The organism is Shewanella amazonensis SB2B (assembly GCF_000015245.1).
GTDB classification, from domain to species: Bacteria; Pseudomonadota; Gammaproteobacteria; order Enterobacterales; family Shewanellaceae; genus Shewanella; species Shewanella amazonensis.
Map to the genome: position 1 here is coordinate 1 of NC_008700.1, position 55,000 is coordinate 55,000.

Below are 55,000 nucleotides of genomic sequence, written 5' to 3' on the forward strand. Positions count from 1 at the left end.
AATAACAAAATTTGTGGATAAGAATGATCTAAGTTGTGGGTGACTGAGGATAACCTCGGATGTTCGATCTCAGAGTTTACCAATCCATTGTTGCAACCACTGAATGGCTGGTTCTTCGGGCACGGGATCGGCTTGTACATCGATCCGGATCTTATCCACAAAAGGTTTTGCACCAGCGTCGCTCAATAATTCAACAAGCTGTTCCGGACCCTCACAAAAGGTATCGTAACTGGAATCGCCAATGGCACAGAGTGCGAACCTTACGGTGCTCAAATCCGGCATGGTCAGCATCAAAGATTTGGCAAATGGCTGCAGATTATCGGGCAGATCGCCTGCGCCATGAGTCGCAGATACCAATAGCCACAGGGCTGAGGTATCCAGTGAATCCAGCGATGGATCCAGATGCGAGTGACATTCGTGTCCTGCATCACTCAATACCGCTGCCAATTCATCTGCCACGTATTCACTGCCACCCAGTGTGGTGCCAATCAGGATTTCAATTTTTGCCATCGCTACATCCGTTGAAGAGAAAAATGCTTGAAGATTGGCGTCATGGTAGCCCAAAGCCAGGGGCGGTGGAACGGATCTCAAGTCTCTAGGTACTGTGCTAGCATGGAGCCGTCACCGGATTACCGCCAAGGGGCAAACACATCGCTATGACCAACAAGCAGAAAATAGTCGTCTGGTTGAGTGCCGCCCTCATTGCCCTGTTAATTGGTTTGCTGATGACAGTGCTGGTGAAGATCCCGGATGTACCCCGGGTGGTTTTGGGCGAAAGCGCTATGGTGTTAACCCATCAGGGGCGCTGTTTTTACCGCGAGGATTCTGGTACTGCACTGGATGACAGCCCTATTGATGAGCGTGGCGTAATTGCCCTGCTGGTTTGGAATATCCACAAGCAAAGTGATGGTGAGTGGCCTAAAGCGCTGTGGACACAGGGGCTTCACTGGCAGTTACTGTTACTCCAGGAGGTTGAACTCAATACGGATTTCACAGCAGCGCTTGATAATCATCAGGTTAGCTGGAGTATGATGCCCGCCTTTCGCTTTCAGGGTTTGGATTATGGTGTGATGTTGGCCTCGCGCCGACCACCGCTTGAGGGTTGCGGCCTGTTAAAGGTAGAGCCCTGGATCCGACTTCCCAAAGCGGCGCTTTATGGCCTTTATGCCCTGAGCAACGGTGAAATATTGCTGGTGGTTAATCTCCACGGGATCAATTTTGATCCCAATTTGCAGGAGTGGGAAGATCAATTGGCGCCGCTTTTGGGCCTGGTAATGCAACATCGTGGACCTGTGATCCTGGCGGGGGATTTTAACAGCTGGGGAGAGCGCAGAAGTCAAAAACTTGAAAAACTCATCGAGCCACTCGGGCTTAAGGCCGCAATATTTGAGCCTGATGAGCGTATCAGGGTCTTTGGTACTCCACTTGATTGGGTATTTTACCGAGGTTTACATCTGAAAAAGGCGCAATCACCCACAACAAATGTGTCGGATCATGCGCCCCTTATGGTGCAGTTTGAACTTATCTCCGGGTCAACCAGTGATGATGAAACTCCAGGTGTTCATCGATAAAGCTCGCGATAAAGTAGTAGCTGTGATCGTAGCCAGGCTGCATTCGCAGATTCAGCGGAAAGTCGGCATTGTCTGCGGCATGTTGCAGACGCTGCGGCATGAGCTCTGCCTCTAAAAAGCTGTCCGCATCACCTTGATCCACCAGCATGGGGATAGGTTCGGCGCCGCGGCCAATCAATTCACAGCTGTCATACTCGCGCCAGCTTTCCCTGTCTTTGCCCAGGTAATTGCCAAAGGCCTTTTGTCCCCAGGGGCTTTGGCTTGGATTACAAATAGGGCTGAAGGCCGACACGCTGGCATAGCGACCGGGGTTTTTCAGCGCTATTGTCAGGGCGCCGTGGCCGCCCATGGAATGGCCGGCAATGCTGCGTTTGCTGCTGACCGGAAAGTTGGTTTCAATCAGCTTCGGCAGCTCTTTCACCACATAATCGTACATGCGGTAGTGTTTATTCCAGGGCGCTTCAGTGGCATTGAGATAAAAGCCCGCCCCCAGGCCAAAGTCCCAGGCGCCATCGGGATCGTCGGCCACACCTTCGCCGCGGGGGCTGGTGTCCATGGCAACAATCGCAAGCCCGAGCGTCGCGGCCAGGCGCTGAGCGCCTGCCTTCTGCATGAAGTTTTCATCGCTGCAGGTGAGCCCTGACAGCCAATAAAGCACTGGTACGCTTTGGGTTTCGGCCTGGGGCGGCAGAAAAATCGCAAAGCGCATCTTGCAATCCAGGCTGCTGGATTGATGACTGTACTGTTTGTGCCAGCCATCAAAACTGCGATTGGCACTGACTAATTCCAGCGTCATGGCGGCTCCTTATTTACGATCGTAATGGATCACGCTGCGGATACTTTTGCCTTCGTGCATCAGATCGAACGCTTCGTTAATCGCATCCAGTCCCATGGTGTGGGTGATAAAGTCACTCAGGGCAAATTCACCGCGCAGATACTGCTCAACAATACCAGGCAATTCTGAGCGTCCTTTTACGCCGCCAAAGGCACTGCCGCGCCATACCCGGCCGGTTACCAGCTGGAATGGACGGGTGGAAATCTCCTGACCGGCACCGGCCACGCCGATGATCACTGATTCGCCCCAGCCCTTGTGGCAGCACTCGAGCGCGCTGCGCATCACATTCACATTGCCGATGCACTCAAACGAGAAGTCCACGCCGCCGTCGGTCATCTCAACAATCACGTCCTGAATCGGCTTGTCGTAGTCTTTGGGGTTGATGCAGTCGGTGGCGCCGAGTTTTTTGGCCAGTTCAAACTTACTGTCGTTGATATCGATACCTATGATGCGGCTGGCACCTGCCATGGTGGCGCCAATCACCGCCGATAAACCAATGCCACCCAGCCCGAAAATGGCCACAGTATCGCCCTTTTTCACCTTGGCGGTTTTCAGCACTGCGCCCATACCTGTGGTCACGCCACAGCCCAGCAGACACACTTCCTCCAGTGGCGCTTCGGGGTTGACCTTGGCGAGGGATATTTCCGGCAGCACTGTGTATTCGCTGAAGGTGGAGCAGCCCATGTAGTGATAAATTGGCTCGCCATCCTTATAGAAGCGGGTGGTGCCGTCTGGCATCAGGCCCTTGCCCTGGGTGGCGCGCACTGCTGAGCACAGGTTGGTCTTGCCCGAGGTGCAGAACTTACATTTGCCGCACTCGGCGGTGTACAGCGGGATCACATGGTCGCCCACCGCCACGCTGGTCACGCCTTCGCCCACCATTTCGACAATGCCGCCGCCTTCGTGACCCAAAATGGCCGGGAATACGCCTTCGGGATCGTCGCCCGACAGGGTAAAGGCATCGGTGTGACACACGCCGGTGGCGACAATACGCACCAGCACTTCGCCTGCCTTGGGCAGCATCACATCCACTTCTTCAACAGATAAGGGCTGGCCCGGGCCCCAGGCAATGGCGGCGCGGGATTTAATAAAGGATGCAGACATAGGATTTCCTTCCAAGAATTTGCGGCCTTGCAGATGACCGGGTTCACTATTGATAGTACAAAGCCGATGCCGGGGTATGGCAAAGACGCTTTGTGTGTGAATGTGATTGTATTTATTTACTGTGAATTGATAATTGGCTCTATTGGTAAATAACTTTTACTGGATAGAAATAATTATGCGCTGGGAAGGGATTTGTGAATTTGTTGCCGTAGCCGAAGCGCAAAGCTTTACCGCTGCAGCTGGCCGGCTTGGGATCAGTACGGCGCAGGTGAGCCGGCAGGTGCGGGAGCTCGAAGAGCGCCTCGGCAGCAAACTTCTGTATCGCACTACACGTAAGGTGTCGCTGACCGAAGACGGTCAGCTGTTTTACCGCCATTGCCGCCAGGTGCTGGATGGCTTGGATGAAGCCGAGCGGGCAGTGTCGTCACTGAAGAGCGAACCGCGTGGGCTTATCCGTATGACGGCGCCTGTTACCTACGGTGAGCAGTACGTGATGCCGATAGTGCTCGCGTACATGCAGCAATTTCCCCAGGTGGAAGTGCAGTGTGAGCTCACTAATCAACAGCTCGATTTGGTGCAGGGCGGTTTTGATTTGGCGATTCGCCTCGGTGTGCTGCCGGATTCTTCCATGATGGCGCGAAAGCTGGCCGAGCGGGTGCAGTATCTGGTGGCATCACCGGATTATGTCAGCCGCCACGGCGCGCCCCATTCGCTTTCAGAGCTCAGTCGTCACCAGTGTTTGCTGGGGAGCCTGCCATTTTGGCGCTTTCAGGAAGAGGGCAAGCTTCGCAGCCTGAAGGTGAAGGGGAGGCTCAGTTGCAGCAGCGGCAATACCTTGCTGGCTGCGGCACTGGCGGGCATGGGGATAGCTCAATTGCCCGGCTATTATGTAGATGAAGCCATTCGTGACGGCCGCTTGCTGGTGCTGCTCAAACCATTTCAGGAGCCCAAAGAAGGCATTTGGGGCCTGTATCCCCATAATCGGCAGCTGTCACCCAAGATTGGCCATCTGATGAATATGCTGGCAGACAAGTTGCCCAAAGCCTGATTAGAGGTGGTGCGCCAATCTAGCTCGTTTCAACTTGTTGAAAATGGCCGAATAACCTACGGTGATTCTGGCAAGACGTTTTGGCGGAACACTTTGCTAATGTGCGACTTCAATAAAGGGAATTGCGATGAAGAATTTTACAGCGGGTTTGAATAATTTTTGGGTTGGGCTGGTTACCGGCTTGCTGATGCCTTTGATTGTCGTGGCGACGCTTTTATACCTGACCGTGGATAAGTTGACCGGGGTGGTGCAGGACTCGGCCATTTCGCCCTTTCTTGAGCGCAGCGAGCAGACTCTGGATAAGGTCGACAGTTTGCTGGTGACTCTGGATAGTAAAGTCGACAGTGCCGATCTCAAAGATCTTGAGCTGCTTACACCACTGAAGAACGCCAATATTTTGCCTGATCTACAGGACATTGCCAGCGCTGCGGCTGAGCTTAAAACCAAGGTGAACGATATAGACAGAGAAACAGTGATCACCGCCCTTCGCCATAAGCTGACAACCTCACTGGCAGGCAAATTCCCCGAGGAAAAGGCGCAGGAGCTGGCTATCCATTTGGAAAGTATTGCCCGGTTACTGGCACAGCAAAGCGATGAGTTTGAGCAAAACACTCCGGTAACCCAATAGCTTAATGCCAGACGGTAAGGGGCTGGCGGCTGCTTGTTCACAATGCTTCCGATAATATTTAATCAATCGATATGAGTTATGGTGTCACCTGTTTTGCTGGAGAGACAAATGCGTCAGGCGTTAAATTCGGGGTTTCAATTTGCCAAAGCGGGTGTGCGGCTGAAGAATCGTTCCGTGCTTGCTCCGCTGACTCATAATATGAGCGATTCCCATGGCAACCCGAGCCCGGCGGAACTGGATTGGCTTGAGCATTGTGCCAACGGCGGTTTTGGTCTCCTGATTGCGGCGGCAACTCAGGTGTGGCCGGGTGGTCGTTGTTGGCAGGGGCAGCCCGCTTTGATGACAGACCTGCAGCAACAAGCATATAGCCGTTTTGCCGAGGCGACCCGGGCCCATGGTGCTTTGGCTCTGGTACAACTTCACCACGGTGGCGTGCGTGCCGCGCCTGCGCTGAACGGTACTGCGCCGGTTGGACCAAGCTCCGAAGCACCGGACAGCCGTTATCCGTTGGGCGTGACAGAACTTGATGAAGATGCAATTCAACAACTTATAGGTGCCTTTGTTACCGCAGCTGAGCGGGCGTATCGGGCAGGGCTTGACGGGGTTGAGCTGCATGCCGCGCATTACTATTTGCTCTGCAACTTTTTAAATCCCGTGCTTAACCGGCGTACCGACCGTTGGGGCGGCAGTGTTGAAAACCGTACCCGGATCCTGATTGAGATTATCCGGGGTATCCGGCAGCAATTGCCCCGTCAGTTTTTGGTGGGGGTGAGGTTATCGCCCGAAAATTACGCCAATGTGGTCGGTATAGAGCTTCAAAATCAACTTGCAGTTGCAAATTTACTCGCGGCGGAAGATATCGACTATGTGCATTTTTCCATGGGGGACAGTTTTAAGCTCGCCAATGGTAAAAATACGGCGCTGCTCAGCGAAGTGATAAATGCCCTCACCGGGAAAACCACGCTGATGATGGCCGGTAACATCCGTGATGGCGAAGCGGCAGAAAGGGTGCTCAGTGCCGGAGCCGATCTGGTCGCGATTGGCACCTCAGCTCTTGGCAACCCGGATTGGATTTACAAGGTAACAAACGGGGTACCGCTGGTGACCCCTCCATTTGCAGATACCTTGTTGCAGGCTCACGGTTTTAATGAAGCGGGAATCACTTATCTTGGCGCGGTTCCAGGATTGGTGGTAATTTCCAAACCCAAAACGTGAGAACCCGATATATCAGAGGCTGTTTGTTGGTGGGTGCGATCACATAAAAAAACGCGACTGCCTTTGTGCGACAATCGCGTTTTATCCTCTGCAAAGCCGCTTACTTACCGATACAGAAAGAACTGAAAATCTTGCCCAGCAAGTCGTCTGAGGTAAATTCGCCGGTAATTTCAGACAGTGCCTGCTGTGCCATCCGCAGCTCTTCTGCCAGCAGCTCACCTGCCAGATATACTTCCAGCTGTACCTTGCCCAGTTGCAGGTGCTCAGATGCCTGCTCCAATGCTTCGAGGTGACGACGACGGGCGATAAAGCCGCCTTCGAGGTTACTTTGATAACCCATCAGGGATTTGAGGTGCTGCTTGAGAGCGTCCACACCCAGGCCGGTTTTGGCCGAAATCCGATACACGCTGTAGCCTTGCTCTTCGGTGGCTTCCAAAGGTTCACCGGTCAGATCAGCCTTGTTACGGACCACGGTAACCCCCATGGCTTTGGGCAGGCGGTCGATAAAATCGGGCCATATCTCGTGGGGGTCAACGGCGGCAGTGTCTGTGCCATCCACCATAAACAGCACCCGATCGGCGCTGGCTATTTCGCTCCAGGCGCGCTCTATACCGATACGCTCCACTTCGTCTGTGGTGTCCCGCAGACCGGCGGTATCAATAATGTGCAGCGGCATGCCGTCGAGGTGAATATGCTCTCGCAGTACGTCGCGGGTGGTGCCGGCTATGTCGGTCACAATGGCCGATTCTTTCCCTGCCAGGGCATTGAGCAGGCTGGATTTACCGGCGTTGGGGCGCCCGGCAATCACCACTTTCATGCCTTCACGGATAATGCTGCCCTGTTTTGCACTGGCCTGCACTTCATCAAGTTGGTCGATAATGGCGTAAAGGGCGGCGGCTATTTTGCCGTCACTTAAGAAATCCACTTCTTCGTCGGGAAAGTCGATGGCGGCTTCTACATACAGGCGCAGGTTAGTTATTTTGTCCACCAGGGTATGCACCTGAGTGGAGAACTCGCCTTGCAGTGAGTGCAGGGCACTCTTGGCGGCCTGTTCGCTGGTGGCATCAATCAGGTCTGCGATGGCTTCGGCCTGGGTCAAATCCAGCTTGTCGTTCATAAAGGCTTGCTCGCTGAACTCACCGGGGCGGGCAATACGCACTCCTTTGACCTTGAGCACGGCGCGGATGAGCATGTCCATCACCACCTGGCCGCCGTGGCCCTGCAGCTCCAGTACATCTTCGCCGGTAAAGGAGTTGGGGCCTTTGAAGAAAAGGGCAATACCCTGGTCAATCACGCTGCCATCGGCCGCTTTGAAGTCGCAGAAATCGGCGTAGCGGGGTTTGGGCAGGTGTCCCAGCAGGGTATGGGCAACATCGCTTGCCAGCTTACCGGATACCCGGATGATGCCTACGCCGCCCCGACCGGGCGCGGTGGCCTGTGCCACTATGGTGTCTGTCGTCACGTGTCTTTCCGCTTAATTGTGTACTTCAAATAGAAACAAAAAGGCGACCTCAGGTCGCCTTTTTAGTGTCTCGCCTGAAAAATGGGCTTATTTTAAGCCTTTTTTCTCCAGTGAGGCATAAATAATCTTCTGCTGGGTGATGGCAACCAGGTTACCCACCAGCCAGTAGAGTACCAGACCTGCTGGGAACCACAGGAAGAATACGGTGAAGATCATCGGCATCCACTGCAGCATTTTTTGTTGCATCGGGTCCATGTTGGGGGCCATTGGCTGCATCTTTTGCATCGCCCACATGGAAGCGCCCATCAGCAGCGGCAGTACGTAGTAAGGGTCCTGCACTGACAAATCCTGGATCCACAGCATAAATGGCGCGTGGCGCAGTTCAACGCTTTCCAGCAGCACCCAGTACAGGGCGATGAAGATTGGCATCTGCAGCAGGATGGGCAGACAGCCGCCCATGGGGTTAACCTTTTCCTTCTTGTACAGCTCCATCATGGCCTGACCCATCTTCTGACGGTCATCACCAAAGCGGTCTTTCAGGTCCTGCAATTTAGGCTGCAGGTTACGCATCTTGGCCATGGACACATACTGTGCCTTGGTCAGTGGATACAAGAGACCACGAACAGTCAGGGTCACCAGAATGATGGCCACACCCCAGTTGTGCACCAGGCTTTGGAAGAACATCAGGATCCAGTGGATTGGTACAGCCAGCCACCAGAGGAAACCGTAATCCACTACCAGGTTCAGGGTGTCAGACAAAGCAGACAGAGCAGCCTGATCTTTTGGACCAACGTAGAAGGTGGCGGAAATGGTTTCTGTGGCACCGGGTGCTACGTCATGAACCGAGCCCTTGAAGCCGATATTGGCCAGACCACCGGCACTGACAGAGGTGAACAGGGTGTTCTTGTCAGCTGCAGCGGGAACCCAGGCAGACACGAAGTAGTGTTGCAGCATGGCAACCCAACCACCCAGAGTCGGCTCTTCGAGGTCTTTTTTACCCATGTCATCGAAGCTGTACTTCTCATAACGCACATCGGCGGTTGAGAAGGCGGCGCCACGGTAGGTGGGCATCATCATGCTGCTTTCGCTGGCAGTGATGGTTTGCTTGATTTGGCCATACATCTGCACCTGTACAGGGGCTGCAGAGTTGTTGGCAACGCGGTAATCCACGCCCACATCAAACTGACCACGCTTGAACACGAACACCTTGGTGAAGGTTACACCGGCATCTGTGGTCAGAGTCAGTGGCACTTCCAGGGTGTCCTGGCCGTCAGCCAGGGTGTAGGCGTCGGCGGCGGCAGCGAACTTGGCGCGGCCACTGGCGGCGCTGTCGATACCATCACGACCAATCAGACCACTCTGGGCGATGTAGGAGAAGTTGTTTTTCTGCTCCAGCAGAACAAAAGGTGCTTCTTCGTTTTGTTCCAGCTTATGGGTCAGCAGGGCGGCATGCACTATGTCACCGCCCACAGGATTAATCTGGATTTCCAGTTGATCTGTGGTAACGAGGATCAGGTTTTGGGTTGCTGCCACTGTGGCAGGTACACCGGCATCGGCTGTTGGAACGTCACTGTTGATAGCCTGGTCGTGGATTTGGGCCGCCGCAGTTACTTCTGTGGCTGGCTTGGGCGCCTTGTCGGATTCCCACTGTTGCCAAAGCAAAAAGCTGACAAACAGCAGGCCGATGAGCAATAGATTGCGTTGTGATTCCATAGCCTTATTTATTACACCTGTCTTTTTTCGGAGGGACGGGATCGTTGCCGCCCGGATGTAAAGGGTGACATTTTAATATGCGTTTGGCTGCAAACCAACTGCCTTTTATAACACCGTGAAGCTGGATGGCTTCAATGGCGTAATGTGAGCAAGTTGGCTGAAAACGACACTTAGGCCCAAGGATTGGGCTGATAAATATTTGGTAGCCGCGAATAAGCTTGGTGGCTAGCCATTGAAACGGCGACTGAGTTTGCGCCATAGCTTATCTACCAGCTTGTGAAGTTCGGGATTCTCCAAATCCATAACCCCTTTGCGAACCAACACAACTATGTCCAATGAAGGCAGGTCGTGTTGATGCATTCTGAAGCTTTCCCGAATAACCCGTTTAACCCGGTTGCGGTCATGGGCGCGTTTAACCTGCTTTTTGGGCACGGTTAAACCCACTCGAGGATGTTCCTGAGTGTTGGGAGTAGCAAGCAAAGTGATTTCAGCAGAAGATGCTTTGACAGGATTGGTGAAAACAGCTTGAAATTGCGCGGGAGTTAACAAACGTAACTCCCGCGTAAAGGTGTAGCTAGTCACCTAGATGTCGACCTGATTAGGCAGACAGACGAGCGCGACCCTTGGCACGGCGACGAGCCAGTACCTTGCGGCCGTTAGCTGTAGCCATGCGAGCGCGGAAGCCGTGAGAACGCTTGCGCTTCAGGTTGCTAGGTTGAAAAGTACGTTTACTCATGGTGGCAATCCGTCTTTACTGGTTAACATTCCTTGACGCTGAAACCCAAAATCGGAAATCAGACACAAGGGCATAAAAAAGAGGCCGAATTGTAATCACCTAAACGCCTCCCGTCAAGAAGCGCGACTCTACAGCGACACATTACAGCCAGATTTTTTCTTCTTTAGTCTTGTTAAGAACCCTACAGAATGTGGATAACTCTGTGCATCTACACAATATCTGGTAGATCCGAGGGCTGATAACAAGATCAGAAGCCGCGCATTATAGATCAATATGGATCCCTTAATAAAGCAGGATTTCCGCCATTGGGCCGTGAAATAGATCCTTTTCGATCTTGACTGATCAGAGTTATTCAGATCTTGAGATCTCCCTGTTGATAATTCCATTTTAAGGATAGCGATCCCGCCAGAGTCCCGATAGAATACTCCTCCTTTGGATAGTTATTTTTTGGGGATGGAACAAGTGGCGGTTTCACTTTGGCAACAGTGTATCGGCAGGCTGCAGGATGAGCTTTCTGCACAGCAATTCAGCATGTGGATCAGACCGTTACAGGCCGAAATGGAAGGTGACACCCTGGTGCTTTATGCGCCAAACCGCTTCGTGTTGGATTGGGTACGCGACAAGTACATCAATTCCATCAACCAATTTTTTACCGAGCAGTTGGGGGATAACGCCCCAAAACTACGCTTTGATATCGGCAGTCGTCCCTCTGCCAAACCTCAAGCTCCGGCGCCTGCCGCTGTTAAAGCTGCCGCGCCTCAGCCAAAGCCAGGCAACAGCTTCGTCAGCCAGCCTGAGCCGGCCGTGAGCAATCATCGCAGTAACATCAACCCCACCTACCAGTTTGATAACTTCGTAGAAGGTAAATCGAACCAGTTGGGTAAGGCCGCGGCATTGCAAGTGGCTGAAAATCCGGGCGGCGCATATAACCCACTGTTTTTGTATGGTGGTACCGGTCTGGGTAAAACCCACCTGCTGCACGCTGTTGGCAATGGCATTATCAAGAACAATCCCAATGCCAAAGTGGTGTATATGCATTCCGAGCGCTTTGTGCAGGACATGGTCAAGGCGCTGCAAAACAATGCCATTGAAGAGTTCAAGCGTTATTACCGCAGTGTGGATGCGCTCTTTATCGATGACATTCAATTTTTTGCCAACAAAGACCGATCCCAGGAAGAATTTTTCCACACCTTCAACGCGCTGCTGGAAGGCAATCATCAGATCATCCTGACGTCAGATCGCTATCCCAAAGAAATCGATGGGGTAGAAGACAGGCTCAAGTCCCGCTTTGGTTGGGGCCTGACAGTCGCCATCGAGCCACCTGAGCTTGAGACCCGGGTGGCGATTTTGATGCGCAAGGCCCAGGAGAGCGGCATCAACCTGCCCGATGAAGTGGCTTTCTTTATTGCCAAGCGCTTGCGTTCCAACGTACGTGAGCTCGAAGGCGCTCTGAACCGGGTTATTGCCAACGCGAATTTCACCGGTCGGCCCATCACTATCGATTTTGTGCGTGAAGCACTGCGTGACCTCTTGGCTCTGCAGGAAAAATTGGTCACTATAGACAACATTCAGAAGACGGTGGCCGAATACTACAAAATCAAAATGGCTGACATGTTGTCCAAGCGTCGTTCCCGCAGTGTGGCACGTCCAAGACAAATGGCCATGGCCCTCTCCAAAGAGCTGACCAACCAAAGTTTGCCCGAGATTGGCGATGCCTTTGGTGGCCGCGACCACACGACTGTGCTGCATGCCTGTCGCAAGATCGCCCAGCTGCGCGAAGAGAGCCACGATATTAAAGAAGATTACGCCAACCTGATTCGTACCTTATCTTCCTAAAAGACAGGGATTGGACACGATGAAATTTTCTATTGATAGGGATGCGCTGTTAAAGCCGTTGCAGCTGGTAAGCGGAGCAGTGGAAAGACGGCATAATCTGCCTATTCTGGCGAATCTTTTAGTGGAAGTAAGTGGTCACTCACTTAAGATGACCGGCACCGACCTGGAAGTAGAACTCGTGGGTGAAGCCACGGTTCACGGTGATGTTCAGGAAGGCCGCACCACAGTGCCTGCCAAGAAGTTACTGGATATCGTCAAGTCCCTGCCAGAGCAGACCGAAATCAAGGTCGAGCAGCAGGAAAACAAATGGTTGCTGCGCTGTGGTCGTAGCCGTTTCTCCCTGGCGACCCTGCCAGCCGAAGAATACCCCAATGTTGAGGCGTTCCGCCCGGACATCGAATTTACCCTCAAGCAGGGCACCCTAAAGTCGCTTATCGACTCCACCCAGTTTTCCATGGCCAACCAGGATGTGCGTTACTACCTTAACGGTCTGTTGATAGAGACCGAAGGCAATGTACTGCGTGCCGTGGCCACTGATGGCCATCGTCTGGCACTCAGCCATCGCATGATTGAAGCCTCATTGCCTGAGAAGCAGGTGATTGTGCCCCGCAAGGGGGTGGTGGAACTGTCGCGCCTGCTCGACGCGGAAGATCAGGACATCACCCTGGCCATCGGTGAGAGCGCGATTCGCGCCACGACCGCCACCGCCGTGTTCACCAGTAAGCTGGTGGACGGCCGCTTCCCTGATTATCGCCGGGTGCTGCCAAAGGGCGGTGACAAGATAGTCATAGCCAGTCGTAATCAGCTTAAACAGGCATTGCTGCGGGCGTCGATTCTGTCGAACGAGAAATTCCGTGGTGTGCGTATCCTGCTGGAAGATGGCCTGCTTAAAATCACCGCCAACAATCCCGAGCAGGAAGAGGCCGAAGAAATCATCGACGTGGACTACAACTCCACCACTCTTGAAATCGGCTTTAACGTCTCCTATTTGCTGGATGTGCTCAATAGCCTGCGTTCCGATGAAGTGCGTGTCACCCTTATCGACAGCAACTCCAGCGCCCTGATTGAAAACCACGTGGAAGAAGACTCCATGTACGTGGTTATGCCTATGAGGCTCTAAGACCGTCACTGACGAGTCTTTGTTGGTATGAGCCTCAGCCGTCTTTCCATCGACGCATTTCGCAATATTGATTCAGCCCAGCTTGCCCCAGGCGCCGGGCTGAATCTCATTTATGGCCACAACGGCAGCGGAAAAACCAGTATCCTCGAAGCCATTTACTTTCTGGGTATGGGGCGGTCGTTTAGAAGCCATTTGTCTCAGCGGGTTATTCAGAACGATGCCGACTGCCTGACGCTGTTTGCCGTAGCCGAAGGGCAGGCCGGTGACAGTCGTATCGGTCTGCGGCGGCATCGCAGCGGCGACACCGAAGTCAAAATCGACGGCGAAAAGGTCAAGAGACTGTCGCAATTGGCTGAAGCCTTACCTATCCAGGTGATTACGCCAGAGAGCTTTTCGCTGCTGTTTGAGGGGCCATCGGCCAGGCGTCAGTTTATCGATTGGGGGGCCTTTCATGCCTCCAAACAGTTCCATCTGGCATGGATGAATACACGCAGAATTTTAAAACAAAGAAATCAGCTGCTTAGAGATGGTGCCAGTTACGAACACATCGCTTTCTGGGACAAGGAATTAATTCGCTATGCCCTTGAAGTCACAGCGATAAGAAACGATTATGTAGGCTCGTTAAATGGCGTGCTTAAGGGTATAATCGGGGAGTTTTTACCCGATGTGGATATCCGGGTTTCTTTCACCCGCGGCTGGGACAGCAAGACCGACTTTTCCGAGTTGCTCCAGAGCCAGTATGCGCGGGATTTGGCCATAGGCCATACGGTCAGCGGACCCCATAAGGCAGACCTCAGATTGCGGGTTGGTAATTTGCCCGCACAGGATGCGCTGTCCCGTGGACAATTGAAGTTATTGGTGTGTGCCCTGCGCATTGCCCAGGGCAAGTTGCTTAAGCAACAAATCGATAAACACAGCATCTATTTGGTGGACGATCTGCCCTCCGAGTTGGATGCCAAGCACAGGCAGCTGTTGCTGAAGGAACTGATAGATACGGGGGCGCAATTGTTTGTCACCGCCATCGAACCTTCAGCCATTGTGGATTCTTTGCCAGTGCCCCCCGACAGGATGTTTCATGTACAGGCCGGCCGGGTAACACAGACTAAATAAGGAAGGGGCAGGCCCAGGGAGAGGTTATCCCCTGAATTCTCCCAGCATGTTGACGGGAAGATGCACCCTTCCATAACCGACGAGAGAGAAATATGTCAGAGAATACTTACGATTCGTCGAGTATTAAGGTACTTAAAGGCCTTGATGCAGTACGCAAAAGACCCGGGATGTATATCGGTGACACCGACGATGGAACCGGTCTGCATCACATGGTGTTTGAGGTCGTCGACAACTCTATCGACGAAGCCCTGGCTGGGCATTGCAGCGAAATCACCATCACCATCCATGTGGATGGTTCAGTCTCGGTAAAAGATGACGGCCGTGGTATTCCGGTAGCCATTCATCCTGAAGAAGGGGTGTCTGCCGCAGAAGTGATCATGACAGTACTGCACGCCGGTGGTAAGTTCGACGACAACTCCTATAAGGTGTCCGGTGGTTTGCACGGTGTGGGTGTGTCTGTGGTGAACGCCCTGTCCAAGAAGCTGCAGCTGACCATTCGTCGTGACGGCAAGGTACACGAGCAGTTTTACACCCACGGTGTACCTGATGCGCCAATCAAGGTTGTTGGTGATGCCACCAAAACCGGTACCGAAGTACGTTTTTGGCCAAGCGAAGAAACCTTCTCCGACACCCTGTTCCATTTCGATATTCTCGCCAAGCGCGTTCGCGAGCTGTCGTTCCTGAACTCAGGTGTGGGTATTCGTCTGGTTGACGAGCGCGACAACAAAGATGAATTCTTCAAATATGAAGGTGGTATCAGTGCGTTCGTTGAGTACCTGAACCGCAACAAGACGCCGGTAAACAAGGACATCTTCCACTTCGCCCAGGAGCGCGAAGACGGTATCACCGTGGAAGTGGCCATGCAGTGGAACGATGGTTTCCAGGAAAACATCTACTGTTTTACCAATAACATTCCCCAGCGTGATGGTGGTACCCACCTGGCCGGTTTCCGCGGCGCGCTCACCCGTAACCTCAACAACTATATGGAAGCTGAGGGTTACAACAAGAAGAACAAAACCAACGCCACCGGTGACGATGCCCGTGAAGGTTTGACTGCCGTTATTTCGGTGAAGGTGCCGGATCCCAAGTTCAGCTCTCAGACCAAAGACAAGCTGGTTTCCAGTGAAGTGAAGTCTGCTGTTGAGCAGACCATGGGTGAGAAGCTCGGCGATTATCTGCTGGAAAACCCAGGTGATGCCAAGCTGATTGTCGGCAAGATCATCGACGCGGCCCGTGCCCGTGAAGCGGCCCGTAAGGCCCGTGAAATGACCCGCCGTAAAGGCGCGTTGGACCTCGGTGGTCTGCCGGGCAAACTGGCAGACTGTCAGGAAAAAGATCCCGGACTCTCCGAAATCTACATAGTGGAGGGTGATTCGGCCGGTGGCTCTGCTAAACAAGGCCGAAACCGTAAAAATCAGGCGATTCTGCCACTGAAGGGTAAAATCCTTAACGTAGAAAAAGCCCGCTTCGACAAGATGCTGTCTTCTCAGGAAGTGGCGACCCTTATCACCGCCTTGGGCTGTGGCATCGGCCGTGATGAGTACGACCCGGACAAGACCCGTTACCACTACATCATCATCATGACGGATGCTGACGTCGACGGTTCTCACATTCGTACCCTGCTGCTGACCTTCTTCTTCCGTCAGATGCCTGAGCTGATTGAGCGCGGCTACGTGTATATCGCCCAGCCACCACTGTACAAGGTGAAAAAGGGTAAGCACGAACAGTACCTGAAAGACGATCCAGCCCTGACCGAGTTCCTGACAACGGGTGCTCTCGACGGCGCTTCTATTCACCCGTCACAGGGCGCACCCGGCATGAGCGGCGAGCCACTGGAAAAGCTGGTGAATCAGTACCGCGAAGTGGAAGGCATCATCGCCCGTCTGGATCTGCGTTATCCAGAAGTGCTGACCGACCGCATGCTGTATCACCCAGTGCTGAGCAACGACATTCTGGCTGATCAGGCCAAAGTACAGGCCTGGTGTGATGCCTTTGTGGCCGATCTGGTTGAGCGTGAAAGCAGCGGCGTACTTTACAACGCCGTGGCCGAGCACGACCCTGAGCGTCAGGTATACGTACCCAAGGTGACTCTGCGTCGCCACGGTATCGACCATGAGTATCTGTTCAGCTACGACTTCTTCCAGTCAAGCGACTATCGCAAGATGGGCGCTCTGGCCAACGCACTCGATGGCCTGATTGAAGAGGGCGGTTACGTGCAGCGCGGTGAGAAAGTGAAGCCGGTGACCAGCTTTATCGAAGCCCTTGACTGGCTGGTGGGTGAGTCCAAGCGTGGCCTCTACATCCAGCGCTATAAAGGTCTGGGTGAAATGAACCCTGAGCAGCTGTGGGAAACCACCATGGATCCTGAGAGCCGCCGTATGCTGCAGGTAACCATTGAAGACGCCATTGCCGCCGATCAACTGTTTACCTGTTTGATGGGTGATCAGGTTGAGCCGCGCCGTGACTTTATCGAGGCCAACGCTCTTAACGTGGCTAACCTCGACGTGTAATCGTCCGGTTCGGAAGAAAAAAAGGAAAGCTGCGGCTTTCCTTTTTTGTTCCTTGCATTGGTGTTTTTATCACAGTGCAAGAGAGGATTGTCAGCCATAGCGATCAAAAAGCGGCACTGACTACCTTGCCGTTAAAGTCGAGGCACTCGCTAATCCTGCGTTGCTGCACTGCATGTAGGCTGTCTGGGACGAAGAAACCATATTCACTGTGCTCTGGGCTCAGGATGATATTCGGGCTTGTCAGGCGGGCGCGAAAGATAAAGGCCTGTGAATTGTAAGCCGAGTGAAAATACACACCGCTCAGGTAGTCGATTGCGACCAGCTGGCCGAGCTCCTCCAAACATTCACGTATCAGCGCCTGATGTATGGTTTCGCCCGGTTCCAAGGCTCCGCCGGGTAGGCCCCAATGCTTATTGCCATAGTCAGCTTTAAGTAGCAGCACGTTATTTTTGTCGTTGGTGATCACCGCGTGGCTGCTCAAGCGGAAGGTATCGTCGAAAGCCATCAGTGGGTGACTCCGGCGCTCTCGTGGATATCGGTGGCTGTGGTGACAGCGGTGGCCAGCATCAGTCGCAGACCGTGGATAACGGTTTCCAACGCCATAGATGGGGTCCCCGGTTGGCGTGAGGCCTGTTCCGGTGCCAGGGGGATATGCAAAAAGCCGCCACGGCATTCGGGAGTCTGGCTCAGCTGATGCAGCATGCCATAGAGCACATGGTTGCAAACAAAGGTTCCCGCGGTGTTGGAGACGGCTGCCGGGATCCCCGCTTCCTTCAGGTCGCGCACCATGGCCTTGATGGGCAGGGTGGCGAAGTAGGCCGCCGGGCCTCCGGCTATCACGGGCTCATCAATGGGTTGCTGGCCACGGTTATCGGCAATACGCGCATCATCGATATTGATGCCAATGCGCTCAAGGGTCAGTTCGCTGCGTCCGCTTGCCTGGCCAACACAGAGCACCAGGGCCGGCTGGTGATAATCGATGGCCTCGGTTAGCTGAGTGAGCGAATCGTGGAACACGCAGGGCAGCTTGATGGCTTTGATCCTGTGGCGGCAGATAAGCTCGCCATCGAGGTTTTTTACCGCCTCCCAGGATGGGTTAATTACCTCGCCGCCGAAGGGTTCAAATCCGGTGAGCAAAATCAGTGGCACGGGTTTCATAATGGGCTCGCTCAGTCAAAAACGATGAAATACATCAGCAAAATGTTGGTTGTCAGCAACGCCAGCGCCGTGGGTATTTGTACCTTAATGACCTGATACTTGTCGTCAAGGTCTAGCAGGGCCGCTGGTACTATGTTGAAGTTGGCAGCCATGGGCGTCATCAGGGTGCCACAATAACCCGAGTACATGCCAATGGCCATCAAGGGCGCCGGACTGGCTCCTTGCCCTTCAATCAAAAAAGGCAGGGCGATACCGGCGGTCATTACCGGGAAGGCAGCAAAGGCGTTGCCCATGATCATGGTAAACAGCGCCATCCCAACACAGTAAATAACCACCAGTCCAAAGCGATTACTCGGGTCAATAAAGAGGCTGACCAGTGCCTTGATGCTGTCACCGGTTTGTGCAACCACAAACACGCCGCCCAGCATAGCCAACATTTGTGGCAGAATTGCGGCCCAGCCGATGCTGTCCACCAGCCTGCGCGACTCGGCTACGGCCTTGAGTGGGCTATCGCCAGTCAGACGCCAGCCCAACAGCAGGGCAATACTGCATGCCAGTGCCAGAGCCGCCAGGGTTTGATGTTTGGGGTCGAGTAGCAGTACATCACCGAAGTTGACTCCGGCAAGCAACAGGGTGGCCGCTACTGTCAGTAAGGGGATAAGCAGTGCCGGCAGAAAGAGCTGATTGCCGAGTTGTTTGGCGCTGTGCTCCTTCTGCGCCGGGGTGGTTTCCTGATAGCTGCCAAGACTGACCCTGCCCATTCCCGCCAGCAGGGCGATACCAATCACCATGGCACCGGCAATCTGGTGTGCCAACTTGGCGCCCAGGGTATTCACCGCGAGGTCGCCAAACAGGAACAGGCTTCCGAACAGGCCCCAAAACAAGGCTGTGGTGAACCGTTTGGGGTGTTGTTTGTCCCTCAGGGTCAGTACCACCAAAATGGCCACCACCAGCCCAATCAGCAAGTAGATATCCTTGATGCTGATAAGGCTCATGCTTCGGCTCCCTGTTGATCTATGTCTTCTGTTGCCCGCCATTGGGCGATATCGCGGCGAATGCCAGCTTCCAGCCGTGAGAGCCTGAACAGATGAATAATCAGCGCCGCAACGGCGGTGGGGATGGCCCACAGGCCTATGTGCAAAGGCTCGATACCTTGAATGCCGTTTTCTTTGAGGAAGGCATCCATGAGCAGCACGGCGCCGAAGGCGATAAAGATATCTTCACCAAAAAACATGGCCACATTGTCACAGGCAGCGGCGTGGGCGGCGATTTTGTCGCGAATGGGTTTGGGCAAGGGACCGTAGGCGTTGATAGCGGCAGCCTCTGCCATTGGGGCCAACAGGGGTCTCACCGTTTGGGCGTGGCCACCAAGGCTCAACAGTCCCAACGCGGCGCTGGCTTCCCTGACAACAAAGTAGAGCGACAAAATACGCGCCGTAGTGGCGCTTTTGATAGTGGCAATCCAGCCTTTGGCACGCTCCCTGAGACCGTGGCGTTCCAGCAGGGCTATCACCGGCAGGATCAGCAGGAAAGACGCCAGCTGACGGCTGGAGAGAAACTTCTCACCAAAGGTTTCCAGCAAAGTCGCGGCATCCATGCCTACGGCCCAGCCGGTAATCAGCCCGGCGAGGGTAACAACCAGCAAGGGATTGAATTTCAGTGCGAACCCCAGCACCACCACGGGAATACCAATCAGCGGCCAGTAATTGAGGGCGAGCAGGTCAGTCAGCATGGCTCGTCTCCAGCAATGCCCGTATGCGGCGGGCAAACTGCAACGCCTCGGGATTGTCACCGTGCAGGCACAGAGTGTCGGCCCTAAGCCTGAGGCGGGCGCCATCAATACTGGTGAGGCTGCCTGACATTAACGCCTGCACCTGTGCCAGCGCTTCGGCTTGGTTGTGGATCACTGCCCCCGGTTGTTGCCTCGACACCAGGGTGGCGTCCGCTTCGTAGCGGCGGTCGGCAAAGGCCTCTGCCTGCACCCGAAGGCCTGCCTCACGGGCCCATTGCAGCAGTGGGCTTGCTGCTAAGCCCATGAGCACCAGCTTGGCGTCGACGGCCTGTATCGCCTCAATAAGGCATGAGGCCAGTTCTTTATCGAACGCTGCCTGATTGTAGAGGGCGCCGTGGGGTTTCACGTGAAACATGGTTGCGCCTTCTTCATCGCAAATTTGCTTCAGGGCTTGAATTTGGTCGATAAGGCTGGTGGTCAGCGCAATGGCTTCCATACGCATGGGCTGGCGGCCAAAGTTGGCTTTATCGGGGAATGACGGATGGGCGCCAATCAGGCAGCCGTTGGCAATCGCAAGTTTCACTGTAGCGCGCATGCTGTTTGAGTCACCCGCGTGGCCACCACAGGCGATATTGGCGGCATCTACCAGCGCGATAATGTCGGCATCGAAGGGGTAGCCTTCGCCCACATCGGCATTTAACTGAAGACTAGACATGGGCTTCTCCGTTGCCAAGAGCTCGGCCGAGGCGATAAAAATATTGATTCCAACGCTCGCAAGCGGCCCGTGCTTCGGCGCGGTCGACCAAGACAAATTGCAGCGGTTGCCCGGGGCGTGCCTGAGCAAGTTTCCACAGGTCGGCTTCAATCACTGTGGCGATAATGGGATAACCGCCGGTTGTTTGGGCGTCGTTCAGCAGTACTATGGGTTGTCCTGATGGTGGCAGTTGAATGACCCCGGGGAACACACCCTGGGATGCCATCTCCAGCGGCTTACTTAAATGCAGCGCAGGTCCCTCCAGTCTCGCACCCATGCGATTGCTGCTTGGCTGAACGCGCCACATCGCCTTTGTTAGTGTTGATGTGTCGCTGAGTAAGGGATATTGCGGTCCTGTCAGTACCCTTAGCAGGTTATCCCAGGAAGGTTGCATCGCGCCCACCGGATGCTTCAGCGGTTTCTCTGTTCCCAGCTCGAGGCGATCCCCAGACTTAAGGGAGCGGCCTTCAAGGCCGCCAACACCACTGGATAAATCGGTACTGGCCGAGCCCATAAACGGTGGCACCTGTACACCGCCATCTACTGCCAAGTAGGCTCGCATGCCCGCCTTGGGGCCGCGTAGGCTGAGGGTTTGTCCGGCTTTGATCAGGCTGCGCCATCCGCACCAAACGGGCTTGGCATCGATTCTTGCGTCGAAATCGGCACCAGTTAGGGCAATCCAGGCATCGCGATGAAATCGGAGGCTCGATTGGCCCAGAGCAAACTCCAGCACAGGCGTATTATCTGGGTTACCCAGCAGCCGGTTGGCGAGCAGCAGGGCCTGACGGTCCAGCGCGCCACTGCGTGGCAGTCCAAGATGCGCCACGCCGGTTCGGCCGAGATCCTGCACCGTGGTTTGAATGCCCGCCATTACCACTTCAAGCATCTTACCTATCCTCAACAAAAATAACCCGGTCACCTGGCGATAGCAGGCAAGGGGAATCGCTGGTGGGATCAAATAGTTCAGTATGAGTTTTACCTATAAGGTGCCAACCGCCGGGAGCCTTGCAGGGATAAATGCCTGTTTGAGTGCCACCTATTCCGACACTGCCTGCAGGTACTGCTTGTCTTGGTGTGGCGAGTCTGGGAGTGTGTAGCGCATTTGGCAGGCCACTGAGGTAGGGAAATCCGGGTAAGAATCCGATAAAGAGGACCCGGTAATCGCCTTGGGTGTGGAGACGAATGATGTCCCGGCTACCCAGCCCGTGGTGACTGGCCACCGACTGTAGGTCGGGGCCATCTTCTCCGCCGTAACTGACGGGGATGATATGCTCGCGCCCTATGGGAAAATCTATACCAGTGGTGCGTTGAAACTCGGCCTCTAACCAGCGGCACCAGTGTTCGGGGTCTTGATTGTCACTCAGTCTTAACGTCAGGTTGTTCATACCCGGCACAGTTTCCAACACGCCGTCTCGATCCCGACAATGATTAGCCAGTTGCCAGATACGGCTCTGGGTATGCAGACAGAGCTCAGGGTCTGACACAAGCGGTAAGCCGAGGAATACCTGATGCTCACCCACCACAGATATTTGGGGAGATAGGGACTTCATGGGCAATATTCCGTAAGCCAGACATCTTCTGAAGCTAAAAAAAGCCCCCACCAGTGTCAATAAATTGATGCATGAATGTTGTTTTATTTGGTGTTTGTTAAGTTGGGGTTCAGCTGCACTATCCTGGGTAGCCGTCGCGTATCTGTGACGAACAGGGCTGGCAATTTCTGACTGAAAGCCTAGTATTTAATCTTGAACTTCTGCCGTAACCGGCCCGATGAATCGGGTTTTTCATTGGAAGGAAACTGTCCTTAATGCGGCTTTTCAGCAAGCTTTTCAATATTCGTGATAACACTGTGGTGGAGCGTCCCCGTAGCCTTACCGGGGAAGGTATTGCTGCTAAGACGCAAACCAGGGTCGCCGAGAAGATATCTTCAACCCCAAACGATACCGATACGGTTGCCGCACCTACCGTCGATGTGGCGGCACTCTTTTACAGCCTGCTGTTTGCAACCAGTCATAAAGATACAGGTGGCATTGCCAATAACCTTGAAAAGCGATTGATTGGCAATGTTGAGTCTGCACTGGCTGACCCCAAGGTCATTGCTGAAAAAGTCTTCAAGTTGCCCCACGATTTGATTGAACTGGATAAACAGCTTGCCAATCCTGAGGTGGACACCGAGGAGGTGATAGCGCTTATCAAGCGAGATCCAGTGCTAAGTGCTGAGGTGATCCAGTTGTGTAATGCACCAGCATTTCATCGGGGAGCCAAGGATATTACCAGCTTGCAGCAGGCGGTGGTGATTTTGGGGCGCGAGCAGCTCAGGCGTTTTGTGAGTGCGGTTAAGGTTAGGGAAGTTGTTGAAATTAAACCAATCTATTACCGGCGATTTGGTGCTGAGGTATGGCGCCATTCGCTTCAGGTTGCCTATCTGGCCGCCGAGTTGGCCACCGAAGATCAGGATACAGCCTTTATGCTTGGGCTTATTCACGATGTAGGCAAGATAGCGATCTTTCAGATGTTGCTTGAGGCTTTTGCCAAGGCCGAGCCCGGTGAGCAGCCCAGATCATGGTTGTTTCGTCAGGTTATGACATCCAAGTCATTGATTTTAAGTGCTGTATTGGCGCGTTCATGGCTGCTGCCACCACTGTTTTCCCGTTCACTTGCTGCATTGGCCAATCCAGACAATATGCCGACAGAACCTCTGCCCAAAGCTATCTGGACAGCCAACCACATCAGTGAGTGTTCAATGCTATGGCAGGCTGCGAGACTCAAAGAACCACAGCTCAATGAATTGCTGGCACGCATTGGTATGGACAGGAAAACCTTTGATCCCCTGCACGAAAAACTCATCCTCTTTACCCGTTGATATAGATGAATAAAAAACGCGCCCTGAGGCGCGTTTTTTATGACGGGCATTTGCTACTGCTACATTATTGAAGCAGAGAAATGTCGGCTACGTGCAGGAACTGGTCGCGCAGGTTGCCAAGCAGTGCCAGACGGTTGTTGCGAAGCGCCTGGTCGTCGGCCATGACCATCACGTCTTCGAAGAACTGATCCACGCTCTCGCGCAGGGCAGCCAGTTCAGTCAGAGCCTGTTGGTAGTTACCGGCAGCGAACAGTGGGGCAATGACCGGCGTTACTTCGGCAAGCTTGGCTGCCAGTGCTTTTTCAGCGGCTTCACTCAGCAGCGCATCATTGATGCTGCTTGGCAGTTCACCTTCCACCTTGGCCAGGATGTTGGATACACGCTTGTTGGCGGCGGCAAGTGCTGCGGCCTGCTCCAGGGTGCGGAAGTGGCTTACCGCCAGAATTCGGTCATCAAAATCCGCAGGTCGGGTTGGACGACGGGCCAATACGGCAAGAATAACGTCGGTGCTGATGCCTTTGTCCTGATACCAGGCGCGGAAGCGGCCCATCAGGAACTCAAGCACTTCATCGGCAGCCAAGGCATTGCTGAGGTTGCTACCGTGCAGTTCAACGGCTTTGGCAATCAGGTCAACCAGATCCAGCGGTAGCTTGTTCTCAACTATGATACGCAGCACACCAATGGCAGCACGGCGCAGCGCGAACGGGTCAGCAGCGCCTTTCGGCGCCTGACCGATACCGAAGATGCCAGACAGGGTGTCGAGTTTCTCGGCCAGAGCCACGGCGCAGGAAACACCGGCGCTTGGCACGCTGTCGCCACTGAACTTGGGCTTGTATTGCTCTTCCAGTGCCACAGCAACGGCTTCGGCTTCACCGTCGAGGCGAGCATAGTGCATGCCCATGGTGCCCTGAGTATCGGTAAATTCCATCACCATGTTGGTCATCAGGTCGCACTTTGACAGCAAACCTGCACGGGCGGCGTCTTCGCTGCTGGCGCCAATCTGACCCGCGATAAAGCCAGCGAGGGCAGAGATGCGCTCGGCGCGGTCTTTCAGGGTGCCCAGTTGCTTCTGGAATACTACGGTTTCCAGGCTCGCCAGACGGCTTGCAAGGGTGTGTTTTTTGTCGGTGTTGAAGAAGAATTCGGCGTCGGCCAGACGTGGACGAACCACCTTCTCGTTACCGGCAATGATTTGCGCCGGATCTTTGGACTCGATGTTGGCCACAAAGATGAAGTTTGGCAGCAGCTTGCCGTCGTTTGAGAATACCGGGAAGTACTTCTGGTCACCTTTCATGGTGTACACCAGCGCCTCGGCAGGCACGGCCAGGAACTTCTCTTCAAAGTGGGCGGTGAGTACCACTGGCCATTCAACCAGTGAGGCCACTTCTTCCAGCAGGCTCTCTTCGATGTCGGCGTTGCCACCAATCACAGCAGCGGCTTTCTCGGCGTCGGCCTTGATGAGGGCTTTACGGGCCTGATAGTCGGCGATAACTTTACCGCGCTCTTTCAGGGCGGCCAGGTAGTTGTCGGCATGATCCAGGCTGAAGCTGGACTCGCCCATAAAGCGGTGGCCACGAATAGTGCGGTCAGATTGAATACCCAGCACTTCACCGGCAATCAGTTCGCTGCCAAGCAGCAGGGTAACTGTGTGCACAGGGCGGATAAACTGAGTGCTGTTGCTGCCCCAGCGCATCGGCTTGGGGATAGGCAGCTTATCCAGTGCGCGCTGGGTCATCGCAGGCACCAAAACAGATGTAGGCTCACCGGCGACATTGGCACGATAAACCAGCCATTCGCCTTTGTCAGTGGCCAGACGCTCGGCCTCTGCCACGGTAATGCCGTTACCACGGGCCCAGCCTTCGGCGGCCTTGGTTGGATTACCGTCGGCATCGAAGGCGGACTGCACCGCAGGCCCGCGTTTTTCTACTACCTTGTCTTCCTGCGCGGTTGCCAGCCCCTTAACGTACAGGGCCAGGCGACGTGGGGCGGCATACCATTCGATAGATTCAAATGGCAGTTCAGCCTTGGTCAGCTCCTCGCTGAAGTTGGCTTGAAAGGATTCGGCCAGGGTGCGCAGTGCTTTGGGTGGCAGCTCTTCGGTACCAATTTCGATGAGCAGGTTTTCAAATTTCATTTAATCTTCCTCTTATTTGCACTGCTTATTTGCACATGGGGAAGCCGAGGGCTTCACGGGCCTTGTAGTAGGCTTCGGCAACCGCCTTGGCCATGGTGCGCACACGCAGAATGTAGCGCTGACGCTCGGTCACAGAAATGGCGTGACGGGCATCCAGCAGGTTGAAAGCGTGTGAGGCCTTCATGACTTGCTCGTAAGCGGGCAGAGGCAGAGGAGTTTCCAATGACAACAAATGCTGACAGGCTTTTTCGCATTGGTCGAACATGCCGAACAGGAAGTCCACGTCGGCGTGCTCAAAGTTATAGGTAGATTGTTCAACTTCGTTCTGGTGGAACACATCGCCATAGGTGATGCGGCCCATGGGGCCATCGGTCCAGACCAGATCGTAAACGCTGTCTACGCCCTGGATGTACATGGCCAGACGCTCCAGACCATAGGTGATTTCACCGGTCACTGGGCTGCATTCGATGCCGCCAACTTGCTGGAAGTAGGTAAACTGAGTCACTTCCATGCCGTTGAGCCAGACTTCCCAACCCAGACCCCAGGCGCCCAGTGTTGGCGATTCCCAGTTGTCTTCCACGAAGCGAATGTCGTGGATTTGGGTGTCGATGCCCAAGGCTCGCAGCGAGCCTAAGTAGAGCTCCTGAATGTTGTCAGGGGATGGCTTCAATACGACCTGGAACTGGTAGTAGTGCTGTAGGCGGTTTGGGTTTTCACCGTAGCGACCATCGGTTGGGCGGCGTGAAGGCTGCACATAGGCGCTGCTCATTGGCTCAGGGCCGAGGGCGCGCAGGAAGGTCTGAGGGTGGAAGGTGCCGGCACCGACTTCCATATCCAGTGGTTGGACAATGGCACAGCCTTGCTGAGCCCAGTAATCCTGCAGGGTCAAAATAAAGCCCTGGAATGTCTTTACGTCGTATTTCGTCGTCATGTCTACTGCTGTCAGCTGAAAATAGAAAATGGGTTCGATTATACCTTGTAGATCTGTGGTTATGTAGGCTATTTTTGAGCGAATTTACGGCTAAATAGGGACTTTGAATGGCAGATAACAAAGTGAGATGCGCTTGGGTCAGTGATGATAAGCTGTACCAGCAGTATCACGATGAGGTATGGGGCATGCCGGTTTACGATGCCAAAGAGCTGTTTGCCAAGCTTTGTCTCGATGGTCAGCAGGCCGGCTTATCCTGGATTACCATCCTCAGAAAGCAGGCAAGTTACGAGGCCGCCTTCGCCGATTTTGAACCTGCTATCATAGCCACTTATGACGAGGCTAAGGTTGAAGAGCTGCTGCAAAATCCGGGCATAGTCCGTAACCGGGCCAAGGTGAATTCCATCATTCGCAATGCCCGCGCATATCTGAATTACGTTGATGCCGGCAACGACTTCTCGATGTTCTTGTGGAGCTTTGTCGGTGGTGAACCCAAGGTCAATCGATTTTCGTCCATTTCAGAGGTGCCTGCCCAGACTGCTGAATCCGAAGCCATGTCCAAGGCGCTTAAGAAACTGGGCTTCAATTTCGTTGGTCCCACTATTTGCTATGCCTTTATGCAGGCGGTGGGCATGGTTAACGATCACACCACAGACTGCCATTGCTACCAAAAATATTGATGCAGTGAAATAATTGCCGGCCAATAAAAAAGGTGTTCCACGTGGAACACCTTTTATTTTTCAAAAATCCTCTCCTAAGAGGAAAGGAAGTGCTGGCGCCGGGGTTAGATTTCTTCGAAGAAGAAAGGTTGACGTTGGCGCTTGTCACCGTTGAGCTGATTCATGGATTCCGCATCGTAGAGCTTGCCGTTAACCATGGTGTGAGTGACCTTGTCTGTCACGCGGATATCGGCCAGTGGATCACCGTCGATAACAATAAGGTCAGCGAGCTTACCTGCCTTGATAGACCCTAATTGATGATCCATGGCGAAAGTCTTGGCTGGGTTGATGGTGGCTGTTTTCAGTACTTCCATATTGCTCATGCCACCTTGGGCAAACATCCACATTTCCCAGTGTGCTGCGAGGCCTTCACGCTGACCGTGAGCACCTATGTTCGGGTGCACGCCAACGTTGTTCAGCTCATTGGCGACACGTGCAACGTTGAAGTGGTTGTAGTGGCCTTCTGGTGCAGTAGGGCGGCGCATAGAGCGGGCCTTTAGCACATCGCCTGGTACGAATTTGGACAAACGTGGGTGAGCCCATACGTCAGTTTTATCGTACCAATAATTCTCACCCGAGATACCACCATAGGCGACTACCAGCGTTGGGGTATAGCCAACTTTGGTTTGCCCCCAAAACTGCTTTATATCGTTATAGATGGCTCCAGCAGGCAGTGAGTGTTCTACGGTAGTATGGCCGTCTGCAATCATGGTGAGGTTATGTTGCAGCAAGCTGCCGCCCTCAGGCACAACCATCATTTCCAGCTCGCGTGCGGCGGCAATCACCTGCTGACGCTGGTTACGACGTGGTTGGTTATAGCTCTTTACGCTAAAGGCTCCAACTTTTTTCAGTCGTTCAAGATGGAACTTGGCATCCTCCACAGAGTCGATATGGCTGGTGTAACCGGGCAGATTAGCGCCATAGAGGATGGTACCGGTAGAGAAGATCCGCGGACCAACAATCTTACCGGCTTTTTGCTGCTCGGATGCGGCAAAGATTTCAGTGGTGTCGTTGGATGGGTCGTGGATAGAAGTCACGCCCAGTGACAGTCCGGCAAACAGGTTCCAGTTTTGCTGAGGAATGATTTCATCCTCACCCTGCGCACCGTGGGCGTGGGCATCAAACAGGCCCGGCATCAGGGTCTTGCCACTGATATCGATGCGCTCTGCGCCAGAAGGAATGGCTACGTCTGTCTTACTACCTACAGCGACAATCTTATTGTCTTTGACCAGCACCACACCGTCTTCTATCACCTGATCATTTTCCATGGTGATGACCTTGCCACCAACAAATGCAATGGTTCCACGTGGAACATCGGCCTTTTGCTCGAAGCTGATATTGGTGATGGTTGGCTGAGGTTTTGACTCTGCATCTGCTTTGGGGCTATAGCTGCTATCGATTGGCATTTGATACAGCTCAGGGCCAAGGGTCCAGTACAGCTGATTGCTCTTGCTGTTCCAGCTTAAGCTCTCACCGGCACGAACACTCAGTTGAGTCACAGGTAGGTTGCTGGCCTTGGGGCCAATCTCAATGGTCTCACCATGTTTTGCAAACGGGGTTACCCAAACCTTAAAACGCTCAGCAAATGCTAGTTGCTCACCATCGGGGGAAATGCGGAACTCGGTTGCATGTTTGCTGGTGTAGTGGGTGCGCTTTTCAAAACCATCCAGATTGATAGACGAGAACTGTGGAGTCTCACCGCTTTCCATAAAGTACACCCGGTTACTATCGGCACCAAACTGGGGTTGGAAGCCCAGCGCGCTGATGCGGGTATTTTCTTTGGTCTTCAGGCTCGCCTTATAGATACCAGGGTCGTTTGACCAGGTCGTCGGAGTGATATAACCACCGCTGGCTTTACGGTAGACCAGCAGTTCGCCGGTGGGTGAGAAGACCGGTTCAACATACTTGCCAGGCACCTGAGTAATAGTGGTTGTCTTACGATTACCGAGGTTAATTACCAATACGGAACCCTGATCCTTATCGGTCCAAGTGGTAAAGGCCAATTGCTTGCCATCCCGTGACCAGGTTGGGTACAGCTCAGAAATACCGTCATCCAGCTTGGTCAGACGGGTCACTTTGCCTTCGGGTAAGGATTTAAGCCAGAGTTTGCCCAGGGCTTCATAGACTACATGTTTACCGTCGGGTGAAACCTGTGCCATGCGCAGCATTTTCACATCGAAGTTATCGTGGTCAAGGTTTTGGGTGTATCGAACCGAGGGCTGCACATCCAGTTGTGTTTTCACGTGGAAGGGCACTTCGGTAACTTTTTTGCTGGATACGTTTAGACGTTGGATCTTGCCCTTGGCCCAAAACAGAATATCGTTGCTGCTTTTATCCCAGGCCATGGTGGGGTAAACACCGTGAATGGCCCAGGTTTCCTGCATGTCACGATCCAGCTCGCCATACAGTTTTTCTTTGGCACCAGAAGCCAGGTCCAATGAATAGAGAGTGGATTGGAATCCATCGCGCTTGATAAAGGCGAGCTTTTTGCCATCCGGGCTGGGTGTAGGGCGTATTGCACCACCTGTACCCTCGATCAACACTTCAATCTCACCGGTTTGGGTGTCGTAGCGTTTGATTTTGTAGATACCAGCCACAGAATCTTTGGAGTAGTGGAAGGTTTTTCCGGGCGTTGCATCCTGACTGAAATAGATATAACGGCCGTCGGGTGAGTATGCGGGCTCACCCAGGTCCTTCTGGTCATTGGGGCGTTCAGTTAGCTGAACACCTTCGCCACCACTGATGTGGTAGAGCCACACCTCACCGGCACCCAGACTGCGACTGGCGGTAAAGTGCTTGCGACCAACCAGATACTGCGAATCAGGGCTCCAGGCTGGACTGTTAATCAGGCGGAAAGTTTCTTTGGTGACTGCGCGTGGGTTTTTACCGTCGGCATCCATGACCCAGAGGTTGTCACCGCCATCCTGATCCGAGGTAAAGGCAATGTATTTACCATCTGGGCTGTAAACTGGCTGCATCTGCCAGGCTATGCCACTGGCAAGCACTTCAGCTTCACCGCCCTTGGCTGGGATACGGTAGATATCACCCAAGAGGTCAAACACTATGTATTTACCATCAGGGCTTAGGCTCAGGTTCATCCATGTGCCTTCGTTTACATCGACACTGACTTTTTCGAGGGGAGCATTGGTAGGGGCGTTTACTTGCCAGGTTTCTGCTTCGTTGGCGGCATAGGTTGCAGGAGCAAAAGCCAATGCCACCGCAATCATGGTTGGGTGCAGACGGGTCTTGAACATCTGGGTTTCCTAATCGTTATAGTTATTGAGATAAAGACTGAATCATGCAGGCTAGTCCTTAGCGCACGTCAGGTTGTTATCTCATAAATCCCGGATCAGGAAAACCTCATTTCTGTTTCAAATAATAATCTTCAAGGACACGGCTAGAGGCCCTTTTTAATCAGGTATCGATAGGGTGTCACTGACGTATCACTGGCGAGTAGTGTATGGTCCATAAACTCGCAAAAGCTTGGAATGTCTCTGGTGGTAGCAGGATCATCAGCGATAATCAGCAGGGTTTCGCCATCAGCCATGTGTCGCACTGTTTTGCGTACCATCATTACGGGTTCCGGGCAGCGTAGTCCCAGAGCGTCGAGTTGTTTATCGGCTTCGGCAAAAATATTGTTCATAAGAGATCTAGAAAAGAGAGCAATGGTCATTGGGGCAAATTTTACTCCAGTCATAGCAGCAACGCCAAGCTAACACTGGATTATGCGGTATCACGCAAAGTCGATGTTCCACGTGGAACAGCTGACGAGAGTGTAAAAAGTCATTTCAACTTTTTGGACAGTGTTCATAATCTCAGCAATATTCCACCTAAAGTGTTCAATCTCACCCCGTACGCAATTCCATGAATAAGCAAATAACCATTTGATAGTTGCGGACATCAGTTTGATTGCTAGTGTTGCTCGCCATACAAGCAATACACATTCAGCAGACTATGGAGTGGTGATAAGGCAATGTCATTTAAAAAGGGGATTTGGTATGGGCTGCTGTGCATCGGCTTGTTGCCGCTGGTCATTGCGGGGGTTGTATCGGAACAGCTTGCCGAGCGGGCATTGAAAGCCCAGGTATATAACAAGTTGGAAGCTGTCAGGCAGCTGAAGGAAAACCAGCTGACAGAGTACTTTGCCGATAACAGAGCCGATCTTAAGATGCTGGCTGCCGCCATGGTGGATATGGTGAGCTTCAGTGATGGCTCGTCTTTGAAAACTATTACCCATGCACACGAGGACTACTTCACCCAGCTGGTGAAAGAGTATGGTTACTATGATGTGTTTGTCATAGACCCGGATGGTGACCTGGCATACAGCTACGCAAAGGAAGCCGACTATGGTTCAAATCTTATCTCCGGGCCATTTAAAGAGACAAACCTCGCGGATCTATTCAGAAGTGTATTATCAAGCCAACAGATTGAAATGGTTGATTTTATGCCTTACACGCCCAGCGGGGGCAAACCGGCAGCTTTCATCGGGATGCCGGTTGTTTATCATGGCCAACTATTAGCCGTGGTAGCGCTTCAGCTGTCGATTGATCGTATAAATCAGCTAATGAGTCAAAGAGCGGGAATGGGGGAAACGGGAGAAAGTTATCTGGTCGGTAACGACTATCGCATGCGTTCTAACTCGTTTCTGGACCCCATAAGACGCTCAGTGATTGCCAGCTTTAGCGGTTCTGTGGATGAAAACGGCATCAACACAGTCGCATCCAGAAAGGCGCTCAACGGTGAAAGTGGCATGGAAGTCATAACCGACTACCAGGATAATTTAGTCCTGTCAGCGTTCAGGCCAATCAGTCCCGATTTTGCAGGTAAAATTCGCTGGGCTCTGATTGTGGAAATCGATGAGGCAGAAGCGCTGGAATCTGTTGTGGCTATTAAAAATAGCCTGTGGATAGTATTGGGGATTTCTGTGTTGGTGGTGGTTGGTTTTGCACGACTGATCCTGCGTTCGGTATTACGTCCTTTAGGGGGCGAGCCGGCTGTTATGCAGCACATTTCAGAGCGAGTGGCAGGCGGTGATTTGGCCATTGATTTTTGCCAGTCCGAAAAGACAGGTGTTTATCTTGCCATGGAAACCATGTCCCACAATCTGAGAGAATTGGTCTCACGGATTGTAGGTATCACCGAGCAGCTTTCTGCCGCATCGGAGCAAACCCGCGTTGCAAGTGAAGAAACCAATCAAAGCTTGTTCCAACAACAAGCTAATATTGAACGGGTTTCGGCGTCTATAAATGAGATGACGGCGACTATCGCTGACGTGGCCCACAATGCGCGTCAGGTCGCTGACTCGACTCAGGCGGCCTACGGTTTGTCGCAAATCGCCGATAAACAGGTGCGCAGCAACATAGGCACAATCAACGGCCTGGCATCGGCGATTACCGAGGCAACCAATGTCATTCGCAGTGTTGAATTGCAAAGTCAGGGGATAAGCAAGGTGCTGGAGGTGATCCGTGGCATTGCAGACCAAACCAATTTGCTCGCCCTTAACGCTGCAATTGAGGCTGCCCGCGCAGGAGAACAGGGGCGTGGTTTTGCCGTTGTTGCAGATGAGGTACGGCAGCTGGCTCAAAAGACAGCACAATCGACCCGTGACATTGAAGAGATGATTGCTTTGTTGCAGCAGGGCACACAAAACGCCGTTGGGGTAATGGGGGAAAGTACAGTGCATCTTCAGCAAACTGTCGACAGCGCCGAATGTACCGCCGAAGCCATTCGTAACACGCACATAGAGATAGAATCTATCGCAGCCAATGCTGAACAAATTGCCACGGCGGCCTCTCAGCAAACCCTGGCCGCAGAGGAAATCAGTCAAAGTCTGGCCGTAATAAGCGATGCCGCATCTGTGAATGCGGCCAGCTCTGAGCAGACAGCCGTGGCCTCAACGCAACTCAGCGAGCTTGCCTTGGATTTAAAGAGCATTACTGGCCGCTTTAACATCTGATGCTGTTTCACGTGAAACAAAAAGCCGACCCAAAGGTCGGCTTTTTTATTTGGTTTTGGTGGTGTTAAACACGTTCAAACACAGTGGCTATGCCTTGACCCAAACCGATACACATAGTTGCCAGGCCCAGAGTGGCGTCCTTGTGTTCCATCAGGTTGATCAGGGTGGTGGAGATACGGGCTCCGGAGCAGCCCAGAGGGTGACCCAATGCAATTGCACCACCATTGAGGTTCACCTTGTCTTCCACCACATCCATTAGCCCCAAGTCTTTCACGCATGGCAGAGATTGGGCGGCAAAGGCTTCGTTCAGCTCAATCACATCCATGTCCTGAATGCTGAGACCGGCACGAGCCAGTGCTTTCTGGGTTGCGGGCACTGGGCCATAACCCATGATAGCGGCGTCACAACCGGCTACGGCCATGGAGCGAACCCGGGCTCGAATCGTCAGACCCAAGGCGCGGGCTTTTTCTTCTTCCATCACCAACATGGCTGCGGCGCCGTCCGACAGGGCTGAAGACGTACCTGCGGTCACGGTTCCATTGGCAGGATCGAATACAGGGCGCAGACCAGCCAGAGATTCAAGCGTAGTTTCCGGACGGATAACTTCGTCGTAATCCACCTTGATAAGGGCGCCGTTGGCATCGTGGCCTTCAATGGCATATATCTCGTTAGCGAAGCGGCCTTCAATGGATGCAGCATGGGCGCGCTGATGTGAGCGCACAGCAAACTGGTCCTGCATTTCACGGCTGATACCGTGCAGCTTACCCAGCATTTCGGCAGTCAGGCCCATCATACCTGAGGCCTTGGCTACATTGGCAGCGAGGCCAGGGTGGAAGTCCACACCGTGGTTCATAGGTACATGACCCATGTGCTCGACACCACCGATGATAAAGGTGTCACCCATACCTGTCATGATGGCACGGGAAGCCTGATGCAGGGCTTCCATGGAAGAACCACAGAGGCGGTTAACTGTCACAGCACCGGCAGTTTTAGGCACTCCAGCCAGCAGTGAAGCGTTGCGGGCTATGTTAAAGCCTTGCTCCAGCGTTTGCTGAACACAGCCCCAAATCACATCTTCAATGGTGTTTGGGTCAACGCCGGGGTTACGCAGCAACAGGGCTTTCATCAACTCGGCAGACAGTGTCTCGGCGCGAACATTACGGAATACACCACCCTTGGAACGGCCCATGGGAGTGCGGATGCAATCTACGATAACGGCTTGTTTCATTTTGATAATCCTTCCCTAATCAGGCCTTTGGATAGTAGCTGCCATTGTTACTGGCAAGTTCGCGCATGGCGTCGGTCACCTGATACAGGCCGCCCAGATGGGCGTATTTGTCGGCCAGAGCCACAAAGTTGGCCACGCCCATGGTATCCAGATAGCGGAATACGCCACCGCGGAATGGCGGGAAGCCAAGGCCATACACCAGCCCCATATCGGCTTCGGCCGGGCTGGCAACAATGCCTTCTTCAAGGCAGCGTACCGTTTCAATGATCATGGGGATCATGGTGCGGGCAATAATTTCATCGGCCTCGAAGGCTTTCTGAGCACCAAAGGCTTCGGCAAGCATGGTGTAAGAGGCTGGGTCTACGTCTTTCTTCGGCTTGCCACGTTTATCGATACTGTACTGGTAGAAGCCCTTACCGTTCTTCTGACCGAGGCGACCGGCTTCGTACATCACATCAATGGCATCTTTATCTGACTTGCCCATGCGGTCAGGGAAACCATCCGCCATTACGGCCTGGGCGTGGTGGCCGGTGTCCAGACCAACAACGTCCAGCAGGTAGGCAGGACCCATTGGCCAGCCAAACTGCTTTTCCATTACCTTGTCGATGGCTGCGAAGTCGCCGCCATCGGCCAACAGACCATTGAAGCCAGCAAAGTAAGGGAAGAGTACACGGTTAACGAAGAAGCCCGGGCAGTCGTTTACCACTATGGGGGTTTTGCCCATCTTGCTGGCATAAGCCACCACTGAGGCAACGGTTTCTTCGCTGGTATCTTTACCACGGATTACCTCAACCAGCGGCATCTTGTGTACCGGGTTAAAGAAGTGCATACCGCAGAAACGGGCAGGGTTTTTAAGGCTCTTCGCCAGTAAGTCGATGGAGATGGTGGAAGTGTTGGAAGCGATAATGGCATCGTCGGCCACCACATTTTCCACATCGGCAAGCACCATGGCTTTAACCTTGGGATTTTCCACCACAGCTTCTACAACAACGTTCACGTCTTTTAGTGGCGCATAGTCCAGAGCCGGGGTGATGTTATTGAGTACCTTCGCCATTTTGTCTGGCGTTGAGCGGCCTCGGGCAACCTGGGCGCTGAGCAGCTTGGCGGCTTCGTTCACACCCAAATCCAGTGCGGCCTGATTGATGTCTTTCATGACGATAGGTGTGCCCTTGCTGGCGCTTTGGTAGGCAATACCACCACCCATGATACCGGCGCCCAATACGGCGGCGTGCTTGATATCCTTGGCCAGTTTGGAGGCCTTTTTCGCCTTGCCTTTTACCAACTGGTCGTTGAGGAAAATACCGATAAGCGCAGTGGCTACATCGGTTTTAGCCAGCTTGATAAAGGCATTGTGCTCAACCACCAGAGCTTCGGCGCGGCTCATACCGGCAGCTTGCTCAACCACTGACACAGCCGCCATGGGCGCAGGGTAGTGCTTGCCGGCAACGGCATACACCATGCCTTTGGCGGTGGTGAAAGACATCATGGCTTCGAGTTTTGGCAGCGTCAGCGGTGCCTGTTTGCGGGCGCGGCGGGCTTGCCAGTCGAGCTTGCCGGCGAGGGCATCGTTGAGCATCTGAATTGCTGCTGCTTCCAGATTTTCGGGGGCGACTACCGCATCAATTGCCCCCACTTTAAGGGCATCTTCGGGGCGCTGATCTTTACCTGTGGTGATCCACTCCAGTGCGTTATCGGCACCAATCAGGCGCGGCAGGCGCACGGTGCCACCAAAACCGGGGATGAGGCCGAGCTTGGTTTCTGGCAGGCCTATCTTGGCGCTGGTATCGGCAACACGGAAATCGGTGGCCAGAATTGCTTCACAGCCGCCGCCCAGTGCGAATCCTTTGATGGCGGATACCGTTGGGAAAGGCAAGTCTTCGAGTTTGTTAAATACTACGTTGGCCTGGGCAATCCACTCCATCAGCTTGGCGTCTTCTTCGGCGAAGAGGGCCAAAAACTCGGTGATGTCGGCGCCAACGATAAAGGTGTCTTTACCAGAGGTCAGAACAGCGGCCTTGGCATCTGAGTCTTTGAGAACATCGAGTGCGGCATTGAGAGAGGCGAGGGTTTCACGATCGAACTTGTTGACCGAGCCGGGAGCGTTGAAACAGAGCCGGGCAATCTTGTCAGCGGTCAATTCGACCTGGATTGTAGGACTTTGGTAGATCATGTGCTTGCTTTCCTTTTGGTCAGGAATCCATCTGGCGACGGACTCTCCTTATCACAGCAAATGCGGCCATCATTTGACCATTTGCTGCCCAGTGTGCGTCCAAAAAACAAAAATTACAACACCCAATTAAAACGATCGTTTAATTGTTTGGCGGCTAGGGCGCTTTTTGGCCTTTGTGATACACTGCACAGCACACAGAATAGTTCGCCAAGACGGTGTTTGGGATGTGGTTTTTCAAAAATTCCGTCAGGTGTCGTACATCGCAGACAGGATAATTCACATGGAAAATTTGGCCCCGCTGTACGTCAATCACATCAATGAACAAAACCGCCGGGTGGCCGATGTGTTGGCCCGGGAACAACTTGAAGGCCTGGCCATTCATTCAGGCCAATATCACCGTCAGTTTTTGGATGACATCAACTATCCCTTTAAGGCAAATCCGCATTTCAAGGCCTGGCTGCCGGTGCTGGATATTCCCAACTGCTGGATACTAACCAATGGGCGTGATAAGCCTGTGTTGGTGTTCTATCGCCCTGTGGATTTCTGGCATAAGGTCAGCGATGTGCCCGAGAGTTTCTGGACCGAGCATTTTGAAATTAAGCTGCTGACTAAGGCAGAGAAGGTGGCGGATTTGCTGCCAAAGAACCTCGATACCTGGGCTTATATTGGTGAACATCTGGATGTGGCCGACGTGCTGGGCTTCAAGAATCGCAATCCCGATGGAGTGATGAACTACTTCCATTGGCACAGAAGCTTCAAGACAGACTATGAGCTTGCCTGTATGCGTGAGGCAAACCGAGTCGCGGTGGCAGGCCATAATGCTGCGAGAGAAGCCTTCTACAAGGGCGCCAGTGAGTTTGAAATACAGCAGCAATATTTGTCGGCCATAGGTCAGGGCGAGAATGACGTGCCTTACGGCAACATCATTGCTCTGAACCAAAATGCGGCCATCCTGCACTACACCGCGCTGGAGCACGCGGCGCCTGCCAACCGGCATTCGTTTTTAATCGATGCAGGCGCTTCTTTTAATGGCTACGCCGCAGACATAACCCGCACCTATGCATTTGAAAAAAATGTGTTTGATGAGCTTATCAAGGCAATGGACAAGATGCAGCGGGAGCTGGTGGACATGATGCGTCCCGGTGTGCGCTTTACCGATCTGCATCTGGCTACACATCACAAATTGGCTCAGCTGCTGCTGGAGTTTGGTATCGCCAGGGGCGAGGCCAGCGACTTGGTGGAGCAGGGGGTGACCAGTGTGTTCTTCCCTCATGGGCTTGGGCATATGTTGGGCTTACAGGTGCACGATGTGGCTGGGTTTGCCCATGATGAGCGTGGCACCCATTTGGCTGCGCCAGAGCGTCATCCCTTCCTGCGCTGTACCCGAGTTCTTGCGCCACGCCATGTGCTGACCATAGAGCCTGGTTTTTACATCATCGACAGTCTGTTGACCGAACTGAAGGCCGATGGCCGGGCTGAAGCAGTGAACTGGGACATGGTAAATACACTGCGTCCCTTTGGCGGCATACGTATTGAGGATAACGTGATTGTGCATCAGGAGCGCAACGAGAATATGACCCGGGATCTGGGGCTTAACTGACAGTGGCTGAGAAGTACCCTATTCCAGCAGGTGAGCTGGTATTTGAAGAAGAAATCAAAGCCAGCCGATTTATTACCCTGCTGGATCACTGTGACTCAGAATTAAGATTGAAGTCAGTACTCACTGACGTGAAAGTGCGTTATCCAGGGGCCAGTCACTATTGTTGGGCCTATATTGCCGCTGCGCCGGACAACAGTATTGCCATAGGTTCCAGCGATGATGGTGAACCCGCAGGCAGTGCAGGCCGGCCCATGTTGGCAACCCTCCAAGGCTCAGGGCTGGGCGAAGTGCTGGCCATTGTTGTGCGTTATTACGGCGGTACCAAGTTGGGTGTGGGTGGTTTGGTGCGGGCCTATACCTCGGGCATCAAAAAAGCGTTGCCCACTCTGGAAACCCGATTAAGGGAGCTTAAGTACCCGTCGTCACTCAGTTGTGATTATGCCCAGCTTGCGGATATCGAATACCTGCTGGGCAAGCACGGCGCTGATATCTGCAGTCGTGACTTTTCCGGTGCTGTTAGCCTCAGTTTTGTGCTGGCAAAAGACAAGCTGACGTCCTTGAATCAGGATCTGGCGACCCTAAGCGCCGGACAAATTCAGGTGGCATTTACCCAACTCGCATAAAATGCCTGCAACAAACACGGCTATATTTTGATGACCGTGAATGAGTGCCAGTGAAGGGGAATTGTGCGACAATCCCTCAATTACTCAAAAAGCGCCCGGCATCAAGGGAATACCAGACCGCTCCATGCAATACAGAACAATAATAAGGATCACCGGCCTGTTGATGGGGTTGTTTTCCATCACCATGTTGCCACCGGCGCTGGTCGCTATCTATTACAAAGATGGCGGCGGTACTGCATTTATTCAGGCCTTTGTGGTGAGTCTGATCCTGGGCTTTATTTTTTGGTATCCCAATCGCAAGCATAAGTCGGAGCTGCGCACCCGCGAAGGCTTCCTGATTGTGGTGCTGTTCTGGACGGTTCTGGGGTCTATCGGTGCTTTGCCATTTATTTTCTCATCCACACCGGATTTAAGCTGGACCGATTCCTTCTTTGAGTCTTTTTCGGCGCTCACCACCACGGGAGCGACCGTGATTGTGGGGCTCGACAGCCTGCCCAAGGCAATTCTGTTCTACAGGCACTTGCTGCAGTGGTTGGGGGGGATGGGGATCATCGTGCTCGCGGTAGCCATCTTACCCGTGCTTGGTATCGGTGGCATGCAGTTGTACCGCGCCGAAATTCCCGGTCCGGTCAAAGACAGCAAAATGACTCCGCGCATCGCCGAGACCGCCAAGGCGCTTTGGTACATTTACCTGCTACTTACCATTGCCTGTGCCACAGCCTACTGGGCCGCGGGCATGTCAGTATTTGATGCGATTTGCCACTCGTTCTCCACCATTGCCATCGGTGGTTTCTCTACCCACGATGCCAGTATGGGGTATTTCGATAGTCCGACCATCAATATGATTTGTGTCGTATTTTTGATTATTGCCGCAGTGAATTTCAGTGTGCACTTTGCCGCCATGAGCCGCAGGGGCATCAACCTCAGGGTGTATTTCCGTGACACCGAATTCAAGATTCTGGTCGCGATTCAGCTGCTATTAACCGCCATCTGTTTTGCGACGCTCTACCATTCAGGAATTTACGACTCGCCGGAAGAAACCTTCGATTACGCGCTGTTTCAGGCGGTGTCTATTTCCACGACTGCAGGTTTCGGCACCGAGAGTTTCCACCTATGGCCGCTGTTTTTGCCCATGTTGCTGATTTTTTCAAGCTTTATTGGTGGCTGTGGTGGCTCTACCGCAGGGGGGATCAAGGTTATTCGGGTCGTACTTCTGCTGCTGCAGGGAAGTCGGGAACTGAAACGCCTTATCCACCCCAGAGCCATGTTTTCTATCCGCATCGGCAAAACCGCGCTGCCGGATCGGGTCGTGGACGCTGTGTGGGGTTTTTTCTCGGCGTACGCCCTGGTATTCGTTATCTGTATGCTGATATTGATGGCCATGGGGCTGGATGACATTACCGCCTTCAGTGCCACGGCTGCCTGTCTGAATAACCTTGGCCCGGGTCTGGGTGAAGTGGCCAGCAACTATGCCAGTATAGGTGATGGCGCCAAGTGGGTACTGGTCGTGGCCATGTTGTTTGGGCGGCTCGAAATCTTTACCCTGTTGGTGCTTTTTACCCCCACTTTCTGGAGAACCTGATGACCCATACCTTGATCCTCTATTCCACCGTGGACGGCCAGACCCGCAAAATATGTGAGCGCATCAAGGCACGCTGTGAGGCGGCAGGCGAGCAGGTCACAATGGCGGATATCGCTGAGGCAGATGCCCTGCTTGAGACGGCGGATAAGGTATTGGTGGGGGCCAGCATACGTTACGGTAAACACAGGCCTGCATTGTTTGAGTTTGCCACCAGGTATGGCGCTGTGCTGGGCACAAAAATAAACGGTTTTTTTACCGTGAACGTGGTTGCGCGAAAGCCTGAGAAGAACACCCCTGCAACTAACCCCTATATGCAGAAGTTTTTGCAGCTATCCCAATGGCAGCCACAGCAGTTAGGCGTATTTGCCGGTAAGATTGATTATCCCCGTTACGGCTTATTTGACCGTACCATGATCCGCTTTATCATGTGGATCACCAAGGGCCCCACAGATATAAAGGGCACCTTCGAGTTTACCGACTGGGACAAGGTTGACGGCTTTGCCGACACTTTTGCTGCCCGCAAAGCACCTTAAAACCAAAGCCGCTTAAACGCTGCAATAGCGTTGGTGCAGGATTGAGATAATTTCAGTGACCTGTTCGTTTTTGAGCTTGTAGTAGACCAGCTGCGAGCTCTTGCGGGTATCAACCAGATCTTCAGCCCTGAGTACGGCCAGATGCTGAGACAGCGCCGATTGGCTCAAGGGCACTATTTCATTGAGCTCGGTAACGCTCATCTCATTGTCCAGCAGCAGACACAGGATCATCAGCCGATAAGGATTGGCAATGGCTTTGAGCCACTTGGCTGCGGATTCTGCGTTACCTACCATGGCATTTACATCAATATTCGGTTGCATTTACGGCTCTCAGCGACACTTTTGATTAGATGATTCTAATTGAGTGTCGCTGCCAAGGCAATTTCCAGCACCATAAGTGTGACCCCTTTGGCAATTGCGTATTTATGATGCCCGTTTGTGAGCCAGGAAGGCGACAGCCAGTGACTGGCTTGCCACAATGATGCCATTGCCCAACCTGGAGCCAGAGAAATGCCACAGACTCAGCAGCGTCAACATTTGCTTATTTATTTCTCCCGCGGTGGTCACACCCGAAAGATTTCTGAGGCAATTGCGGCCCGATTAAAGGCATGTGGGCATGGTTGTACTTTAATGTCGGTAAGCGATGCACTGCAAAATCCGCCGGATTGGGAAGCGTTTGACGTGGTCGCGCTGGGTGCCTGTGTCCTCTATGGCTCGTATGACAAGTCAGTATTTGAGTTGGTCGACCGGTATGGCGGGGTGCTCTCCAGCAAGGTATCCAGTTTTTACTGTGTCAACGTTGTCGCCAGGAATCCGGAAAAACGTATTCCTGAAAACAACAAGTATCTGCAGAAGTTTCTGGCCCTGTCGCCCTGGCAGCCCGGGGATTTGAAAATTATTGCGGGGAAGGTGGATTATCCGGCCTGGCCCTGGTACGACGCTTTGATGATCCGTCTTATCATGAAGATGACCAATGGCCCGACCGACCCCAAGGCGGTCATAGACTACACAGACTGGCAGGATGTCGACGCCTATGCCGACCATCTGGCAATGCTGAAATAAGCGGGTCAGTAGTGCCAGAACTTGGGGTGGAAGAGCACGGCAACCGTGAGGATCTCCAGCCGCCCCAATAACATACCCAACGAGAGGGCCCACTTGGCACTGTCGGGCAGGCTGGCAAAGTTACCCGCCGGGCCTATCACGGGTCCAAGCCCCGGGCCGACATTGGTGACCGCCGTGATGGCACCGGTGAGACTCGACATGGGGTCGACACCCACGGCCACCAAAAACACTGCCAACGCGACCGTCACCCCCATAAACAGCAGGATAAAGGTCACCAGGGAACGAATAATATCTTCGCTGATGGGGCGGTTGTTGTAACGCTCGCGGAAAATCCCCGCAGGATGTATTTGCTGCTTTAATTGCTCGCGCATGATGGCGCCGGCGATTTGAAAGCGGAAGATTTTAATCCCGCCAGAGGTAGAACCAGAGCAGGCGCCCACAAACATCAAAAACAAAAATGCCACATTGGCCAGTGGCCCCCAGCTTCCATAATCGGTAAGGCCATAGCCGGTGGTAGTAACCACAGAGACTACGTTAAAGCTGGTCAGACGCAGGGCATCCATAAAGGCGAGATCTTTCACATCGGCCAGCCAGAAACTGAGCGCAACACTGACCAGAGCCACAAACAGCAAAAAGCCTTTCACCTGGGCATCATTCCATACCGTCAGGCTGCGGCCACGCAGCATCTGCACAAAGATAAGTAAAGGCAAACCGCCTGCCAGCATAAAGCTGGTGCCTACCCAGTGTGCAGCCGGGCTGAAATGTGCCATGGACTCGTCTGATGTTGAATAGCCGCCTGTGGAGAGGGTGGTCATGGCGTGGTTAATGGCCTCAAACCAATCCATGCCCGCCAGGTGATAGCCGAGGCCGCAAAGTATGGTCAGCAGGATGTAAACCAGAAACAAATTCTTGGCCATGTCCTGGGTGCGAGGTGTGGACTTGTCGCTCCAGTCCGATGACTCAGTGCGAAACAGCCGCATGCCACCTACGTTCAAAAAAGGCAGTACGGCCACCGCCATCACGATAAAGCCAATTCCCCCCAGCCATTGCAGCAAAGAGCGCCAAATCAGGATGCTGCGGTCCATGCTATCCAAGCCCGACAGCACGGTCGAACCCGTGGTGGTGATACCCGACATGGTTTCGAAGAAGGCATCGGTATAGTTAATACCGTGATACAGGGTAAAAGGCATGGCCGCGAACAGGCTGACCACCAACCAGGTGATACTGGTCAGTAAAAACATGTCGCGAATATTGAGTTTGATATTTTTCTGCTGGCCGCTGCTGATACAGAAACTGGCGGCTGCCCCTGTGGCCAGAGAAGAAATCATAAAGGCGCCGGAAGTCTCATCCCCATGCAACAAGGCAAACAGCAGAGGGATAAGCATAAAGCCCGCCAACATCGACAAAAAAGTGCCGAGTATAAAGAGCAGCGGTCTTAGGTTCAGCATGGTTAGAAGAAGAAAGCGCTGGGTTGGAACAACCGTTCGACCTCGCCGATAAATTTCTTGTTTACCAGGAAGAGGATCACATGGTCGCCCTGTTCGATCACGGTTTTATCGTGGGCCATCAGCACTTCATCATTGCGAACAATGGCGCCAATGGTGGTGCCCGGCGGCAAGCGGATTTCCCCGATTTGTTTGCCTACTACCTTAGACGTGCTGGGATCTCCGTGGGCGATTGCCTCGATAGCCTCGGCGGCGCCGCGGCGCAGGGAGTATACGTTACAGATATCGCCCTGACGGATATGGGTCAGCAGTGCAGAAATGGTGGCTTGCTGCGGCGAAATCGCGATATCGATATTGGCTTCCTGAACGATATCCACATAGGCTTCACGCTGAATAAGCACCATCACTTTTTTAGCGCCCATGCGTTTTGCCAGTAGCGCCGACATGATGTTGGCTTCATCGTCGTTGGTGACGGCAATGAAGACGTCGGTCTGATCGATATGCTCTTCGAGCAACAGCTCCTGATCCGAGGCATCACCGCAAAAAACAGTGGTATTTTGTAGCTTCTCTGACAGGGCCTCGGCACGCTCTGCCTTGTGCTCAATCAGTTTTACCGAGTGATTGCGCTCGAGCTTTTTCGCCAGCCCAAGACCAATATTGCCACCACCGGCAATCATGATGTTGCGATAGCTGTTATCGAGCTTTTGCATTTCACTCATTACCGCGCGGATATGGCGACTGTCGGCCACAAAGAAGACTTCATCGTCCGCCTCTATAATGGTGGTACCCCGGGGCATGATGGGTCGTCCCTGGCGGAAAATAGCGGCAACACGGGTATCAATATTGGGCATGTGTTCCCGCAATGCGGCCAGGGCATTACCCACCAAGGGCCCGCCGTAGTAAGCCCTTACTGCCACCAGACTCAGCTTGCCTTCGGCAAACTCCAACACCTGCAGGGCTCCCGGATATTCCACCAGTCGCTGAATATAGGACGTCACCAATTGCTCGGGGGCAATCAGTTCGTCAATGACGAAGCCGCCGCGGGTGCGGTTATCGGAGTTTTTGGTTTCACTGTCGATAAACAGCCGCTCCTGCATGTGCAGATACTGCTCAGAGCGGATACGGGCAATCTTGGTGGGGGTACCAAACAGGGTGTAGGCAATCTGGCAGGCCGACATATTGCACTCGTCGCTGTTGGTCACGGCAATCAGCATGTCAGCATCTTCGGCGCCGGCTTCGCGCAGCACGTCCGGGTGAGCACCATGACCGACGACTACCCGCAGATCGTACTTGTCCTGCAGGCTGCGCAGTTTGTTTTTATCGCTGTCGACTATGGTGATGTCGTTGTTTTCACCCACCAGGTTTTCTGCGAGGGTGCCCCCGACTTGACCTGCGCCCAAGATGATAATTTTCATGGCGTTTGCCTAAATCCCTAAACCAGCGCTTTTTTCAGGCGGGCGTAATAAAACCCGTCCATGTCGTCCTGTCCCGGCAGGATTTGCCAGCCAATATCGTTATTGTTTGCCTGATTGGGCAGGGTTTCCAGGGTCGCATCTGGGGTGCGTTCGAGGAAAGCCTTGATCTGCTCACGGTTTTCTTCAGGCAAAATAGAACAGGTTGCGTACAGCAGTGTGCCACCAGGCTTAAGCCACTGCCAGCAGTTGTCGAGAATTTGCTGCTGAAGTTTGGCAAGCTCGGCAATGTCGTTGTTTTGTCTGAGCCATTTGATGTCCGGATGGCGGCGGATGACGCCAGTCGCAGAGCAGGGCGCATCCAGCAGGATGCGGTCAAACTTGCCGCCCTGCCACCAACTGCCGATATCCCCGGCATCGCCGTGAATGACCCTGGCATCAAGTTTGAGTCGCTCGAGGTTTTGTGACACCCGCTCGAGGCGTTTCTGGTCGAAATCTACGGCGACCAGCTCGATGTCGGCAAGCTCCAGCAGATGACAGCTTTTACCGCCGGGCGCCGCACAGGCATCCAGTACCAGTTCTCCATCTCGGGGGGCCAGCAGGCTTGCGGCCCACTGGGCTGCGCCGTCCTGCACCGAACTGGCGCCATCGGCAAAATGCGGCAGGCGGGCAACGTCGGTGGCAAATTCGAGGCAAATGGCATCTTCACCCGGACCCGCAACGGCACTTACCTCAGCATCGCTAAGCGCCTGCAAATACGCATCACGGCTCTGGTGGCGGCGGTTGTTTCTAAGCCACATGGGTGGACGTTGGTGTGACGCCTCTATGATGTTTTCCCAGGTTTCCGGGTAGGCGTCTTTCAGGCGACGGATTATCCAGGCCGGAAAGTTATACTTCAAGGTGTCGTTGGACTCATCCAAAGGCGGCACCTGACGCTGAATATTGCGCAGCACCCCGTTGACCACCTTTACCAGACTCTCGAAGCCGAGGGCGCGACAGCCTTCGGCGGTTTCGGAAATGGCGGCGTGGGCCGGCACCCGGGTGAAATACAGCTGATAGGCACCCACCAATAGCAGCTGGTGGACAACACGCTGTTTGCCCTTGAGGGGCTTTTGCATATAACCACTGACCAGCTTGTCGAGCTGAGGCAGGCTGCGCATGACGCCATAACAGATTTCAGCAAGCAGAGCCTTGTCTTTTCCGTCACGAAGCCAAAGTTGCTGGGTAGGCAAAGCCACCGACAGAGACACGCCACGCTCCAGCACATCGAAAATCGCCTTGGCGGCGAGGGCTCGGATATTCATTACTCACTTGCCTCTGGGCTTGCCAGCAGGGTGCCGGGAGTGAACCAGTCACCACGGCTATTGAGGATGTCGGCCACGTCCATCGGCTTTTTACCGGGCAGCTGCATTTTATGAATGCGCAGCATGCCATCGGCAGTAGCGATGTCTATGCCTTGTTTACCTGCGGCAACTATGGTGCCGGACGCCTTGGTGCTGGGTTCAGCCAGCACACTTGTCTGCCATACCTTGATGGTCTGTCCCTGATGCTCAAAATAGCTCACCGGCCAGGGGTTAAAGGCACGTACTTCCTGCCACAGATTTTTGGCGGGCTTGGCAAAATCGAGACGTGCCTCTTCTTTGCTGAGCTTCTCAGCATAGTTGGCCAGTGCTTCGTCCTGCTTTTCGGCGCTCAAGGTGCCTTCACTGAGGGCGGCGAGGGCGTCCAACAGTGCCGCCGGGCCTTGACCGGCCAGTTTTTCATACAGGCTGGCGGAGGTGTCGTCATCTTCGATGGGTAGATGGGTTTTCAGCAGCATATCGCCGGTATCCAGACCCACATCCATTTGCATGATGGTGACTCCGGTCTCGGTGTCACCGGCCCACAGGGCGCGTTGAATTGGTGCCGCGCCGCGCCAGCGCGGCAGAATGGAGCCGTGAACATTGATGCAGCCGAGGCGTGGAGTATCCAGCACCACCTTGGGCAGGATCAGGCCATAGGCCACCACCACCATGATGTCGGCACCGAGGGCCGCCAGTTCCTGCTGCGCTTCTTCTTTGCGAAGAGATTTAGGCTGATAAACAGGGATCTGGTGTTCAAGCGCCAGTGACTTCACCGGGCTGGGTGTGAGTTTTTGCCCCCGTCCGGCGGGACGGTCGGGTTGGGTGTAGACGGCTATGACTTCATGCTCAGATGTCAGCAGGGCCTGCAGGTGGCGGGCAGCAAAATCCGGCGTGCCAGCAAAGATGATTTTCAGTGGCTTCAAAACGATTCCTGAATCTTATTTGTCGTTACGGGCGGCTTTTTCCAGCTTTTGGCGAATACGCTGACGCTTCAGGGGAGAAAGATAGTCAACAAAGAGCTTGCCGACGAGATGGTCCATCTCATGTTGCAGGCAAATGGCGAACAGGCCGTCGGCCTCTACCGTAAATTCATTGCCATTACGGTCAAGCGCCTTAACTGTAATTAACTCGGCGCGATCAACCTTAGCGTAGACGCCAGGCACCGACAGGCAGCCTTCCTCGTTACAGAAGTCACCGCTCTTGGCCACAATCTCAGGGTTAATGAACACCTTGGGTCGCTCAACTTCATCTTGCAGATCCATCACAATCAGGCGTTGATGGAAATCGACCTGAGTTGCGGCCAGGCCAATGCCATTTTCTTCGTACATGGTTTCAAACATGTCGTCGATTTGAGATTGCAGAGCGGGTGTAAATTCCGTCACCGGCTTGGCAACTGTCCTTAATCTTTCGTCTGGAAAACGTAAAACTTTTAATAGAGGCATACTTAAACTCTTAACAAGTCTGTCAAATCCGTGCCAGTTGGTTATACTGACTTTGCTATTGGGTCAATTTTAATCCGTAGCGACAATCAATAACAGTAAAAGCTCGCTTAACGAGCCAAACAACATGGATGCTCCCATGAAAAGGTTAATTCTAGTCGCGTTAATCTCTCTAACCAGTTCGTTTGCCATGGCCGATACCCTGACGCTTAAGCCAGGCCATCCGGACACCTACGTCGTCGTGAAAGGGGATACCCTCTGGGATATTTCTGCGAAGTTTTTAAACGACCCCTGGCGTTGGCCAAAGCTTTGGAATGCCAACCCACAAATTGCCAATCCCCATTTGATTTACCCCGGGGATCGTCTGACATTGGTCTTTATCGATGGTCAGCCGCGTTTGGTGGTCAAGCCTCAGGTTCGTAAGAGCCCTGAAGGGCGGGTCATGCCAAAAGGTGGAGCCATTCCAGCGGTGAATCTGGAACTTATCCAGCCTTATTTGAGCCAAAATCGAGTGGTTGACGATGACTGGTTTGCACAGCAGCCCATGATTCTTGGTGGCGAGAGTCCATCACGTTTCCATATCGAGAGTGATGTGATTTATGTGCAGGCAGAGCTGCCCGTTGGTATGAAGGTGGCTGCTTATGATGTTGGCCGGATCTTTACCGATAAAACCACCGAAGAGACACTGGGCCGTGAAGTTATCCTGACGGCGAGTGGCCGTGTGGTTGAGTCTGGCCCCATTTCCAAAATCCAAATCAGCACCAACCTGCGTGAAACCCGTCCAGGTAATCGCGTGCTGCCCATCGAAGATGAAGCCTTGATGTCAGCATACTTTATGCCCAAGCCTGCCGATGTCACCGATGCCTATGTGATTGGTACCGAAAAAGACATTCGCGAAGTGGGTAAACTGGATGTGGTGTACATCAGCAAGGGCGAGAGCGACGGGGTTGAGCCCGGCGATGTGTTTGCCATTCATCGCGACGGTGAAACCGTGGTCATTAATAAAGAGGGTACACCTGTCCCAAGTATAGATCGCAGTGCCTACGGTGATCTGATGGCCACCTTTGGCAGCGACAGCGCCATCAAGTTGCCCGATGTGTATCATGGCAATCTCATGGTGTTCAAAGTATTCGATAAAGTGAGCATGGGTCTTATCATGATCAATAACCGTCCGGTGCGTGCCGATGACAAGCTATCAGTGCCTGCAGAAACCGGGATAACGGGGGAATAAATCACAGCCAGTCTGGTCGACTGGTTAATTGTCGGTGCTGTTTCCGGGTTGGGACCGACCCGGATCCGCCAATTGCTCCAACACATGGATGTGGACGAGTTAAGACAAAGGCTGGAAACGGAGAAAGACTCCCTGCCTTTGTCCCCCTCTCTGCGGTCCGGCTTGGTTGTGGATTACCGCTTGGTGGATGCGGCGTTGCAATGGCAAGACGCATCCACTGCCCACCACCTTATCTGTTTTGATGACCCTCGTTATCCTCCATTACTCAAAACCATCACAGACCCACCCATCTTTCTTTTTGTGAGAGGTCAGGCTGAGGCTTTGTTGCGACCTTCTGTTGCCATGGTGGGCAGCCGGGCTGCGAGTTACAGCGGGCTGCAAACGGCCAGAATGCTGGCGTCCGGACTCGCAGGTTATGGCTTTGCCGTTGTCAGCGGCTTGGCGGCGGGGATTGATGGCGCCAGTCATCAGGGAGCATTGGCCGCCAGCGGCGTGACCCATGCGGTGCTTGGCACGGGGATTGATGAAATCTACCCCAAAAAGCATGCCCATCTGGCCAATGACATTTTACTGAGAGGTTGCATCGTCAGTGAGTTCTGGCCGGGCACGCCCGTGTTTGCCGGTAACTTTCCGAAGCGAAACCGTATTGTCACGGGAATGGCCCTGGGTACTCTGGTGGTTGAGGCAGCCAGAAAGAGCGGCTCGTTAATTTCCGCCAGACTGGCGATGGAGCAAGGCAGGGAGGTTTTCGCCGTGCCCGGCTGCGTATTGGATGAACGACATCAGGGATGTCATGATTTGTTGCGACAGGGGGTAAAACTTGTTTGCGACGCTGCCGATATAGTGGAGGAACTAGGCAGTATGTTGAGTTGTCAGCTTGATATGTTGCCCCAAAGCCCCCATATGCAAGCTGAAAGTGGTCAGGAGTTGCCTTACCCGGAGCTCTTGGCTAGTGTAGAGTATGAGACCACACCCATAGACAGGTTGGTGGAACATAGTGGTAAACCGATAGATCTTGTGCTGGAACAAATACTTGAGTTGGAGTTACAAGGTTGGGTTGCTGCAGTACCCGGTGGTTACGTCAGAGTGAAGAGGAATTAGCCATGTTTGACATCCTCATGTACCTATTCGAGAACTATGTTCAGAATGACCTGGAAGTTGACATGCTGGTGGACGAAGACCAGCTGAAAAAAGAACTGGCTTTGGCCGGGTTTCGCCAAACAGAAATTATTAAAGCGTTGAATTGGCTGGAGCATCTGGCTGATCTTCGCGACAGTGAACAACCTTATCTGTGCCACCACGAGCAGCACTCATTTCGGGTGTATACACCAGAAGAAATGGAGCGCCTGGACGTGGAGTGCCGTGGCTTTCTTATGTTCCTTGAACAGATAAAGGTTCTCAATGTCGAGGCCAGGGAGATGGTGATCGACAGAGTGATGGATTTGGACGAGTCCAGCCTCACATTGGACGATCTGAAATGGGTGATCATGATGGTGCTCTTTAATGCACCAGGCCAGGAAATGGCATACAACCAGATGGAAAATATGATGTTTGACGAGCAACCGGGGCGGTTGCATTCCTGAACCGTCAACCATCGCAATAAAAAAGGACACCAAGAGGTCTCCTTTTTTATTGAGAATATGTCCAGCACCGCAGTAAGTGGTTCAGGTGGCCCGGCTTGATGAGAAATGGAAATATACGCCCGCTTTGCCCTCAGGCTGCGTCAGGTGCATTGGCATTAAGTAGTCACGATAAGCATAGCGGTTGAGTGTGTGAGGCAGCGTTTGCGTGTTCTCCTCCTTTGCATCGGCATGTGAAATTTGCTGATCCAGCCAAGTCTCAAAACGGCTTTGCTCTTCGCTGGCAATTTGGCTCAGCAGGGCATCATACCCTTCAAAATAATCGGTCTTTAATAAGCGCGACAAATTCACCAGTGCAGCTGGGCGCTACTAACGCCAAAATCACGGCAAGGCGTTAGGCTTGTTTTGCATCCATGGCATCCATATCACCAAAGTAGCTGTAAGCGCGAAGATAGATCAGCAGCTTTTCATGGCCAGCTTCGGGCCTTTCGAGCAGCGCCAGTGCCAGATTGAAGTTGGCCTAGCTGTAAAGTTCGGGGTCTGCTGCCAGCTTCTGTTCAATGTTGGCAAGACCGGGGGTGAGTGTGTCGATCACTATGGTGGATTGCGGGGATTGGACGCAGCCGGTGATAGTCAACATCAAGGGATTTAATGTTCACATTCAGTCTCTATTGTTATTTTGGATATGATATAACATCGCGGTTGTGAGTTTTCACCCCTCGCCATCCTGCCTTAGCTGATGCAAACCTTAGCTTGATCCTAACCATGACTTAGCCTTCACCCGGACTTATTTTAGCTGTGGCTTGGTGATAACAGAGGCTTGTCGCCAAGAGGCTGGGTTATTCAGACTCGTTGGCTTTCAGCCAGGCTTACCAATTGCTAAAATAGCGGCAGTTTGCAGTAGAGGTCGCCATGTCCAAGATAGATCACAGCCTGTTCAGTGCCCACGAGCACGCCCTGGAGCGAGAGTTTGAGCTCTGCCCCGAGTGTGGCAGCGAGCTGTCGGTGCGTCACAGCAAACATGGCAGTTTTGTTGGCTGCAACAACTACCCCAATTGCCAATACACCCGTCCGTTGGTACAGCATGAATCCATTGAAACTCAGGTGATTGAAGGTTCCGTTTGTCCTGAATGTGGTCACGAACTTGCGGTTAAATCCGGCCGGTTCGGTATTTTTATCGGTTGTACTCAATACCCAGAGTGTCATCACATCGAGAAGCCTGATCAGGCGGCGCCGGAAGAAGCGGTTGCCTGCCCGGTGTGCCAAACCGGTGTGATGGATCACAGAACCAATCGCTATGGTAAAGGTTTTTACGCGTGTTCCTGTTATCCCAAATGCAAGTTTTTGGTGAACTATCCGCCGGTGGCTGAGGCCTGCCCTGATTGTGGATTTGGTCTCTTGGTGCAGCGTAAAGGTGCTGGCGGTACGCGGCTCGAATGCCCTAATAAACCGTGCAAATACAAACGGCCTCTTTGAGCCAGGCCGCATTTCTTTAAGCTTGCCAGCCGTGTCGTTATACTGAACATCCTGCCGGGTAGTCAGGGCCATTGGCGCGAATTTTCATGTCTTCGAGATGACTTTAATGTTGCAGGTAACTCCCTCTCAAATCAGTGGCATCATCGAAAGTGGCGGCGTTGTGGCCTATCCCACAGAGGCCGTATATGGTTTGGGATGCGATCCGGACAACGATACCGCTATACAAAAGCTCTTGGCAGTAAAGCAGCGCCCTTGGGAAAAAGGTTTAATTCTGATTGCCAGCAGCTTTGACCAGCTGAAACCCTATATTGACTTAAGTCGGGTGACCGAGGCCCAGTTACAGGCTGCATTTGATAAATGGCCAGGCCCTTTTACCTTTGTCATTCCCGCGAAAGCCGATGTATCGCCTATGCTCAGGGGCTGCTTTGATACCATTGCCGTTAGGGTGTCGGCCCATCAGGACGTACGTGCCATGTGTTATGCCTGCCAAAAACCGCTGGTATCCACCAGTGCCAACTTGGCAGGGGAACAGCCAGCCCTGACATTGGCTGAAGTTCAAACTCAGCTGGGTGATAAAATCGACGCCGTGGTGTTGGGAGCGCTGGGGCAATCTTGTCAGCCATCCACCATTATCGATATTCAAACCGGACATATTTTCAGACAAGGATAAGAAGGAAAACAGCATGGGACTTCCCAACGCCGAAGAGGTAAAAGCGTTTTTAATGCAGCTGCAGGCTAACATCTGCGCTGGCCTGGAAAGGCTGGATGGTCAGGCGAGCTTTGCCACCGACAGCTGGCAGCGTGCCGAAGGCGGCGGTGGTATCAGTCGTGTGCTGACCGATGGCGCTGTATTTGAACAGGCCGGGGTGAACTTCTCCCATGTGATGGGCGCCTCCATGCCCGCATCTGCCACGGCACACAGACCCGAACTGGCGGGCCGCAGCTTTGAGGCGATGGGGGTTTCTTTGGTAATCCACCCCAAAAACCCTTATATCCCAACCACCCACGCCAACGTCCGCTTCTTTATTGCCCGTAAAGAAGGTGCCGACCCTGTGTGGTGGTTCGGCGGTGGCTTCGATTTAACCCCTTACTATCCGTTCGAGTCAGACGTTAAAGAGTGGCACCAGAGTGCCAAGGATCTCTGTGCGCCTTTCGGTAATGAGGTTTACCCCAAGTACAAAGAATGGTGCGACAAATACTTCTTCCTGCCGCATCGCGGTGAAACCCGAGGTGTGGGTGGTCTGTTCTTCGATGATCTCAATCATTGGGAATTTGATAAGTGCTTTGACTATATGCAAGCGGTGGGGAATGGCTTCCTCACGGCCTATGCACCTATCGTTGAGCGTCGTAAAGACACGGCGTATGGCGAGCGTGAGCGTGATTTCCAGCTTTATCGCCGCGGCCGCTATGTGGAATTTAACCTGGTGTATGACCGTGGCACCTTGTTCGGCCTGCAAACCGGTGGTCGCACTGAATCAATTCTGATGTCGATGCCACCGCTGGTGCGTTGGCAGTATGCCTATAGTCCTGAAGCCGGGACGCCTGAGGCTGAGCTGTACGAGCGTTTCCTCAAGCCCCAGGACTGGCTGGCTGATTAATGATCAAGGGCCATTTAATAATGGCCTATTGATTACGCATGTGGTCTGCCAGGGTGGCAATAGCCTGGTAGATCACCTCGCGGTGCTGTTCATTTGCTACTTCCTGTTCCAGCGCATACTGCATACACGTCAGCCACTGATCCCGCATTTGTTCATCAATGGCGAAGGGCAGGTGTCTGGCACGCAGTGCCGGATGGCCATACTTTTGCTGAAACAGCTGAGGTCCGCCGAGCCAGCCGCTCAAAAATTCATAAAGCTTTTGTTCTGATTGCTCGATTGGCCCCGGGTGCATCGCCAGCAGCTTTTGGGTGTCTTCGCCTTGCTGCATACGGGCGTAAAACTGCTTTGCGATGGCACGTATGGTTTCGTCACCGCCTATCATTTCATAAGCGTTAGACTGACTCGGATCTCGGTCATCCTGAGGCTGTTGGCGAAATATCTTCTTTATCCAGTTCATCTTGTTACTCAGTGAATGCGGTATTTATCTGTCGATAATTGCCTGGCAGTATACATCAGCGCTGCTTTTTATTGTGCGCCTGAAAATTCCTGCGCATGGCGCCATTGCCGTAACCAAAAGGGCGAGGGTAGACTGAAGCCAACCCTCTTAGATGATTTGTTTATCCATGACAGACAGATTCGCCGTATTTGGTAATCCCATAAGCCACAGTAAGTCGCCACAAATTCATGCCATGTTTGCCAAAGAAACAGGGCAGACCCTCACTTATGAGGCAATTCTGGCGCCACTGGATGGCTTTGCCGAAGCCGTGACTGCGTTTATGGCAGCAGGCGGATGTGGGGCGAATGTGACCGTGCCTTTTAAAGAGCAGGCCTTTACTCTGTGCGATGAGCTCAGTGATGACGCCCGCATTGCAGGTGCGGTCAATACCTTGATAAAGCTGCCGGATGGACGCCTTCGGGGTGACAACACCGACGGCATGGGGCTGGTGGCGGATTTAATCCGGCATGGTGTTGAGTTAAATAATAAGCGAGTGCTTTTGGTGGGTGCCGGTGGTGCTGCCCGCGGTGCGTTATTGCCGCTCGTTCGTGCGGGTGCCAAGCTGACCATCAGCAACCGCACCTTGAGCAAAGCTGAGGCCCTGGCAGCATTGTGTCCTAAGGTTAATGTCGAGGTTATTTCAGGCAGTCATATCCGTAGCCCCTTTGATGTGATTATTAATTCAACATCTGCGAGCCTCAGCGGTGACCTGCCAGTAATAGCTGCTAACGCCATCGACAATCAGACCGTGTGCTATGACATGATGTATGGTGCCAAACCGACAGTCTTTAATGAGTGGGCCCGGTCTTTAGGTGCCAAAATCTGTATCGATGGCTTGGGTATGTTGGTTGGCCAGGCTGCAGAAAGCTTTTATTTGTGGCGCAGGGTAAGACCCAATGCAGCGCCCGTGCTGCAAACCCTGCGGCAGAGTCTTATTTCAGGAGTGTGACTATGAACCAAAGCGTTATCTTTGCCGATGCGATTTCCATCGATGGCAAGAAGCAGCAGCTGATGCTGGTGGCCCATCAGCAGGGGATGCGTATCGAATGCATA

Annotated in this window: 53 protein-coding genes (1 of these 53 cut by a window edge); 24 read left to right on the forward strand and 29 right to left on the reverse strand. The window is 53.3% G+C overall.

The features are described 5' to 3' along the window. Nucleotides 1-69 precede the first annotated feature (69 nt). Nucleotides 70-510 (reverse strand): FMN-binding protein MioC, encoded by a 441-nt coding sequence (gene mioC, locus SAMA_RS00005; RefSeq protein WP_011758124.1) that lies wholly within the window; start codon nt 508-510, stop codon nt 70-72. 146 nt (nt 511-656) lie between these two features. Between mioC and SAMA_RS00010 the strand changes: the two genes are divergently transcribed. Next, nucleotides 657-1,571, forward strand: coding sequence for an endonuclease/exonuclease/phosphatase family protein (locus SAMA_RS00010; RefSeq protein WP_011758125.1), 915 nt, complete (start codon nt 657-659; stop codon nt 1,569-1,571). Here the strand turns inward: SAMA_RS00010 and fghA are convergent. Together fghA and SAMA_RS00020 are read right to left on the reverse strand one after the other, a co-directional pair. Then, nucleotides 1,522-2,367 carry an S-formylglutathione hydrolase gene (gene fghA / locus SAMA_RS00015; protein ID WP_011758126.1) on the reverse strand — a complete coding sequence of 282 codons (846 nt, stop codon included), beginning with the start codon at nt 2,365-2,367 and terminating at the stop codon, nt 1,522-1,524. The two genes, SAMA_RS00010 and fghA, sit on opposite strands and share 50 nt — an antisense overlap. Before the next feature lie 9 nt (nt 2,368-2,376). Further along, nucleotides 2,377-3,510, reverse strand: a complete 1,134-nt coding sequence (locus tag SAMA_RS00020; RefSeq protein ID WP_011758127.1) for an S-(hydroxymethyl)glutathione dehydrogenase/class III alcohol dehydrogenase — start codon at nt 3,508-3,510, stop codon at nt 2,377-2,379. A 172-nt stretch (nt 3,511-3,682) separates the two neighbouring features. Here SAMA_RS00020 and SAMA_RS00025 point away from each other — a divergent pair, with 172 nt between their 5' ends. From SAMA_RS00025 to SAMA_RS00035, 3 genes are all read left to right on the forward strand, one after another. After that, nucleotides 3,683-4,558, forward strand: a complete 876-nt coding sequence (locus SAMA_RS00025) for a LysR substrate-binding domain-containing protein (RefSeq protein WP_086015258.1) — start codon at nt 3,683-3,685, stop codon at nt 4,556-4,558. 127 nt (nt 4,559-4,685) lie between these two features. After that, complete coding sequence (locus SAMA_RS00030; protein ID WP_011758129.1) at nt 4,686-5,186, forward strand: hypothetical protein; 501 nt, start codon at nt 4,686-4,688, stop codon at nt 5,184-5,186. 108 nt (nt 5,187-5,294) lie between these two features. Then, on the forward strand, nt 5,295-6,401 hold the full coding sequence (locus SAMA_RS00035) for an oxidoreductase (protein ID WP_011758130.1): 1,107 nt from the start codon (nt 5,295-5,297) through the stop codon (nt 6,399-6,401). Between the two features lie 100 nt (nt 6,402-6,501). On the opposite strand, the gene mnmE is transcribed toward SAMA_RS00035, so the two are convergent. The 5 genes from mnmE to rpmH all read right to left on the reverse strand — a co-directional run bounded on the left by mnmE (nt 6,502) and on the right by rpmH (nt 10,312). Beyond that, entirely contained in the window at nt 6,502-7,863 is a 1,362-nt protein-coding gene (gene mnmE / locus SAMA_RS00040) for a tRNA uridine-5-carboxymethylaminomethyl(34) synthesis GTPase MnmE (RefSeq protein ID WP_011758131.1), read from the reverse strand. 87 nt (nt 7,864-7,950) lie between these two features. Beyond that, nucleotides 7,951-9,576 (reverse strand): membrane protein insertase YidC, encoded by a 1,626-nt coding sequence (yidC, locus tag SAMA_RS00045; RefSeq protein WP_011758132.1) that lies wholly within the window; start codon nt 9,574-9,576, stop codon nt 7,951-7,953. A gap of 4 nt (nt 9,577-9,580) precedes the next feature. Beyond that, a complete protein-coding gene (gene yidD / locus SAMA_RS19280) occupies nt 9,581-9,835 on the reverse strand; it encodes a membrane protein insertion efficiency factor YidD (protein WP_011758133.1) in 255 nt (84 codons plus the stop codon). Beyond that, a complete protein-coding gene (gene rnpA / locus SAMA_RS00050) occupies nt 9,802-10,158 on the reverse strand; it encodes a ribonuclease P protein component (RefSeq protein WP_011758134.1) in 357 nt (118 codons plus the stop codon). Before rnpA ends, yidD begins: the two co-directional genes overlap by 34 nt. 16 nt (nt 10,159-10,174) lie before the next feature. Continuing rightward, nucleotides 10,175-10,312, reverse strand: a complete 138-nt coding sequence (gene rpmH / locus SAMA_RS19285) for a 50S ribosomal protein L34 (RefSeq protein ID WP_011758135.1) — start codon at nt 10,310-10,312, stop codon at nt 10,175-10,177. Between the two features lie 462 nt (nt 10,313-10,774). Between rpmH and dnaA the strand changes: the two genes are divergently transcribed. From dnaA to gyrB, 4 genes are all read left to right on the forward strand, one after another. Beyond that, complete coding sequence (dnaA, locus tag SAMA_RS00055; protein WP_011758136.1) at nt 10,775-12,148, forward strand: chromosomal replication initiator protein DnaA; 1,374 nt, start codon at nt 10,775-10,777, stop codon at nt 12,146-12,148. Nucleotides 12,149-12,167: 19 nt separating this feature from the next. Next, on the forward strand, nt 12,168-13,268 hold the full coding sequence (gene dnaN, locus SAMA_RS00060) for a DNA polymerase III subunit beta (RefSeq protein ID WP_011758137.1): 1,101 nt from the start codon (nt 12,168-12,170) through the stop codon (nt 13,266-13,268). Nucleotides 13,269-13,295: 27 nt separating this feature from the next. Then, nucleotides 13,296-14,378, forward strand: coding sequence for a DNA replication/repair protein RecF (recF, locus tag SAMA_RS00065; protein WP_011758138.1), 1,083 nt, complete (start codon nt 13,296-13,298; stop codon nt 14,376-14,378). A gap of 92 nt (nt 14,379-14,470) precedes the next feature. Continuing rightward, the gene (gyrB, locus tag SAMA_RS00070; RefSeq protein ID WP_011758139.1) at nt 14,471-16,888 is read left to right on the forward strand and encodes a DNA topoisomerase (ATP-hydrolyzing) subunit B; all 2,418 of its coding nucleotides are present in this window, start codon (nt 14,471-14,473) and stop codon (nt 16,886-16,888) included. 103 nt (nt 16,889-16,991) lie between these two features. Here gyrB and SAMA_RS00075 read toward each other — a convergent pair whose 3' ends face one another. Genes SAMA_RS00075 through pxpB form a run of 7 tightly spaced genes read right to left on the reverse strand, consistent with a single transcriptional unit; the run spans nt 16,992 to nt 22,082 of the window. Continuing rightward, nucleotides 16,992-17,393 carry an NUDIX hydrolase gene (locus SAMA_RS00075; protein ID WP_011758140.1) on the reverse strand — a complete coding sequence of 134 codons (402 nt, stop codon included), beginning with the start codon at nt 17,391-17,393 and terminating at the stop codon, nt 16,992-16,994. Further along, nucleotides 17,393-18,046, reverse strand: a complete 654-nt coding sequence (gene pcp / locus SAMA_RS00080) for a pyroglutamyl-peptidase I (RefSeq protein WP_011758141.1) — start codon at nt 18,044-18,046, stop codon at nt 17,393-17,395. Before pcp ends, SAMA_RS00075 begins: the two co-directional genes overlap by 1 nt. Before the next feature lie 11 nt (nt 18,047-18,057). Next, nucleotides 18,058-19,041 (reverse strand): DUF979 domain-containing protein, encoded by a 984-nt coding sequence (locus SAMA_RS00085; protein WP_011758142.1) that lies wholly within the window; start codon nt 19,039-19,041, stop codon nt 18,058-18,060. Beyond that, a complete protein-coding gene (locus SAMA_RS00090; RefSeq protein WP_011758143.1) occupies nt 19,038-19,778 on the reverse strand; it encodes a DUF969 domain-containing protein in 741 nt (246 codons plus the stop codon). The genes SAMA_RS00085 and SAMA_RS00090 overlap by 4 nt, the downstream gene beginning before the upstream one ends. Further along, nucleotides 19,768-20,493 carry a 5-oxoprolinase subunit PxpA gene (pxpA, locus tag SAMA_RS00095; RefSeq protein WP_011758144.1) on the reverse strand — a complete coding sequence of 242 codons (726 nt, stop codon included), beginning with the start codon at nt 20,491-20,493 and terminating at the stop codon, nt 19,768-19,770. The genes SAMA_RS00090 and pxpA overlap by 11 nt, the downstream gene beginning before the upstream one ends. Then, nucleotides 20,486-21,418: a 5-oxoprolinase subunit C family protein gene (locus SAMA_RS00100; protein WP_011758145.1), complete on the reverse strand. Its 933-nt coding sequence runs from the start codon at nt 21,416-21,418 to the stop codon at nt 20,486-20,488. Before SAMA_RS00100 ends, pxpA begins: the two co-directional genes overlap by 8 nt. Nucleotide 21,419: 1 nt before the next feature. Further along, a complete protein-coding gene (pxpB, locus tag SAMA_RS00105; protein ID WP_011758146.1) occupies nt 21,420-22,082 on the reverse strand; it encodes a 5-oxoprolinase subunit PxpB in 663 nt (220 codons plus the stop codon). Nucleotides 22,083-22,336: 254 nt separating this feature from the next. On the opposite strand from pxpB, the gene SAMA_RS00110 reads away from it, so the two are divergent. Beyond that, nucleotides 22,337-23,392, forward strand: coding sequence for an HDOD domain-containing protein (locus tag SAMA_RS00110; protein WP_011758147.1), 1,056 nt, complete (start codon nt 22,337-22,339; stop codon nt 23,390-23,392). Between the two features lie 64 nt (nt 23,393-23,456). Here the strand turns inward: SAMA_RS00110 and glyS are convergent, their stop codons facing one another. Both glyS and glyQ read right to left on the reverse strand, forming a co-directional pair. Next, a complete protein-coding gene (gene glyS / locus SAMA_RS00115; protein WP_011758148.1) occupies nt 23,457-25,526 on the reverse strand; it encodes a glycine--tRNA ligase subunit beta in 2,070 nt (689 codons plus the stop codon). 25 nt (nt 25,527-25,551) lie between these two features. Beyond that, a complete protein-coding gene (gene glyQ, locus SAMA_RS00120) occupies nt 25,552-26,457 on the reverse strand; it encodes a glycine--tRNA ligase subunit alpha (protein ID WP_011758149.1) in 906 nt (301 codons plus the stop codon). A 107-nt stretch (nt 26,458-26,564) separates the two neighbouring features. Between glyQ and SAMA_RS00125 the strand changes: the two genes are divergently transcribed. After that, entirely contained in the window at nt 26,565-27,134 is a 570-nt protein-coding gene (locus SAMA_RS00125; protein WP_011758150.1) for a DNA-3-methyladenine glycosylase I, read from the forward strand. Nucleotides 27,135-27,238: 104 nt separating this feature from the next. Here SAMA_RS00125 and SAMA_RS00130 read toward each other — a convergent pair whose 3' ends face one another. Both SAMA_RS00130 and tusA read right to left on the reverse strand, forming a co-directional pair. Then, nucleotides 27,239-30,427 (reverse strand): amidohydrolase family protein, encoded by a 3,189-nt coding sequence (locus tag SAMA_RS00130; RefSeq protein ID WP_011758151.1) that lies wholly within the window; start codon nt 30,425-30,427, stop codon nt 27,239-27,241. A 143-nt stretch (nt 30,428-30,570) separates the two neighbouring features. After that, on the reverse strand, nt 30,571-30,816 hold the full coding sequence (gene tusA, locus SAMA_RS00135; protein ID WP_041409551.1) for a sulfurtransferase TusA: 246 nt from the start codon (nt 30,814-30,816) through the stop codon (nt 30,571-30,573). A gap of 330 nt (nt 30,817-31,146) precedes the next feature. Here tusA and SAMA_RS00140 point away from each other — a divergent pair, with 330 nt between their 5' ends. Next, on the forward strand, nt 31,147-33,129 hold the full coding sequence (locus SAMA_RS00140) for a methyl-accepting chemotaxis protein (protein WP_011758153.1): 1,983 nt from the start codon (nt 31,147-31,149) through the stop codon (nt 33,127-33,129). Between the two features lie 64 nt (nt 33,130-33,193). On the opposite strand, the gene fadA is transcribed toward SAMA_RS00140, so the two are convergent. Together fadA and fadB are read right to left on the reverse strand one after the other, a co-directional pair. Then, entirely contained in the window at nt 33,194-34,357 is a 1,164-nt protein-coding gene (gene fadA / locus SAMA_RS00145) for an acetyl-CoA C-acyltransferase FadA (protein ID WP_011758154.1), read from the reverse strand. 19 nt (nt 34,358-34,376) lie between these two features. Next, the gene (fadB, locus tag SAMA_RS00150; protein ID WP_011758155.1) at nt 34,377-36,527 is read right to left on the reverse strand and encodes a fatty acid oxidation complex subunit alpha FadB; all 2,151 of its coding nucleotides are present in this window, start codon (nt 36,525-36,527) and stop codon (nt 34,377-34,379) included. Between the two features lie 280 nt (nt 36,528-36,807). Here fadB and pepQ point away from each other — a divergent pair, with 280 nt between their 5' ends. The 4 genes from pepQ (at nt 36,808) to hemG (SAMA_RS00170) (ending at nt 40,865) form a co-directional block, all read left to right on the forward strand. Further along, nucleotides 36,808-38,127, forward strand: a complete 1,320-nt coding sequence (gene pepQ / locus SAMA_RS00155; protein ID WP_011758156.1) for a Xaa-Pro dipeptidase — start codon at nt 36,808-36,810, stop codon at nt 38,125-38,127. Between the two features lie 2 nt (nt 38,128-38,129). Then, nucleotides 38,130-38,750 (forward strand): YigZ family protein, encoded by a 621-nt coding sequence (locus SAMA_RS00160; protein ID WP_011758157.1) that lies wholly within the window; start codon nt 38,130-38,132, stop codon nt 38,748-38,750. A gap of 124 nt (nt 38,751-38,874) precedes the next feature. Continuing rightward, the gene (locus SAMA_RS00165; protein ID WP_011758158.1) at nt 38,875-40,332 is read left to right on the forward strand and encodes a TrkH family potassium uptake protein; all 1,458 of its coding nucleotides are present in this window, start codon (nt 38,875-38,877) and stop codon (nt 40,330-40,332) included. Then, nucleotides 40,332-40,865 carry a menaquinone-dependent protoporphyrinogen IX dehydrogenase gene (hemG, locus tag SAMA_RS00170; RefSeq protein WP_011758159.1) on the forward strand — a complete coding sequence of 178 codons (534 nt, stop codon included), beginning with the start codon at nt 40,332-40,334 and terminating at the stop codon, nt 40,863-40,865. The genes SAMA_RS00165 and hemG (SAMA_RS00170) overlap by 1 nt, the downstream gene beginning before the upstream one ends. Before the next feature lie 12 nt (nt 40,866-40,877). Here hemG (SAMA_RS00170) and SAMA_RS00175 read toward each other — a convergent pair whose 3' ends face one another. After that, the gene (locus SAMA_RS00175) at nt 40,878-41,186 is read right to left on the reverse strand and encodes an ArsR/SmtB family transcription factor (RefSeq protein ID WP_011758160.1); all 309 of its coding nucleotides are present in this window, start codon (nt 41,184-41,186) and stop codon (nt 40,878-40,880) included. Nucleotides 41,187-41,375: 189 nt separating this feature from the next. Here SAMA_RS00175 and hemG (SAMA_RS00180) point away from each other — a divergent pair, with 189 nt between their 5' ends. Continuing rightward, entirely contained in the window at nt 41,376-41,927 is a 552-nt protein-coding gene (hemG, locus tag SAMA_RS00180) for a menaquinone-dependent protoporphyrinogen IX dehydrogenase (protein WP_011758161.1), read from the forward strand. A gap of 5 nt (nt 41,928-41,932) precedes the next feature. On the opposite strand, the gene SAMA_RS00185 is transcribed toward hemG (SAMA_RS00180), so the two are convergent. From SAMA_RS00185 to def, 5 genes are read right to left on the reverse strand one after another with little or no spacing between them, the layout of a single operon-like run. Then, nucleotides 41,933-43,375, reverse strand: a complete 1,443-nt coding sequence (locus tag SAMA_RS00185) for a TrkH family potassium uptake protein (RefSeq protein WP_011758162.1) — start codon at nt 43,373-43,375, stop codon at nt 41,933-41,935. Between the two features lie 2 nt (nt 43,376-43,377). Continuing rightward, nucleotides 43,378-44,787 (reverse strand): Trk system potassium transporter TrkA, encoded by a 1,410-nt coding sequence (trkA, locus tag SAMA_RS00190; protein ID WP_011758163.1) that lies wholly within the window; start codon nt 44,785-44,787, stop codon nt 43,378-43,380. Between the two features lie 17 nt (nt 44,788-44,804). Then, nucleotides 44,805-46,088: a 16S rRNA (cytosine(967)-C(5))-methyltransferase RsmB gene (gene rsmB, locus SAMA_RS00195; RefSeq protein WP_011758164.1), complete on the reverse strand. Its 1,284-nt coding sequence runs from the start codon at nt 46,086-46,088 to the stop codon at nt 44,805-44,807. Then, a complete protein-coding gene (gene fmt, locus SAMA_RS00200; RefSeq protein ID WP_011758165.1) occupies nt 46,088-47,050 on the reverse strand; it encodes a methionyl-tRNA formyltransferase in 963 nt (320 codons plus the stop codon). The genes rsmB and fmt overlap by 1 nt, the downstream gene beginning before the upstream one ends. Nucleotides 47,051-47,065: 15 nt before the next feature. Beyond that, nucleotides 47,066-47,569, reverse strand: a complete 504-nt coding sequence (gene def, locus SAMA_RS00205) for a peptide deformylase (RefSeq protein WP_011758166.1) — start codon at nt 47,567-47,569, stop codon at nt 47,066-47,068. A gap of 124 nt (nt 47,570-47,693) precedes the next feature. On the opposite strand from def, the gene SAMA_RS00210 reads away from it, so the two are divergent. From SAMA_RS00210 to SAMA_RS00220, 3 genes are all read left to right on the forward strand, one after another. Next, a complete protein-coding gene (locus tag SAMA_RS00210) occupies nt 47,694-48,797 on the forward strand; it encodes a LysM peptidoglycan-binding domain-containing protein (RefSeq protein WP_041409553.1) in 1,104 nt (367 codons plus the stop codon). A 72-nt stretch (nt 48,798-48,869) separates the two neighbouring features. Beyond that, complete coding sequence (gene dprA / locus SAMA_RS00215) at nt 48,870-49,898, forward strand: DNA-processing protein DprA (protein WP_456300002.1); 1,029 nt, start codon at nt 48,870-48,872, stop codon at nt 49,896-49,898. A 2-nt stretch (nt 49,899-49,900) separates the two neighbouring features. Then, nucleotides 49,901-50,380 (forward strand): DUF494 family protein, encoded by a 480-nt coding sequence (locus tag SAMA_RS00220; protein ID WP_011758169.1) that lies wholly within the window; start codon nt 49,901-49,903, stop codon nt 50,378-50,380. A gap of 81 nt (nt 50,381-50,461) precedes the next feature. Here SAMA_RS00220 and SAMA_RS00225 read toward each other — a convergent pair whose 3' ends face one another. Continuing rightward, entirely contained in the window at nt 50,462-50,728 is a 267-nt protein-coding gene (locus SAMA_RS00225; RefSeq protein WP_011758170.1) for a hypothetical protein, read from the reverse strand. A 561-nt stretch (nt 50,729-51,289) separates the two neighbouring features. Here SAMA_RS00225 and SAMA_RS00235 point away from each other — a divergent pair. The 3 genes from SAMA_RS00235 to hemF all read left to right on the forward strand — a co-directional run bounded on the left by SAMA_RS00235 (nt 51,290) and on the right by hemF (nt 53,451). Next, nucleotides 51,290-51,853, forward strand: coding sequence for a DNA topoisomerase family protein (locus tag SAMA_RS00235; protein WP_011758171.1), 564 nt, complete (start codon nt 51,290-51,292; stop codon nt 51,851-51,853). Between the two features lie 106 nt (nt 51,854-51,959). Continuing rightward, a complete protein-coding gene (locus SAMA_RS00240) occupies nt 51,960-52,523 on the forward strand; it encodes an L-threonylcarbamoyladenylate synthase (RefSeq protein WP_041409559.1) in 564 nt (187 codons plus the stop codon). Between the two features lie 13 nt (nt 52,524-52,536). After that, nucleotides 52,537-53,451, forward strand: coding sequence for an oxygen-dependent coproporphyrinogen oxidase (gene hemF, locus SAMA_RS00245; protein ID WP_011758173.1), 915 nt, complete (start codon nt 52,537-52,539; stop codon nt 53,449-53,451). A gap of 25 nt (nt 53,452-53,476) precedes the next feature. On the opposite strand, the gene SAMA_RS00250 is transcribed toward hemF, so the two are convergent. After that, nucleotides 53,477-53,908 (reverse strand): group II truncated hemoglobin, encoded by a 432-nt coding sequence (locus tag SAMA_RS00250; protein WP_011758174.1) that lies wholly within the window; start codon nt 53,906-53,908, stop codon nt 53,477-53,479. 166 nt (nt 53,909-54,074) lie between these two features. On the opposite strand from SAMA_RS00250, the gene aroE reads away from it, so the two are divergent. Continuing rightward, the gene (aroE, locus tag SAMA_RS00255) at nt 54,075-54,896 is read left to right on the forward strand and encodes a shikimate dehydrogenase (protein WP_041409980.1); all 822 of its coding nucleotides are present in this window, start codon (nt 54,075-54,077) and stop codon (nt 54,894-54,896) included. A gap of 2 nt (nt 54,897-54,898) precedes the next feature. Continuing rightward, a protein-coding gene (locus SAMA_RS00260; RefSeq protein WP_011758176.1) for a DUF1488 family protein crosses the window boundary here: on the forward strand, nt 54,899-55,000 show its 5' end (the start). 156 nt of this gene lie beyond the right edge of the window; the window shows 102 of its 258 coding nt (coding positions 1-102); its start codon is at nt 54,899-54,901; its stop codon lies off the right edge, out of view.

Excerpts from the sequence above, each read along its gene's own strand:
- mioC (WP_011758124.1), bottom strand. The coding sequence starts at position 510 with ATGGCAAAAATTGAAATCCTGATTGGCACCACACTGGGTGGCAGTGAA.
- SAMA_RS00010 (WP_011758125.1), top strand. The coding sequence starts at position 657 with ATGACCAACAAGCAGAAAATAGTCGTCTGGTTGAGTGCCGCCCTCATT.
- fghA (WP_011758126.1), bottom strand. The coding sequence starts at position 2,367 with ATGACGCTGGAATTAGTCAGTGCCAATCGCAGTTTTGATGGCTGGCAC.
- SAMA_RS00020 (WP_011758127.1), bottom strand. The coding sequence starts at position 3,510 with ATGTCTGCATCCTTTATTAAATCCCGCGCCGCCATTGCCTGGGGCCCG.
- SAMA_RS00030 (WP_011758129.1), top strand. The coding sequence starts at position 4,686 with ATGAAGAATTTTACAGCGGGTTTGAATAATTTTTGGGTTGGGCTGGTT.
- SAMA_RS00035 (WP_011758130.1), top strand. The coding sequence starts at position 5,295 with ATGCGTCAGGCGTTAAATTCGGGGTTTCAATTTGCCAAAGCGGGTGTG.
- yidC (WP_011758132.1), bottom strand. The coding sequence starts at position 9,576 with ATGGAATCACAACGCAATCTATTGCTCATCGGCCTGCTGTTTGTCAGC.
- yidD (WP_011758133.1), bottom strand. The coding sequence starts at position 9,835 with ATGGCGCAAACTCAGTCGCCGTTTCAATGGCTAGCCACCAAGCTTATT.
- rpmH (WP_011758135.1), bottom strand. The coding sequence starts at position 10,312 with ATGAGTAAACGTACTTTTCAACCTAGCAACCTGAAGCGCAAGCGTTCT.
- dnaN (WP_011758137.1), top strand. The coding sequence starts at position 12,168 with ATGAAATTTTCTATTGATAGGGATGCGCTGTTAAAGCCGTTGCAGCTG.
- recF (WP_011758138.1), top strand. The coding sequence starts at position 13,296 with ATGAGCCTCAGCCGTCTTTCCATCGACGCATTTCGCAATATTGATTCA.
- gyrB (WP_011758139.1), top strand. The coding sequence starts at position 14,471 with ATGTCAGAGAATACTTACGATTCGTCGAGTATTAAGGTACTTAAAGGC.
- SAMA_RS00075 (WP_011758140.1), bottom strand. The coding sequence starts at position 17,393 with ATGGCTTTCGACGATACCTTCCGCTTGAGCAGCCACGCGGTGATCACC.
- pcp (WP_011758141.1), bottom strand. The coding sequence starts at position 18,046 with ATGAAACCCGTGCCACTGATTTTGCTCACCGGATTTGAACCCTTCGGC.
- SAMA_RS00085 (WP_011758142.1), bottom strand. The coding sequence starts at position 19,041 with ATGAGCCTTATCAGCATCAAGGATATCTACTTGCTGATTGGGCTGGTG.
- SAMA_RS00090 (WP_011758143.1), bottom strand. The coding sequence starts at position 19,778 with ATGCTGACTGACCTGCTCGCCCTCAATTACTGGCCGCTGATTGGTATT.
- pxpA (WP_011758144.1), bottom strand. The coding sequence starts at position 20,493 with ATGTCTAGTCTTCAGTTAAATGCCGATGTGGGCGAAGGCTACCCCTTC.
- SAMA_RS00100 (WP_011758145.1), bottom strand. The coding sequence starts at position 21,418 with ATGCTTGAAGTGGTAATGGCGGGCATTCAAACCACGGTGCAGGATCTC.
- pxpB (WP_011758146.1), bottom strand. The coding sequence starts at position 22,082 with ATGAAGTCCCTATCTCCCCAAATATCTGTGGTGGGTGAGCATCAGGTA.
- SAMA_RS00110 (WP_011758147.1), top strand. The coding sequence starts at position 22,337 with ATGCGGCTTTTCAGCAAGCTTTTCAATATTCGTGATAACACTGTGGTG.
- glyS (WP_011758148.1), bottom strand. The coding sequence starts at position 25,526 with ATGAAATTTGAAAACCTGCTCATCGAAATTGGTACCGAAGAGCTGCCA.
- glyQ (WP_011758149.1), bottom strand. The coding sequence starts at position 26,457 with ATGACGACGAAATACGACGTAAAGACATTCCAGGGCTTTATTTTGACC.
- SAMA_RS00125 (WP_011758150.1), top strand. The coding sequence starts at position 26,565 with ATGGCAGATAACAAAGTGAGATGCGCTTGGGTCAGTGATGATAAGCTG.
- SAMA_RS00130 (WP_011758151.1), bottom strand. The coding sequence starts at position 30,427 with ATGTTCAAGACCCGTCTGCACCCAACCATGATTGCGGTGGCATTGGCT.
- tusA (WP_041409551.1), bottom strand. The coding sequence starts at position 30,816 with ATGAACAATATTTTTGCCGAAGCCGATAAACAACTCGACGCTCTGGGA.
- SAMA_RS00140 (WP_011758153.1), top strand. The coding sequence starts at position 31,147 with ATGTCATTTAAAAAGGGGATTTGGTATGGGCTGCTGTGCATCGGCTTG.
- fadA (WP_011758154.1), bottom strand. The coding sequence starts at position 34,357 with ATGAAACAAGCCGTTATCGTAGATTGCATCCGCACTCCCATGGGCCGT.
- fadB (WP_011758155.1), bottom strand. The coding sequence starts at position 36,527 with ATGATCTACCAAAGTCCTACAATCCAGGTCGAATTGACCGCTGACAAG.
- pepQ (WP_011758156.1), top strand. The coding sequence starts at position 36,808 with ATGGAAAATTTGGCCCCGCTGTACGTCAATCACATCAATGAACAAAAC.
- SAMA_RS00165 (WP_011758158.1), top strand. The coding sequence starts at position 38,875 with ATGCAATACAGAACAATAATAAGGATCACCGGCCTGTTGATGGGGTTG.
- hemG (WP_011758159.1), top strand. The coding sequence starts at position 40,332 with ATGACCCATACCTTGATCCTCTATTCCACCGTGGACGGCCAGACCCGC.
- SAMA_RS00175 (WP_011758160.1), bottom strand. The coding sequence starts at position 41,186 with ATGCAACCGAATATTGATGTAAATGCCATGGTAGGTAACGCAGAATCC.
- hemG (WP_011758161.1), top strand. The coding sequence starts at position 41,376 with ATGCCACAGACTCAGCAGCGTCAACATTTGCTTATTTATTTCTCCCGC.
- SAMA_RS00185 (WP_011758162.1), bottom strand. The coding sequence starts at position 43,375 with ATGCTGAACCTAAGACCGCTGCTCTTTATACTCGGCACTTTTTTGTCG.
- trkA (WP_011758163.1), bottom strand. The coding sequence starts at position 44,787 with ATGAAAATTATCATCTTGGGCGCAGGTCAAGTCGGGGGCACCCTCGCA.
- rsmB (WP_011758164.1), bottom strand. The coding sequence starts at position 46,088 with ATGAATATCCGAGCCCTCGCCGCCAAGGCGATTTTCGATGTGCTGGAG.
- def (WP_011758166.1), bottom strand. The coding sequence starts at position 47,569 with ATGCCTCTATTAAAAGTTTTACGTTTTCCAGACGAAAGATTAAGGACA.
- SAMA_RS00210 (WP_041409553.1), top strand. The coding sequence starts at position 47,694 with ATGGATGCTCCCATGAAAAGGTTAATTCTAGTCGCGTTAATCTCTCTA.
- SAMA_RS00220 (WP_011758169.1), top strand. The coding sequence starts at position 49,901 with ATGTTTGACATCCTCATGTACCTATTCGAGAACTATGTTCAGAATGAC.
- SAMA_RS00235 (WP_011758171.1), top strand. The coding sequence starts at position 51,290 with ATGTCCAAGATAGATCACAGCCTGTTCAGTGCCCACGAGCACGCCCTG.
- SAMA_RS00240 (WP_041409559.1), top strand. The coding sequence starts at position 51,960 with ATGTTGCAGGTAACTCCCTCTCAAATCAGTGGCATCATCGAAAGTGGC.
- hemF (WP_011758173.1), top strand. The coding sequence starts at position 52,537 with ATGGGACTTCCCAACGCCGAAGAGGTAAAAGCGTTTTTAATGCAGCTG.
- SAMA_RS00250 (WP_011758174.1), bottom strand. The coding sequence starts at position 53,908 with ATGAACTGGATAAAGAAGATATTTCGCCAACAGCCTCAGGATGACCGA.
- aroE (WP_041409980.1), top strand. The coding sequence starts at position 54,075 with ATGACAGACAGATTCGCCGTATTTGGTAATCCCATAAGCCACAGTAAG.